52 protein-coding genes and 2 pseudogenes (2 of these 54 running past the window's edge) are annotated in these 57,671 nt (G+C 52.4%); 26 read left to right on the top strand and 28 right to left on the bottom strand.

The window, feature by feature from the left end:
• Window positions 1-70, bottom strand: the start of a protein-coding gene (lpxH, locus tag EDF88_RS07985; protein WP_134183950.1) for a UDP-2,3-diacylglucosamine diphosphatase. 653 nt of this gene lie to the left of the window's left edge; only the first 70 of its 723 coding nucleotides appear in the window; its start codon is at window positions 68-70; its stop codon lies off the left edge, out of view.
• A gap of 7 nt (window positions 71-77) precedes the next feature.
• On the bottom strand, window positions 78-572 hold the full coding sequence (ppiB, locus tag EDF88_RS07980; protein ID WP_064516793.1) for a peptidylprolyl isomerase B: 495 nt from the start codon (window positions 570-572) through the stop codon (window positions 78-80).
• Between the two features lie 176 nt (window positions 573-748).
• On the opposite strand from ppiB, the gene cysS reads away from it, so the two are divergent.
• Window positions 749-2,137: a cysteine--tRNA ligase gene (cysS, locus tag EDF88_RS07975; RefSeq protein WP_064516795.1), complete on the top strand. Its 1,389-nt coding sequence runs from the start codon at window positions 749-751 to the stop codon at window positions 2,135-2,137.
• Window positions 2,138-2,227: 90 nt separating this feature from the next.
• Entirely contained in the window at window positions 2,228-2,890 is a 663-nt protein-coding gene (locus EDF88_RS07970; RefSeq protein WP_134183948.1) for a helix-turn-helix domain-containing protein, read from the top strand.
• A gap of 75 nt (window positions 2,891-2,965) precedes the next feature.
• Here EDF88_RS07970 and EDF88_RS07965 read toward each other — a convergent pair.
• The 3 genes and pseudogenes from EDF88_RS07965 to ahpC form a co-directional block, all read right to left on the bottom strand.
• A pseudogene (locus EDF88_RS07965) lies at window positions 2,966-3,569 on the bottom strand (molybdopterin dinucleotide binding domain-containing protein); the annotation flags it as partial.
• Window positions 3,570-3,649: 80 nt separating this feature from the next.
• A complete protein-coding gene (gene ahpF / locus EDF88_RS07960) occupies window positions 3,650-5,218 on the bottom strand; it encodes an alkyl hydroperoxide reductase subunit F (protein WP_134183946.1) in 1,569 nt (522 codons plus the stop codon).
• A 96-nt stretch (window positions 5,219-5,314) separates the two neighbouring features.
• Window positions 5,315-5,878: an alkyl hydroperoxide reductase subunit C gene (gene ahpC / locus EDF88_RS07955; RefSeq protein WP_134183944.1), complete on the bottom strand. Its 564-nt coding sequence runs from the start codon at window positions 5,876-5,878 to the stop codon at window positions 5,315-5,317.
• 433 nt (window positions 5,879-6,311) lie between these two features.
• Here ahpC and opgB point away from each other — a divergent pair, with 433 nt between their 5' ends.
• Complete coding sequence (gene opgB, locus EDF88_RS07950; protein WP_134183943.1) at window positions 6,312-8,600, top strand: phosphatidylglycerol--membrane-oligosaccharide glycerophosphotransferase; 2,289 nt, start codon at window positions 6,312-6,314, stop codon at window positions 8,598-8,600.
• Between the two features lie 136 nt (window positions 8,601-8,736).
• On the opposite strand, the gene gdhA is transcribed toward opgB, so the two are convergent.
• The 3 genes from gdhA to EDF88_RS07935 all read right to left on the bottom strand — a co-directional run bounded on the left by gdhA (window position 8,737) and on the right by EDF88_RS07935 (window position 13,246).
• The gene (gene gdhA, locus EDF88_RS07945) at window positions 8,737-10,080 is read right to left on the bottom strand and encodes an NADP-specific glutamate dehydrogenase (RefSeq protein ID WP_134183941.1); all 1,344 of its coding nucleotides are present in this window, start codon (window positions 10,078-10,080) and stop codon (window positions 8,737-8,739) included.
• A gap of 103 nt (window positions 10,081-10,183) precedes the next feature.
• Window positions 10,184-10,858 (bottom strand): enterobactin synthase subunit EntD, encoded by a 675-nt coding sequence (gene entD / locus EDF88_RS07940; protein WP_134183939.1) that lies wholly within the window; start codon window positions 10,856-10,858, stop codon window positions 10,184-10,186.
• A gap of 105 nt (window positions 10,859-10,963) precedes the next feature.
• Entirely contained in the window at window positions 10,964-13,246 is a 2,283-nt protein-coding gene (locus EDF88_RS07935) for a TonB-dependent siderophore receptor (protein ID WP_134183937.1), read from the bottom strand.
• Window positions 13,247-13,527: 281 nt separating this feature from the next.
• Between EDF88_RS07935 and fes the strand changes: the two genes are divergently transcribed.
• Genes fes through EDF88_RS07920 form a run of 3 tightly spaced genes read left to right on the top strand, consistent with a single transcriptional unit; the run spans window position 13,528 to window position 18,904 of the window.
• Window positions 13,528-14,739: an enterochelin esterase gene (fes, locus tag EDF88_RS07930; RefSeq protein WP_134184199.1), complete on the top strand. Its 1,212-nt coding sequence runs from the start codon at window positions 13,528-13,530 to the stop codon at window positions 14,737-14,739.
• A gap of 15 nt (window positions 14,740-14,754) precedes the next feature.
• On the top strand, window positions 14,755-14,976 hold the full coding sequence (locus EDF88_RS07925; RefSeq protein ID WP_134183935.1) for an MbtH family NRPS accessory protein: 222 nt from the start codon (window positions 14,755-14,757) through the stop codon (window positions 14,974-14,976).
• Between the two features lie 7 nt (window positions 14,977-14,983).
• Window positions 14,984-18,904, top strand: a complete 3,921-nt coding sequence (locus EDF88_RS07920; protein ID WP_166671964.1) for an enterobactin synthase subunit F — start codon at window positions 14,984-14,986, stop codon at window positions 18,902-18,904.
• 129 nt (window positions 18,905-19,033) lie between these two features.
• Here EDF88_RS07920 and fepC read toward each other — a convergent pair whose 3' ends face one another.
• From fepC to fepD, 3 genes are read right to left on the bottom strand one after another with little or no spacing between them, the layout of a single operon-like run.
• A complete protein-coding gene (gene fepC / locus EDF88_RS07915) occupies window positions 19,034-19,834 on the bottom strand; it encodes an iron-enterobactin ABC transporter ATP-binding protein (protein WP_134183933.1) in 801 nt (266 codons plus the stop codon).
• The gene (fepG, locus tag EDF88_RS07910) at window positions 19,831-20,784 is read right to left on the bottom strand and encodes an iron-enterobactin ABC transporter permease (protein ID WP_243839603.1); all 954 of its coding nucleotides are present in this window, start codon (window positions 20,782-20,784) and stop codon (window positions 19,831-19,833) included. Before fepG ends, fepC begins: the two co-directional genes overlap by 4 nt.
• 35 nt (window positions 20,785-20,819) lie before the next feature.
• Window positions 20,820-21,809, bottom strand: a complete 990-nt coding sequence (gene fepD, locus EDF88_RS07905) for a Fe(3+)-siderophore ABC transporter permease (RefSeq protein ID WP_134183928.1) — start codon at window positions 21,807-21,809, stop codon at window positions 20,820-20,822.
• Window positions 21,810-21,950: 141 nt separating this feature from the next.
• Here fepD and entS point away from each other — a divergent pair, with 141 nt between their 5' ends.
• Window positions 21,951-23,183: an enterobactin transporter EntS gene (gene entS, locus EDF88_RS07900; protein WP_134183926.1), complete on the top strand. Its 1,233-nt coding sequence runs from the start codon at window positions 21,951-21,953 to the stop codon at window positions 23,181-23,183.
• A gap of 108 nt (window positions 23,184-23,291) precedes the next feature.
• Here entS and fepB read toward each other — a convergent pair whose 3' ends face one another.
• Window positions 23,292-24,236 carry a Fe2+-enterobactin ABC transporter substrate-binding protein gene (gene fepB / locus EDF88_RS07895; protein WP_064516822.1) on the bottom strand — a complete coding sequence of 315 codons (945 nt, stop codon included), beginning with the start codon at window positions 24,234-24,236 and terminating at the stop codon, window positions 23,292-23,294.
• Between the two features lie 204 nt (window positions 24,237-24,440).
• Here fepB and entC point away from each other — a divergent pair, with 204 nt between their 5' ends.
• The 13 genes from entC (at window position 24,441) to EDF88_RS07830 (ending at window position 36,550) form a co-directional block, all read left to right on the top strand.
• The gene (gene entC / locus EDF88_RS07890) at window positions 24,441-25,622 is read left to right on the top strand and encodes an isochorismate synthase EntC (RefSeq protein ID WP_134183924.1); all 1,182 of its coding nucleotides are present in this window, start codon (window positions 24,441-24,443) and stop codon (window positions 25,620-25,622) included.
• Window positions 25,623-27,239 carry a (2,3-dihydroxybenzoyl)adenylate synthase gene (locus tag EDF88_RS07885; RefSeq protein WP_134183922.1) on the top strand — a complete coding sequence of 539 codons (1,617 nt, stop codon included), beginning with the start codon at window positions 25,623-25,625 and terminating at the stop codon, window positions 27,237-27,239.
• Window positions 27,240-27,253: 14 nt separating this feature from the next.
• Window positions 27,254-28,114, top strand: coding sequence for an isochorismatase (locus tag EDF88_RS07880; RefSeq protein WP_134183920.1), 861 nt, complete (start codon window positions 27,254-27,256; stop codon window positions 28,112-28,114).
• A gap of 2 nt (window positions 28,115-28,116) precedes the next feature.
• A complete protein-coding gene (dhbA, locus tag EDF88_RS07875) occupies window positions 28,117-28,863 on the top strand; it encodes a 2,3-dihydro-2,3-dihydroxybenzoate dehydrogenase (protein WP_279586335.1) in 747 nt (248 codons plus the stop codon).
• Window positions 28,864-29,280: a proofreading thioesterase EntH gene (gene entH, locus EDF88_RS07870; protein WP_134183918.1), complete on the top strand. Its 417-nt coding sequence runs from the start codon at window positions 28,864-28,866 to the stop codon at window positions 29,278-29,280.
• Window positions 29,281-29,873: 593 nt separating this feature from the next.
• The gene (cstA, locus tag EDF88_RS07865) at window positions 29,874-31,979 is read left to right on the top strand and encodes a pyruvate/proton symporter CstA (protein WP_134183916.1); all 2,106 of its coding nucleotides are present in this window, start codon (window positions 29,874-29,876) and stop codon (window positions 31,977-31,979) included.
• Between the two features lie 53 nt (window positions 31,980-32,032).
• Complete coding sequence (locus EDF88_RS07860; protein ID WP_034456870.1) at window positions 32,033-32,230, top strand: YbdD/YjiX family protein; 198 nt, start codon at window positions 32,033-32,035, stop codon at window positions 32,228-32,230.
• 15 nt (window positions 32,231-32,245) lie between these two features.
• Window positions 32,246-33,268, top strand: a complete 1,023-nt coding sequence (locus EDF88_RS07855) for a GTP-binding protein (protein WP_134183914.1) — start codon at window positions 32,246-32,248, stop codon at window positions 33,266-33,268.
• A gap of 127 nt (window positions 33,269-33,395) precedes the next feature.
• A complete protein-coding gene (ivbL, locus tag EDF88_RS07850; RefSeq protein WP_134183912.1) occupies window positions 33,396-33,497 on the top strand; it encodes an ilvB operon leader peptide IvbL in 102 nt (33 codons plus the stop codon).
• Between the two features lie 111 nt (window positions 33,498-33,608).
• On the top strand, window positions 33,609-35,297 hold the full coding sequence (gene ilvB / locus EDF88_RS07845) for an acetolactate synthase large subunit (RefSeq protein ID WP_134183910.1): 1,689 nt from the start codon (window positions 33,609-33,611) through the stop codon (window positions 35,295-35,297).
• Window positions 35,298-35,300: 3 nt separating this feature from the next.
• Window positions 35,301-35,582: an acetolactate synthase small subunit gene (gene ilvN / locus EDF88_RS07840; protein ID WP_034456867.1), complete on the top strand. Its 282-nt coding sequence runs from the start codon at window positions 35,301-35,303 to the stop codon at window positions 35,580-35,582.
• A gap of 312 nt (window positions 35,583-35,894) precedes the next feature.
• Window positions 35,895-36,158, top strand: a complete 264-nt coding sequence (locus tag EDF88_RS07835) for an AbrB/MazE/SpoVT family DNA-binding domain-containing protein (protein ID WP_064557150.1) — start codon at window positions 35,895-35,897, stop codon at window positions 36,156-36,158.
• A gap of 2 nt (window positions 36,159-36,160) precedes the next feature.
• Window positions 36,161-36,550: a type II toxin-antitoxin system VapC family toxin gene (locus EDF88_RS07830; RefSeq protein WP_134183909.1), complete on the top strand. Its 390-nt coding sequence runs from the start codon at window positions 36,161-36,163 to the stop codon at window positions 36,548-36,550.
• A gap of 54 nt (window positions 36,551-36,604) precedes the next feature.
• On the opposite strand, the gene EDF88_RS07825 is transcribed toward EDF88_RS07830, so the two are convergent.
• From EDF88_RS07825 to EDF88_RS07815, 3 genes are all read right to left on the bottom strand, one after another.
• Window positions 36,605-37,357: an anti-sigma factor gene (locus EDF88_RS07825; RefSeq protein ID WP_134183907.1), complete on the bottom strand. Its 753-nt coding sequence runs from the start codon at window positions 37,355-37,357 to the stop codon at window positions 36,605-36,607.
• Complete coding sequence (locus EDF88_RS07820; protein ID WP_243839598.1) at window positions 37,354-37,803, bottom strand: RNA polymerase sigma factor; 450 nt, start codon at window positions 37,801-37,803, stop codon at window positions 37,354-37,356. The genes EDF88_RS07825 and EDF88_RS07820 overlap by 4 nt, the downstream gene beginning before the upstream one ends.
• An 87-nt stretch (window positions 37,804-37,890) precedes the next feature.
• Window positions 37,891-38,424: a tetratricopeptide repeat protein gene (locus tag EDF88_RS07815; RefSeq protein WP_134183905.1), complete on the bottom strand. Its 534-nt coding sequence runs from the start codon at window positions 38,422-38,424 to the stop codon at window positions 37,891-37,893.
• Window positions 38,425-38,579: 155 nt separating this feature from the next.
• Between EDF88_RS07815 and EDF88_RS07810 the strand changes: the two genes are divergently transcribed.
• From EDF88_RS07810 to EDF88_RS07800, 3 genes are all read left to right on the top strand, one after another.
• The gene (locus EDF88_RS07810) at window positions 38,580-39,008 is read left to right on the top strand and encodes an OsmC family protein (protein ID WP_064516850.1); all 429 of its coding nucleotides are present in this window, start codon (window positions 38,580-38,582) and stop codon (window positions 39,006-39,008) included.
• A gap of 211 nt (window positions 39,009-39,219) precedes the next feature.
• Complete coding sequence (locus tag EDF88_RS07805; protein WP_134183903.1) at window positions 39,220-39,549, top strand: type II toxin-antitoxin system RelE/ParE family toxin; 330 nt, start codon at window positions 39,220-39,222, stop codon at window positions 39,547-39,549.
• Window positions 39,539-39,841, top strand: coding sequence for a hypothetical protein (locus tag EDF88_RS07800; RefSeq protein WP_064516854.1), 303 nt, complete (start codon window positions 39,539-39,541; stop codon window positions 39,839-39,841). The genes EDF88_RS07805 and EDF88_RS07800 overlap by 11 nt, the downstream gene beginning before the upstream one ends.
• Before the next feature lie 43 nt (window positions 39,842-39,884).
• On the opposite strand, the gene lldD is transcribed toward EDF88_RS07800, so the two are convergent.
• From lldD to EDF88_RS07765, 7 genes and pseudogenes are all read right to left on the bottom strand, one after another.
• Window positions 39,885-41,066 carry an FMN-dependent L-lactate dehydrogenase LldD gene (gene lldD / locus EDF88_RS07795; RefSeq protein ID WP_134183901.1) on the bottom strand — a complete coding sequence of 394 codons (1,182 nt, stop codon included), beginning with the start codon at window positions 41,064-41,066 and terminating at the stop codon, window positions 39,885-39,887.
• Complete coding sequence (gene lldR, locus EDF88_RS07790; protein WP_134183899.1) at window positions 41,063-41,848, bottom strand: transcriptional regulator LldR; 786 nt, start codon at window positions 41,846-41,848, stop codon at window positions 41,063-41,065. The genes lldD and lldR overlap by 4 nt, the downstream gene beginning before the upstream one ends.
• The gene (gene lldP, locus EDF88_RS07785) at window positions 41,848-43,503 is read right to left on the bottom strand and encodes an L-lactate permease (protein WP_134183897.1); all 1,656 of its coding nucleotides are present in this window, start codon (window positions 43,501-43,503) and stop codon (window positions 41,848-41,850) included. The genes lldR and lldP overlap by 1 nt, the downstream gene beginning before the upstream one ends.
• A 277-nt stretch (window positions 43,504-43,780) precedes the next feature.
• A pseudogene (locus EDF88_RS07780) lies at window positions 43,781-45,133 on the bottom strand (PepSY-associated TM helix domain-containing protein); the annotation flags it as partial.
• 41 nt (window positions 45,134-45,174) lie between these two features.
• Complete coding sequence (locus tag EDF88_RS07775; RefSeq protein ID WP_134183893.1) at window positions 45,175-45,600, bottom strand: DUF2946 domain-containing protein; 426 nt, start codon at window positions 45,598-45,600, stop codon at window positions 45,175-45,177.
• A gap of 113 nt (window positions 45,601-45,713) precedes the next feature.
• Window positions 45,714-46,769 carry an NAD(P)-dependent alcohol dehydrogenase gene (locus tag EDF88_RS07770; protein WP_134183891.1) on the bottom strand — a complete coding sequence of 352 codons (1,056 nt, stop codon included), beginning with the start codon at window positions 46,767-46,769 and terminating at the stop codon, window positions 45,714-45,716.
• A 132-nt stretch (window positions 46,770-46,901) separates the two neighbouring features.
• Window positions 46,902-47,324 carry a cupin domain-containing protein gene (locus EDF88_RS07765; RefSeq protein ID WP_064516869.1) on the bottom strand — a complete coding sequence of 141 codons (423 nt, stop codon included), beginning with the start codon at window positions 47,322-47,324 and terminating at the stop codon, window positions 46,902-46,904.
• 255 nt (window positions 47,325-47,579) lie between these two features.
• Between EDF88_RS07765 and EDF88_RS07760 the strand changes: the two genes are divergently transcribed.
• Window positions 47,580-48,473, top strand: a complete 894-nt coding sequence (locus EDF88_RS07760) for a LysR family transcriptional regulator (protein WP_134183889.1) — start codon at window positions 47,580-47,582, stop codon at window positions 48,471-48,473.
• Between the two features lie 62 nt (window positions 48,474-48,535).
• Here EDF88_RS07760 and EDF88_RS07755 read toward each other — a convergent pair whose 3' ends face one another.
• Window positions 48,536-49,654: a YbdK family carboxylate-amine ligase gene (locus tag EDF88_RS07755; protein ID WP_134183887.1), complete on the bottom strand. Its 1,119-nt coding sequence runs from the start codon at window positions 49,652-49,654 to the stop codon at window positions 48,536-48,538.
• A 226-nt stretch (window positions 49,655-49,880) separates the two neighbouring features.
• Between EDF88_RS07755 and EDF88_RS07750 the strand changes: the two genes are divergently transcribed.
• A complete protein-coding gene (locus EDF88_RS07750) occupies window positions 49,881-51,128 on the top strand; it encodes a mechanosensitive ion channel family protein (RefSeq protein ID WP_134183885.1) in 1,248 nt (415 codons plus the stop codon).
• An 82-nt stretch (window positions 51,129-51,210) separates the two neighbouring features.
• On the opposite strand, the gene EDF88_RS07745 is transcribed toward EDF88_RS07750, so the two are convergent.
• The 5 genes from EDF88_RS07745 to EDF88_RS07720 all read right to left on the bottom strand — a co-directional run bounded on the left by EDF88_RS07745 (window position 51,211) and on the right by EDF88_RS07720 (window position 57,245).
• Window positions 51,211-51,465 carry a DUF1158 domain-containing protein gene (locus EDF88_RS07745; RefSeq protein WP_064517653.1) on the bottom strand — a complete coding sequence of 85 codons (255 nt, stop codon included), beginning with the start codon at window positions 51,463-51,465 and terminating at the stop codon, window positions 51,211-51,213.
• A gap of 114 nt (window positions 51,466-51,579) precedes the next feature.
• Window positions 51,580-52,233, bottom strand: a complete 654-nt coding sequence (gene fdnI, locus EDF88_RS07740) for a formate dehydrogenase-N subunit gamma (protein WP_064517655.1) — start codon at window positions 52,231-52,233, stop codon at window positions 51,580-51,582.
• On the bottom strand, window positions 52,229-53,113 hold the full coding sequence (gene fdxH, locus EDF88_RS07735) for a formate dehydrogenase subunit beta (RefSeq protein ID WP_134183883.1): 885 nt from the start codon (window positions 53,111-53,113) through the stop codon (window positions 52,229-52,231). The genes fdnI and fdxH overlap by 5 nt, the downstream gene beginning before the upstream one ends.
• Before the next feature lie 11 nt (window positions 53,114-53,124).
• Window positions 53,125-56,172 carry a formate dehydrogenase-N subunit alpha gene (gene fdnG / locus EDF88_RS07730; RefSeq protein ID WP_166671957.1) on the bottom strand — a complete coding sequence of 1,016 codons (3,048 nt, stop codon included), beginning with the start codon at window positions 56,170-56,172 and terminating at the stop codon, window positions 53,125-53,127.
• Window positions 56,173-56,336: 164 nt separating this feature from the next.
• A complete protein-coding gene (locus EDF88_RS07720) occupies window positions 56,337-57,245 on the bottom strand; it encodes a LysR family transcriptional regulator (RefSeq protein WP_134183879.1) in 909 nt (302 codons plus the stop codon).
• A 105-nt stretch (window positions 57,246-57,350) separates the two neighbouring features.
• On the opposite strand from EDF88_RS07720, the gene EDF88_RS07715 reads away from it, so the two are divergent.
• Window positions 57,351-57,671, top strand: the 5' portion of a protein-coding gene (locus EDF88_RS07715) for an MBL fold metallo-hydrolase (protein WP_134183877.1). Its footprint extends 546 nt past the window's final position; the window shows 321 of its 867 coding nt (coding positions 1-321); the start codon lies at window positions 57,351-57,353; its stop codon lies off the right edge, out of view.

The following is a 57,671-nucleotide window of genomic DNA, read 5'->3' as shown; positions in this document are numbered from 1 at the left end:
GCAGAAAACCGGCGGTAATCGCCGGTTCTTCTGAACACAGATGTAAATCTGCGATAAACAGCGTCGCCATGGGCGAATTATTCGCTGACGGTTACGCTTGTGATAACCACGTCTTCTTTAGGAACGTCCTGGTGCATACCGCTGCGGCCAGTGGACACGCCTTTGATTTTCTCAACAACGTCCATGCCTTCAACTACTTCAGCAAACACGCAGTAACCCCAACCTTGCATGCTTTCACTGCTGAAGTTCAGGAAATCGTTGTCAGCCACGTTAATAAAGAACTGGGAACTTGCAGAATGTGGCGCCTGGGTACGAGCCATTGCCAGCGTACCTTTCGTGTTTTTCAGGCCGTTATTCGCTTCGTTCTGGATGGTGTCTTTGGTGTCTTTTTGCTTCATACCCGGTTCAAAACCGCCGCCCTGGATCATGAAACCATTGATCACACGGTGGAAAATGGTGTTCGCGTAGAAACCTTCGCGGCAGTACTCGAGGAAGTTTTTAACAGTTTCAGGCGCTTTATCATCAAAAGTTTTGATTACGATATCGCCGTGATTAGTATGAAAAGTAACCATGCTGTGCATCCTATATTAGTCAGACAGTGTTCGGGCAGACGGTGCCGCGACACAAGGTGGTTGTTATAGCATAACTGCACATGATCATCACCTTGCAAAGCGTGCTGCTTCCGTGTGAAATTTTGATGTAACATATAGCCTAATTTTGAAATCACACGCTTACATGGAATCCCCTGATGTTAAAAATCTTCAATACAATGAGTCGCCAAAAAGAGGAATTCAAACCTATTCATGCCGGAGAAGTTGGCATGTACGTGTGTGGTATCACCGTTTACGATCTGTGTCATATCGGCCATGGCCGTACTTTTGTCGCTTTCGATGTGGTCGCGCGTTACCTGCGCTTTATCGGCTATAAGCTGAAGTATGTGCGCAACATTACCGACATCGACGATAAAATCATCAAACGCGCCAATGAAAACGGCGAAGATTTTGTTGCGCTCGTAGACCGCATGGTTGCCGAAATGCACACCGATTTCGACGCGCTGAATATTTTGCGCCCGGACAGTGAGCCACGCGCCACCAAACATATTCCGGACATCATCGAAATTGTTGAACAGCTTATCGCGCGCAATCACGCCTATGTTGCCAGCAATGGTGATGTGATGTTCTCGGTAGAAAGTGATGCCGATTACGGCAAACTTTCCCGCCAGGATCTGGAACAACTGCAAGCCGGTGCCCGTGTTGAAGTCGAAGCAAACGTTAAGCGCAACCCGATGGATTTCGTGCTGTGGAAAATGTCGAAACCAGGCGAGCCAAGCTGGTCATCCCCGTGGGGCGAAGGTCGTCCAGGCTGGCACATCGAATGTTCTGCAATGAACTGCAAACAGCTCGGTAACCATTTTGATATTCATGGTGGCGGTTCGGACTTGATGTTCCCGCACCACGAAAACGAAATCGCCCAGTCAACCTGTGCGCACGGCGGCGAATACGTTAACACCTGGATGCACTCCGGAATGGTGATGGTTGACCGTGAGAAAATGTCCAAATCACTGGGCAACTTCTTCACCGTGCGTGACGTGTTGAAATATTACGATGCCGAAACCATTCGCTACTTCCTAATGTCTGGCCATTATCGTAGCCAGTTGAACTACAGTGAAGAGAACCTGAAACAGGCGCGTACCTCGCTTGAGCGTTTGTACACCGCATTACGTGGTACTGACGGTAGCGTTCAGCCTGCGGGTGGTGAAGCGTTTGAAGCGCGTTTCCGCGAAGCGATGGACGACGATTTCAATACGCCGGAAGCTTACTCGGTACTGTTTGATATGGCGCGTGAAGTTAATCGCCTAAAAACTGAAGATTTGGCAGCAGCAAATGGCCTGGCTGCGGCATTGCGCCAACTTTCTGGCGTGCTGGGTTTACTGGAGCAAGATCCAGAAGCCTTCCTGCAAGGTGGTGCGCAGTCTGACGACGGCGAAGTGGCTGAGATCGAAGCGCTAATAAAACAGCGTAATGATGCCCGTCAATCAAAAGACTGGGCGCTGGCGGACAAGGCTCGTGACCGCTTGAATGAAATGGGAATTGTGCTGGAAGATGGCCCACAAGGGACAACCTGGCGCAGAAAGTAGACCTTATTCAGTCTGTTAAAAAAAAGCGGCGTAAGCCGCTTTTTTTATCAACTATGATTGTGGTGCGGGGAATCAAAAAAAGGTTAACTCATGACCACAGTAAATAATCAAAACAGTGAATCTGGGCTGTCCTCTCTTTATTCACCCAGACCTATAGCTGAGATATGTGCTCTCAAGGAAGCGCTTTCCACGCTTGGGACAGTACGTTCATTCCAACCTAATGATGAAATTCACGCAGTTTTGCAGCACGAAAAATTTCTGTATCTGTTCAACGAAGGGCATTTTACAGCTATTCGTGCAAATGATGGCTTAGTGCTGTCATCGGTGAGAGGCGAGATGATTTATGGGATTGCTGAATGTATGCGACCTCGTGGCGGCTGGTTTTTGAAAGTAGAAGAGTCTTGTAAAGCGCGAGTCATCCCGGCTGAACAAGCATTTGAACTCTTTACCCGACAGCAATTATGGGAATCAGTTTCTAGTCTTCTTGCCTGGTATTTACAGATGTTTTCTTTACGTGATCAGCATCTGGTAGGTGTTAAGGCGTATGTGATGATTCGCAATAAATTGCTCGAACTGATTTTGCAACCTGCTGATGCACGCCGTGACATTAATGCAGCAGATTTTATTCAGGAACGTACGCAACTGGCGCGCAGTACGATTATGGCGATTCTCGGGGAATTACGTCGTGGTGATTACATTGAGATTAAGCGTGGGAAACTGGTAGCGATTCGGCATTTACCGAAGGAGTATTAGTAAGACTGGGTGGTAAGGACAAATTAGTGACAATAAACCCCTAAGGCTATTACCGAAGGGGTTTACTGCCTTATGTTACGCTCCGACAGGAGGCGTAAATGCCCTAAGCGTTAACTCCGCTCCTGAATATTTCTCTAGTTTTACCAGCGACGTATTTGCAGAGCAGCCATTTGCCAGGCGTGATGTTGGAATATCTTTGGTCAGCACGTTAGCGCTGCCGTTCTTGCATATACCGGTTGCTGGATCAAGATCCGGCCATGCACCTTCGTGAATGCAGACCACTCCGGGTTTGATCCCATCAGTAACCACAACTCCCGCTAAAACCTGGCCACGATCGTTCCACACTCGTACCGTATCCCCGTTGTTAACACCGCGTTTTGCTGCATCATCAGAATGGATATAGATAGGTTCACGATTCGCCACGGCATACTTGTTACGCAGTTCGGCATAATTAAGCTGGCTATGCAGACGGTGAGCCGGATGCGCGGTTAAAACTTGCAGCTGACCCGGTTGGGCGTTGCCTACCCATTCATCTGGTTCAAGCCAGATCGGCAAATACGTCAAAGTCATTACGCGCTTCAAACTGTGGTGCAATGGCCTGCTTCATCGGCACCAGGTGCTGGTTGCTATAGTCGCCGGTCATGGTCAGATCGTTGCGTTCAAAGGAGGTTGTTATCGGCTTCGTAGGGTGTTTGATTCATTTAAAGAATGAAAAAAGCGGCCGAAGCCGCTTTTTAATATGCAGGTAAATAATGATTTTTAATTATCGATAGGAGTGCGAATCAAATAATCAAACGCGCTCAGAGAGGCTTTTGCACCTTCACCCGTAGCAATAATAATTTGTTTATAAGGCACGGTAGTGCAGTCGCCCGCAGCAAACACACCTTTAACGGTAGTTTCGCACTTCGCATCAATAATGATTTCACCCATGCGGTTGCGCTCAACGCTGCCTTCAAGCCAGTTGGTATTAGGCAGCAGGCCGATTTGTACGAAAATACCTGCCAGCTCAATTTCATGCACGCTTTCAGTAACGCGGTCTTTATACTGCAAACCAGTAACTTTCGTGCCGTCGCCTTTCACTTCCAGCGTCTGCGCATTCAAAATGATGTCGACGTTTTTCAGGCTGCGAACTTTGTTCTGCAAAACCTGGTCGGCTTTCATTTCTGGGGCAAACTCCAGCAGCGTAACGTGTTCAACAAGACCCGCCAGGTCAATCGCTGCTTCCACACCGGAGTTACCGCCACCGATAACCGCCACGCGTTTACCTTTAAACAGCGGGCCGTCGCAGTGCGGGCAGTAAGTCACACCTTTGGTGCGGTACTGTTCTTCACCCGGCACGTTCATATTGCGCCACTTGGCACCTGTCGCAATGATGATGCTGCGTGCACTAAGTGTCGCGCCAGATGTCGTTTGAATCTGGTGCAAACCGCCTTCAGTCTTTGCCGGGATTAACTTGCTGGCACTTTGCGTATCGATAACATCCACGTCGTAATCATCAACGTGAGCTTTCAGTGCACCAGCCAGTTTTTGACCTTCGGTTTTCGGCACTGAAATGTAGTTTTCGATATCAACCGTATCCAAAACCTGGCCGCCAAAGCGCTCACCCATCAAACCGGTGCGAATGCCTTTACGTGCCGAGTAAACCGCTGCGGCCGCGCCTGCCGGGCCGCTACCGACAATCAGCACATCGTAAGCATCACGTTTGTTCAGCGCTTCGGCCGCACGTTTTTCAGCGCCTGTATCAATTTTGCTGACGATTTCAGCCAGCGTCATGCGGCCCTGGCCGAACTCTTTACCGTTCAGGAACACAGCAGGCACGCCCATTACGTTGCGATCCGCAATTTCATTCTGGTACACGCCACCGTCAATCGCGGTGTGGCTGATGCGCGGGTTTAGCACCGCCATCAGGTTCAGCGCCTGCACCACGTCCGGGCAGTTGTGGCACGAGAGTGAGTAATAGGTTTCAAAATGGAAATCGCCGTCGATTTCACGGATCTGCTCAAGCAAATCTTGCGACTCTTTCGACGGATGTCCCCCGGTTTGCAGCAAAGCTAAAACCAGAGAAGTAAATTCATGGCCGAGTGGGGAACCCGCAAAGCGTGGGCCTTTATCGGAACCTGGATTGGTAATCAAAAACGACGGTTTGCGCACCGGCAAATCGTTATTAATTTTGAAGGAAACTTTCTCAGATAACTCAGCAATTTCTGCCAGCAGTTCCTTTATCTCGGCTGATTTTGCACTGTCGTCCAGCGTGGCAATCAACTCAACAGGTTTAGTTAAGCGCTCAAGGTAGGCCTTGAGTTGGGTTTTCATGTTGTTGTCGAGCATTTAAATCTCCCTGATGGCGAGAATAACCAGGGTGGACAGGCTTGCGCGCTGCCCACCGCTGAGTTAGTTATTGCAGGTGTTTATTGTCTTATTTTTTTAGATCTTACCGACGAGGTCCAAAGATGGAGAAAGCGTTGCTTCACCTTCTTTCCATTTTGCCGGGCAAACTTCACCTGGGTGAGAAGCAACGTACTGAGCCGCTTTCACTTTACGCAACAGGTCAGAGGCGTCACGGCCAATACCTTCAGCAGTCACTTCGATCGCCTGAATGATGCCCTGTGGGTCAACAATAAAGGTACCGCGATCCGCCAGGCCTTCATCTTCACGCATGTTTTCGAAGTTACGAGTCAGTGCGCCAGTTGGGTCGCCGATCATCGCATATTTGATTTTAGCGATGGTGTCAGAGCTGCTGTGCCATGCTTTATGCGTGAAATGGGTGTCACTGGAAACAGAGTAGATATCCACGCCCAGTTTCTGGAATTCTTCGTAGTGGTCAGCAACATCGCCCAGTTCAGTTGGGCATACAAAAGTAAAGTCAGCTGGATAGAAGAAGAAAACGCTCCAGCGGCCTTCTACATCCTTCTCGGTTACTTCAATGAATTCACCGTTTTTAAAAGCGCTGTTTTTGAATGGTTTGATTTTTGTGTTAATTAAAGACATCTGTACTTCCTCCGTTTTGCGATGGGAGAAAGATACCGAATATTCGCATTTGGCTCTAATGGGTAGACCGTATCGAATTGATAAGTAATACCTTACAAGCGAAATGGCAGGCATAAAAAAAGCCACCCGTTGCGGGGTGGCCTTCATGTTGCGCGTTACAATTCCACTTTAAAAAATTATAACAGCGGCGCGATTAAATCATTTGCGCGCAGTACTGGTCAATCCACTCAACCGTTGTATTAACGATGGTTCTGATAGCTATTTACTATCGAACAATGCAATACCCATATTTACAGCAGGTACAATTCCGAAATAGAGCACATTTTCATGTCAGGGAAATTGCAGGACTGTGACAACAACGTTAGATTTAGCGCTCACTAATCTCTGAGTACAGCTTTGTGCCATTGTGCGCATCTATTTCGAGGGTCAGGCGTTGTCGGAAATGCTTTCAATTGTGTTGTTTGTCGCAGCTATTGCCGTATACGCCGTAAAAGCAGGTCGTAACGCCTGGTGGTTTAGCGCTATCCTTCTGATTTTAGGATTCTATATTGTCCTGAACGTGACCTTTGTTGCCAGTAACTACTTCACCGGCGATGGGATCAACGATGCAGTGCTTTACACCCTTACTAGCAGTCTGACTGGGGCAGGGATCGGGAAGTATATCTTGCCAGGTGTCGGGGTGTTTGTTGCGCTGGTGGCCGTTTTCAGCGGTTTGACCTGGATTTTACGCCGCCGTAAAAACTACCCTCACCATTTTGGCTACAGCCTGTTGGCGCTTGCGTTAGCGATGGGTTCGGTCGATGCCTCGCCAGCATTTCGCCAGGTCGCAGAATTGGTGAAATCACAGACTCGTTCTGGTAACTCAGATTTTGATGTTTATTACAAAGTCCCGCAGGGGAGCATTAAAGATCCTAAATTAAACCTGGTTTATATTTACGGTGAAAGTCTGGAACGTACTTATTTACAGCCAGAGTTCTTCCCTGATTTAGCACCGGAATTAACCGGGCTTAAAGATGAAGCAATAGATTTCAGCCATACGGTGCAATTACCCGGCACCGATTACACCATTGCCGGAATGGTCGCCTCGCAATGTGGTATTCCTTTATTTGCACCATTTGAGGGGAATTCATCAGCTTCATTGTCGAGTTTTTTCCCAAAAAATATCTGCCTTGGCGATATTCTGAAAGCCTCGGGATATGAAAACTACTTTATGCAGGGCGCAGACTTACGCTTTGCGGGCAAAGACATTTTTTTACAGTCTCATGGCTTCGACCATATGTATGGCGCGCAGGAGCTGAAAAGCATGGTCGCAGACCCGGAATACCGCAATAACTGGGGTTTCTACGACGATACGGTTCTGGACGAGGTCTATGAAAAGTATGTTGAGTTGTCGAAAAAGAATAAGCGTTTCTCACTGTTTACGCTGACCGTCGACACGCATCACCCGGACGGCTTTATCTCGAAAACCTGTAAGCGCCGTAGCTACAATTTTGACGGCAAAGAAAACCAATCCTTCAGCGCCGTGGCTTGCAGCCAGGAACATGTCGCTGCACTTATCGAAAAGATAAAAGCATCACCGTATTTTAAAAATACCGTCATTGTCGTAAGTTCCGACCATTTGGCAATGAATAACACCGCGTATAAATACCTCAATCAGCACGAAAGAAATAACCTGTTCTTTATTCTTCGCGGTGATAAACCACAGGCCGATCTGGTGCCAGTTAAACGCAGCACGTTGGATAACGGTGCAACGGTATTAGATGTTTTAGGCGGCGATAATTATCTTGGCTTAGGGCGCAGTAGTTTGTCCGGGCAGTCGATTGCATCGGTATTTCTTAACGTCAAAGAAAAGGTAATGGAGTGGAAACCGGACGTAATCGATCTGTGGAACTTCCCGAAAACTATTAGCCAGTATGAGATTGATCAGAAGAAAAATACCTTTAGCTATTCAGGCGCGCATTTCAAAATGCCTTTATTGCTGCGCATTCTGGATAAAAAAATAGAGCCGTTGCCTGAAAGCGAATATTCAGCACCATTGCGCTACCAACTTGCTGACTTTAAAGAAAATGACAAGTTCATTTGGGCCGATCGCTGCTTCAAAATGGCGCGTTTATGGGAACCTAAACTGGCACTTTCGACCGGACTGTGCGTGGCTCAGGGGCAAGTTGGCGGCCAACCGTCAGTGCGTTTGATTGAACAACAGCAGGAACAGCATGCGGTTGAATTTACCAAACAGGATATCGACAAAACGCGCTTTAAAAAGAATGTCGCGTTACTGAAAGTGGATGAAAACGTCATCCGCTACCAGGCAGATAGCTTTATTTTCAATGTGCCGGGTGCGCCACTTAATGTGAAAGAGTATGCCGGTATTTCTCGTCCGGAAGAGTGGGGACGTTGGTCGAATGCGAATCTGGCACCGGAAGTGAAAATTGAATATGCCGAGCCGCTGCCCGAGAAATTTGACCTGGTAATAACAGCTAAAGCGTTTGGCCCGAATATCGGTCAACCGGTGCCGGTCAAAGTCGGGAACCAGCAGCAGACACTCACGCTTGGCGAAGAGTTAAGTACCACGACGCTGCATTTTGATAATCCAGAGCGCAGTAATCTGCTGGAGATTATTCCGCCGCAGCCGCAGTTATCTAATGAAGGCAATATTCTTGGCCACGAACCGCGCAAGATTGGGATTGGGATGGGTGATATTAAGGTCGTTCCGGCAACGTAATACCCGTCATACTTCAAATTGCAGCTGTGTTAGCTCCCCAGTCACTTACTTTAGTAAGTGACTGGGGATAAGCTATTTTACCGCCTTGCTGCAACTCGAATTATTTAGGGTATTGTCAGATTTTTCTAAAGGCGTCTTATAAAACGCCTTGCCCTAACATCGCATCGGCCACTTTTACAAAGCCCGCAATATTCGCGCCGCGAACATAATGCGTTTGCTTATCTTCGCCACCGTAATTCACACAGGCTTCGTGAATATCCAGCATGATGTGATGCAGGCGAACATCAACTTTTTCGGCCTTCCATCCCATACGAGCGGCGTTTTGCGCCATCTCCAGACCTGAAGTGGCCACGCCGCCTGCGTTTGCCGCTTTGCCCGGTGCGAACAACACGCCCGCATCGAGGAACAGATTGGTCGCTTCGATGGTGGTTGGCATATTCGCGCCTTCTGCCACGGCTTTCACGCCATTGGCGATAAGCGCACGTGCGGCTTCGGTATCCAGTTCGTTTTGTGTGGCACACGGCAGCGCGATATCAACCGGTACGCTCCACGGTTGTTGCCCTTCGAGATATTGCAGGCCAAACTCTTTCGCGTAATCGGCTACGCGCCCGTCGCGGCTGGATTTGATCTCAGCCAGACGCGCCAACTTCTCGGTAGTGAAACCCGTTTCATCCACGACAGTGCCGTTGGAATCCGACGCCGTTACCACGCGCGCACCCAGTGATAATGCTTTTTCAATGGCGTATTGCGCCACGTTACCGGAACCAGAAACGGCAACGCGCATTCCTTCAAAGCCCAGGCCATGACGTTTGAGCATCGCATCGGTGAAGTAGATCAGACCGTAACCGGTCGCTTCCGGGCGAATCAGGCTTCCGCCGAACGACAAGCCTTTGCCGGTAAACACGCAGGCTGTGTTGTTGGAGAGTTTTTTCATCATCCCCGCCATAAAGCCAACTTCACGGCCTCCAACGCCAATATCACCTGCTGGAACATCGGTATCCGGCCCGAGATGGCGATACAGTTCCGTCATCAGTGCCTGGCAAAAACGCATGATCTCGCCTTCGCTTTTGCCTTTCGGGTTAAAATCGCTACCGCCTTTACCGCCGCCCATTGGCAGTGTGGTCAGCGCATTTTTGAAGGTTTGTTCAAAGCCGAGGAATTTCAGAATTGAGAGGTTCACTGACGGGTGGAAACGCATCCCACCTTTGAATGGCCCAATCGCCGAGCTAAATTGCACGCGCCAAGCGCGGTTAACTTGCACCTGATTTTGGTCATCAACCCAAGTGACGCGGAATTGAATCACACGTTCTGGTTCAACAAGGCGCTCTAAAAGAGCCAAACGGCGGTATTGCGGATTTTGCTCCAGGAACGGCCACAGAGTGGTCATGACTTCGCGAACGGCCTGAGCAAATTCAGGCTGGTTTGGGTCGCGTTGTTGTACAGAGGTGAGGAATGATTCGAGAGAAAGCGAGTTTTCCATAGATTAAGAAGTCCTTGTTATAAGTGATGTTGTAGATGTGTTGTGTTCTTTCGAATATAACATTCACTTATTACCAGGCCGCAAGTGATTTATCTTATGCTTTTTATAACTGTATTAGCGTTATTAATTGCGCAGCGTGACTTTCCCATATCACTTTGAATTTTATTTCTTTTTTAAATGGTCCGAGTGAATGATTGAGTGTCAGAATAAGATGCTTGTCATCTATTTTTCTTATGGATGCAGCTGAAAAATCAAAATAGCGCCCAACGTGGCGAAACAAGGCTTTGAATAAACTTTCTTTGGCAGAGAATGCCAGCGTTAATGCGTAATGAAAGGGGAGGGCGGTCGAGCACAGAACTTCTCTTTCCGCGCTATCAATTATGCCAGGGTAAATTTCCCCGGCGACATCTGGCGTAATAATTTCAGCACAATCAATGCCAATTCCCACACGCATTTGCGCCGAGTCAGCGATTACTGTTGCCAGCGCCACATTGCCGCTGTGAGTCATGCTGCCGGTAAACCCTGGCGGCCAGCAAGGTTCACGGTGCAGGCCAATGCCCGGAATATGATGGCTTATTCCATGAAGACGCAGCGCTTCGCAGGCTGCAATCCGGCCAGCGAGATGCTCGGCTTTGCGTTGCCTGACAGCATTTTCAAGACGCTTGTGATGCGGAAGTAACAGCAGGTCATCGGGTTGAAAAGTGACAGCGTCAAAATCCACCCGCACGATAGTTTGCGTCGCGTCACAGAGGCTGAAATGGGTGAGCTGAGTATTCATAAGATATTTTCTCCTTCTACCCTGGGGAGAAGGTTGGGATGAGGGCAGTTATCGCAGTTCCCTCTCCAAAAAGGAGAGGGACTGCATGGCGTAAGCGGAGGTCTATCAGAAATGCGTATTCAAACTGACATAGTAAGTACGTCCTGACTCGTTATATGTTTCGGCACCTGCACCGTACATATAACCGGCATCGCCACCCGTTGTCTGGGCATTACCCGCACGCCAGTGGCGTTCATCGAAGACATTGTCGATACCCGTAGTCAGGCTGACATTCTTCGTTGCGTCCCAGGTCCCACTCAGGCCAACAATGCTATAAGGGCTAACTTCGTTGGTTTCTGTTCCCGTTGCAGGCAAACCTTTGTAGTTGTACTTCTTCGGCTGTTGTTTGCCGTACCACGTAAAGGTCGATTGCACAGAGATGTCCTGGCGAATTTGCCAGCTCAGGGTAGAGTTTACCGTATATTCCGGAATAACGGACAGGCGCTCGCCGGTCTCTTTATTCTTACTTTCCAGCATGTAAGTGATGTTATTCGTCCAGTTCACTGTATTGGAAACCGGTACGTTTAACGTGCCTTCCAGCCCTTCTACCAGTGCCTTAGGAATATTTTCCCACTGGTAAATATCGGTTTTGGTTTTGCCTGAAGAAGTCTGGCCGATTGGCGCGTAACCCGCTTCGATTTTGTCTTTATAATCATTGCGGAACCACGTGACACCAGCGAGCCAGCCGTCACGTTTGAACTCAAGACCAATCTCTTTGTTGATGCTGGTTTCAGCTTTAAGGTCTTCGTTACCCATCATGTAACAGCCCACGCCGGTGCCGCTTGCGTAGCAACCCTGGCCTTTGCTGTAGAGGATGTAGTTCGGGTTGGTCTGATACAGGCTCGGTGCTTTATACGCCTGAGCAATACCCATTTTCAGGGTGAAGTCATCACCCAAACCTTGAGACAGGTTCAGAGATGGGCTCCAGTTATTACCCACGATGCTGTGATGATCAAAGCGTAGACCCGGAGTCAACATAGTGCTGTCGGTCAGCTCCATATTGTCTTCAGCAAACAGTGAGAAGATCTCTGCCTGAGAATATGGGCTACGGTTGGTGCTGTTCGACCCAGGAATTGGGCCACCCATAAAGGTTTGCCCATTCGACGACAAATCTTTCATCTTTTGCTGGTTCCATTCGGTACCCAGCGTCAGGTTTTGATTGACCACGAAATCGATCGGAATATTCACTTCGCTGTGCAGCAGCACGTCGCTCAGGTCGATATCACTGAACTTATCGCTGGAGAAAATCCCTTCGGTCCCCCCCGCCAGCCCTTCTTGCATACGCGAGTTACGCGTGTGTTCGTACTGCACCCAGTTGCTGGTCGTCAGGCCAGTGTCCCAACCACCGTTCCAGGTCATGGAATAGCTCTGGCGATAGAGGCGGTTTGTCTCTTCACCGTAGTTATCTTTCACAATCTGGTTGGTGTTGGTGTTCTGGGTATCGCCGGAATAGAGGTTGCCCTGGCGGCTGTAACCCGCTTCCAGTTCCAGAGATTGCATCGGGGCAAAGTCCCAACGCACGACGCCGTTGATATCTTTGTTAATCACACCTTCGCGCCCGGCGGGCAGAGTATCAGAGTAAATACCGGTACGTTCGGACTGGTGACCCTGGTTGATGTCCCACGCATCGGCCTGGGTTTTATCCAGGTTACCGTACAGGCGGAAGCTGAAATCCCCGCCCAGCGGGCCGTTCAGGCTGAAGTTAGTGCGCTTGGTTGAACCTTCATCTTTGTGCTCTGGCGCATTCAGATAGGTGTTCCAGGAGCCATGCCATTCACCGGTGCCTTTTTTGGTGATGATATTGACTACACCACCTGCCGCACCGTTACCGTAACGCGCTGCGGCCGGGCCACGAATGACTTCTATACGCTCGACCATTTCAGGTGGTACCCAGCTTGCATCACCACGTGTATCACGTTCGCCACGCCAGCCAAGTCGTACCGAGTTGCGGCTGGTGACCGGTTTGCCATCGATAAGAATCAGGGTGTTTTCCGGGCCCATACCGCGAATATCAATCTGGCGGCTGTTGCCACGTTGACCACTGGTGGAGTTACCGGTCAGGTTAACGCCTGGCATAGTGCGGACAATTTCAGAAATATCACGCGCTGGTGGGCGTTTTTTCAGCTCTTCAGCGGTGATGGTTGAAACGCCTGGTGCCTGCAAATTTTGCGCGGCGGCGGTAACAACCAGAGTGTCTTCATCAGCGTGATTTTGTGTGTCGTCATTGTTGGCAGCAGCGGTCTGAGCCGTTGCTGGTGCCGCTTGTTCTGCCGCAAAGACAGGTGCAGCAACACCGTAGATTCCCAGATTGATTAGCATTGCGAGGGAATAGTTAATTTTCTTATTCATTATGGCGGCCTGCTTTTCCGCTGGGCCCGGTGTCATTCCATTCCCAGAGGGATCGGGCGCAGCATGGATGTTACGAAGCGATACCGAAACTGTCTGCAACAGCCTCGAAATGAGGGAATCGTGCGTTCAAGTCCGGCAATTAATTGTTTTTGCACCAGTAAGCTGGTAGCCCAAAGCGCGGAAATACGCTATTGCAAATGCAAATAATTATCAATAGTATTATCAATATATTTCAACTTAATTGATCGTTATCAATACTTTCATGGGGTTATGTTCGAGTGGTGAATTTGCTGACAGGAAGTGAGAGCTGGTGGCAGGAAAAACAGGCGCAAGGGATACCCGCCGTTACCTGTGAAAATGATGGTCTGTGTGAAGTGACTTTTTTATGGCGTGACCCTAAGGGTTGCGAGCAAATCTCACCGACAAAGCGAGTCTGGATTTACATCACGGGCGTAACGGATCACCACCAACGCTCGCGTCCGCAAACGCTCGAACGCATTGCCGGAACTGATGTCTGGCAGTGGCAAACGCAGCTAACTGCTACATGGCGCGGCAGTTATTGCCTCATTCCAACAAACAGCGAAGACGATTTCCCGCCAGAGGCTTTTGAAGGGCTGGTTCCGGTTCCGATGGCGCTGCGTGAAGGTTGGCGAAAACTGCTGCCACTTGCGATTGCCGACCCGCTAAATTCTGAAAGCTGGCTCGGTGGGCGAGGGCATCCAATGTCAGCACTCCATCTCCCTGATGCGCCGAAACAAGAGGGCTGGGCTCAACCCGACACGCTGTATGCCGCAGCACGTTGCATAACCTGGACAAGTTCGCGCCTGAAAAATCAACGTAACGTCTGGATTTTTGCAACCGGTGACGTCCAGCCAGAGCAGCGCCCGTTGGCAATTTTGCTCGACGGGCAATTCTGGGCCGAAAGCATGCCGGTGTGGTCTGCGCTCCAGGCTCAAACCGATGACGGAGTATTGCCTCCCGCGGTTTACGTGCTTATTGATGTCATCGACAATTCAACGCGCAGTGATGAACTGCCCTGTAATGCGCAGTTTTGGCTGGCGGTGCAGGAAGAGCTATTGCCGCAATTACGCTCGCTCACCAGCTGGAATGAAACCCCGCAAACCACGGTCGTCGCCGGCCAAAGCTTTGGTGGGCTTTCTTCGCTTTATGCTGCTCTCCATTGGCCGGAACAATTTGGCTGCGTGCTCAGTCAGTCCGGTTCTTACTGGTGGCCACGTCGTGAAAACAACCAGCAAGGCGGGCAGTTGATACGGCAACTGGAAGATGGGCTTGCGTGTGGAAAACCGCTGCGTATCTATCTTGAGGCAGGGGTCAGAGAACCTCTCATTTATCAAGTTAATCAACGAATTTACCCCTTACTACAACAAACACAGCGAGCTGTTTTCTACCGTCAGGTTGATGGTGGGCACGATGCGCTTTGCTGGCGAGGCGGTCTTTTGGACGGTCTCGCCTGGCTTTGGAAAGCGCCTTAAAGAGCGGAGTTAACTATGGAATTCAGTAACCCTTTCGACTCATTGCAGAGCCGTTTTTTCATCCTTGAAAATGCGCAGCAACAGTTCAGCTTATGGCCGGAACATTGTGCATTGCCCGATGGCTGGCAGGTGGTTTGTGAACCCGCATCACATGATGAATGTAACCACTGGCTGCTTGCCAACTGGATCAATCTCCAACCCACTTCTTTTGCGAAACAGGGTGTAAGCGGTGAGTGAATTAATGATGTCTTCTGCACTGGAACAACAAATTGAAACTCTGCCGCTTGTGGCGGCCCAACCCGGTATCTGGATGGCGGATCAACTTTCGCCGCAGGCTAATGCGTGGAGCGTGGCCCACTACGTAGAATTAAATGGTGACCTCAACGAAGCTCTGCTGTGCAAGGCTATCGTGGCTGGAATGAAAGAGGCCGATACTTTGTGCATGCGCTTTAGTGAAGTGGACGGCGAAGCACGCCAGTGGCTTGATCCGCATGCTTCATTTATCCCCACGCATTGCCATGATTTGCGCAACGATGCAGACCCGGTGGCCGTGGCGCAAAATATTATGCGCAACGATCTCGAGCAGGATTTGCGCATTTCCAGCGGCAAACCGCTCTACCACCACCAGTTGCTGCGTATCAGCGACACACGCTGGTTCTGGTATCAACGTTTTCACCATTTAGTGGTTGATGGCTTCAGTTTCACCGCCATTACCCGCCGGATCGCCAATATTTATAGCGACTTGTGCCAAAACCAAGCGCCTGAACCCACGCCATTTACACCATTTAGCGACGTGGTTGCCGAGTACCAAAAATACCGCGAAAGCGACGCGTGGAAACGCGATGCGACGTTCTGGGCTGAGAAAGCCAAACAACTGCCGCCACCCGCCACGCTTTCAACACAACCGCTCACCAGCCATGGTTCCACCACACAACTTATCCGTCAGTCGCTGAGTTTTGGCCGTGCAGATTTTCAGCGTCTGGTTGAAAACTCCCGCCTGCAAAACCTGACGCCCGCTGATATGGCATTAGGGCTGGTGGCGTTGTGGCTAGGGCGTTTAAGTGGCCGCAATGAGTATTCCGCTGGTTTTATCTTTATGCGCCGCATGGGTTCCGCGGCACTTTGTGCCACTGGCCCGGTGCTGAATGTGCTGCCGTTTGGTGTGCGTATCGAACCCGGCTTCACCCTCGTGGATCTGGCGGCAAACCTGGCTCAAGAGCTGAAAGGTATGCGCCGTTATCAGCGCTACGATGCCGAGCAAATCCAGCGTGATTTGGGGCAGGCCGCAAGTTCAGAGCCATTATTCGGCCCGGTGCTGAATCTGAAAATGTTCGATTACAGTCTGGATTTCAACGGTATCGAAGGCATTACACATCAACTGGCCTCCGGCCCGGTACGTGATTTAGAAATTGCGCTGTACATCAGCGAACAAGGCGACTTCTCCCTTGAAATGCTGGCTAACTCCGAACGTTATGATGCACAAACTTTGCAGCAGCATATTGCGCGCTTGCCACTTTTGTTGCGCCAGTTTGCGGCCAATCCCGCATTACGATGCGCCGATGCCCAGTTGTTGCATGAATCCGAAATCTCGCTGCTGGAAAGCGTGAATGCCACGCAAACTCCAGTCCCGGCGACAACGTTAAGCGAGCTTATTGCGAAGCAAGCAGAGCGCACACCTGATGCCCCCGCACTTGCCGATGAAAACCATCAGTTCAGCTATCGCGAGATGCGCGAACAAGTGTCTGCACTGGCGGGGGAGCTGATAACTCGCGGTGTTAAACCGGGTGATGTCGTCGCAGTCGCGTTGCCACGCTCAGTATTTTTATCCCTGGCGTTGCAGGCCATTGTGGAAGCTGGCGCCGCTTGGTTGCCGCTGGATACCGGTTACCCCGATGACCGGTTACACATGATGCTTGAAGATGCCGCCCCGCGTTTGTTGCTGACATCCGAAGATCAGTTACCACGTTTTGAGCGCGTCAACGGCCTGCAAACTTTCTGCTATCAAAACGTGCTGGCAACGCTTGCGCCGCCGCAGACTCACAATCTCTCACGCCCGGAACATACCGCTTATGTGATTTTCACATCAGGCTCAACCGGCCGCCCGAAAGGGGTAATGGTCGGGCAGCAGGCCATCGTGAACCGGCTGTTGTGGATGCAAAACCACTATCCGTTAAATGGCGATGATGTGGTTTTGCAGAAAACGCCATGCAGTTTTGATGTGTCGGTTTGGGAGTTCTTCTGGCCGTATATTGTGGGTGCTCAACTGGTGATGGCTCCACCAGAAGCGCACCGTGATCCGGAAGCGTTGCAGCAGTTATTTTCCCGCTACCGGGTGACGACCACGCACTTTGTGCCGTCGATGTTAGCGGCGTTTGTTGCTGCTTTAAACGATGCCGACGCGGTGGAGAAATGTGCCAGTCTGAAACGCGTATTCTGTAGCGGCGAAGCGCTGCCGACCGAACTTTGCCGCCAGTGGGAGCAGCTCACCCATGCGCCGCTGCATAACCTTTATGGGCCAACGGAAGCCGCCGTTGACGTGAGTTGGTATCCGGCATTTGGTGACGAGTTAGCGCAAGTCTCTGGCAGCAGCGTGCCAATTGGCTGGCCGGTGTGGAATACCGGGCTGCGAATTCTGGACTCGGCAATGCGCCCGGTTCCACCGGGTGTTGCTGGTGATCTTTACCTTACCGGGATCCAACTGGCACAGGGCTATTTATCCCGCCCGGATCTTACCGCCAGTCGCTTTGTTGCCGATCCTTTTGCTGCGGGCAAGCGAATGTATCGCACCGGTGATGTGGCTCGCTGGCTTGATAATGGTGCGGTGGAATACCTTGGGCGCAGTGACGATCAACTTAAAATTCGTGGCCAGCGCATCGAACTGGGCGACATCGACCGCGCTTTGCAGGCACTGCCGGGTGTGGTTCAGGCAGTCACGCATGCTTGCGTGCTCAATAAAGAGGCCGCAAGCGGTGGCGATGCCCGCCAACTGGTGGGCTATCTGGTCTCGGCCTCAGGCGAGGTTTTGCCAGTCGACACTCTGCTTGAACAATTGAGCGACGTGCTCCCGGCGCATATGGTGCCGGTCGCGCTTATTCAGCTTGATGATTTCCCATTGAGCGCGAACGGCAAACTGGACAGAAAAGCGCTGCCGTTGCCACAACTGGCCCAGCGTAGCTCAGGGCGCGCACCGGAATCTTCTTTAGAAATCACCATTGCTGACGCTTTTGCCCATTTGCTGGGCTGCGAAATTCACTCCATAGACGACGATTTCTTTGCCCTCGGCGGCCATTCACTACTGGCGATGCGCCTCGCGGCTCAACTTCGCCGCATGCTTGAAAGGCCGGTAACCGTGGGGCAGGTGATGGTGGCGTCGACAGTCGGCCAGCTTGCTGAAATTTTGGCGCATGATTGCGACGAAGAAGAAGCGAATCGGGCAGGGTTTGAAGCCGTGCTGCCGCTGCGTAAAAGCACCGGACCAACGCTTTATTGCTTCCACCCGGCGTCTGGCTTTGCCTGGCAATTTAGCGTGTTGCAGCGCTATCTCGACCCACGCTGGTCGATAACCGGCATTCAGTCCCCGCGCCCGAATGGCCCAATGCAGCAAGCTGAAAACCTGGCGCAGGTTTGTGAAACGCATCTGCAAACCCTGCGTGAACTTCAGCCGCATGGCCCGTATTACCTGATGGGATATTCGTTAGGCGGTACGCTCGCGCAAGGTATTGCAGCGCGTCTTGAAGCGGCGGGTGAAAAGGTGGCGTTCTTAGGACTGTTAGATACCTGGCCACCGGAAACGCAAAACTGGGCTGAAAAAGGTGCCAACGAACTCGACCCGGCGGTGCTTGATGAAATCAACCGCGAACGTGAGGTTTTTGTCGCCGCACAGCAGGGGCAAGCCTCAGGTGCTTTGTTCGAGGCTATCGAAGGGAACTATGGTGATGCGGTGCGCCTGCTGACCACGGCGCAAAGTGTGCCGTTTGCGGGTAAAGCCACATTGTTTGTTGCCGAACGGACGTTGCCAGAAGGAATGGACCCGCAGCAAACCTGGGCTCCGTGGGTGGGTGAGCTTGATGTATTCCGCCTCGATTGCGCCCATGTCGATATCATTTCCCCCTATGCTTTCGAGGACATTGGGCCGGTATTGCAGCGAGTGTTAGCGTTAGATTAAACAAATGCGGCGGCACGATTTTTTGTCTTCCGAAGTTGTTGAAGAATGTCGGATGTCGCTGCGCTAATCCGACCTACGGATGAGTAGGTTTTGTAGGGGGGATTAGCGTAAGCGACATCCACCGATACTTCACGCCCGTCCGAGCGGCACCACCAGCGGCGTATGCGCCACCGGATCTTCAATAATCATGCAGCGCAGGCCGTAAATCGCTTCGATAAGTTCAGGGGTGACAATCTCGGTCGGTGCCCCTTCGGCGATAATCTTGCCGTCCCGCAAGGCGATTAAATGCGTGGCGTAACGGCAGGCCTGGTTCAAATCGTGCAGCACGGCGGCAAGCGTGTAACCTTGTTTTTGGTTGAGGTCGCGCAGCAATTCCAGCAAATCAATCTGGTGGCTGATATCAAGCCAGGTGGTGGGCTCATCAAGCAGCAAAATGGAGGTTTCCTGCGCCAGCACCATCGCAATCCAGGCTCGTTGCCGCTGGCCGCCCGAAAGCGTATCCACCGGCTGCTCGGCCAAATCTTCAATGTTTGTCGCTTTTAATGCCCGCTCGACCGCCTGGCTGTCTTCTTCGCGCCAGCGTGAAAACATCGGCTGGTGCGGGTAACGGCCGCGAGCCACCAGTTCCGCCACACTAATATCCCCCGGAGCTGTGGAATTTTGTGCCAGCAAACCCACACGTCGCGCCACTTCTTTGGTGGCAAAACGGTGGATTTCATTGCCGTCGAGCCACACCTGGCCGTGCATCGGTTTCATCAGGCGGCTTAGTGTGCGCAGCAGCGTGGATTTCCCGCAGCCGTTGGGGCCGATAATCGCGGTAAATTTCCCGTCAGGAATGGCCACGGTCAGGCCATCGGCCACCACATGATTGCCATATCCAAGCCGTAATTTTTCGCCATGCAGGCGCGATGGAGTGGAAATCTGGCTCATTTCTTACGGGACTCCTGAATCAACAACGCAATAAGATAAATACCGCCGAGACTTACGGTGACGACGCCGACCGGTAATTGATACGGCATAAACAGATGTTGGGCGCACAGGTCTGCTGCGAGCAACAGCGTTGCGCCGCATAATGCAGATTGCAGCAAACCCCAGCGTGAAGTGCCGCTCAAACGGCGGGCGATATGTGGTGCGACCAGCGCGATAAACGAAATCGGCCCGGCGAGTGCCGTTGCGGCGGCGGTGAGGATAACCCCCGTTAGCATCAACAGCAGGCGAGATCGCTCCACGGAAACACCGAGCGCGCAGGCGCTGTCATCGCCCATTTCCAGCAAACGCATGCGCCGCACTAACAATGCCCCAGCCACTAATGCCAGCAACATTAACGGTGCTGCCGGGAATAATTTCCCCCAGGTTAAACCGTTCAGGGAACCCGCATTCCACAGCCCTGCGGAAATAGCGGTTTCAAGCGAGGCATGCAGCAATAGCCAGGTATTGAACGCCACCAGCATGGCTCGCACGCCAATACCGATGATTATCAAACGGAAAGTTTCAATGCCGTTTCGCCACGCGAGCAGCCAGACCACCAGCGCAGTAATAATGCCACCAACCATCGCGGAGGTAGCAATCGCAGTTTGATGTTGGCCGAACAGCACCATGGCGATCAGAACACCACTCCACGCCCCGGTATTAAAACCCATCACGTCCGGGCTGCCGAGCGGGTTGCGCATCAGTGACTGGAAGATGGCACCACTCACGCCCAGCGCCGCACCAATCAGCAGCGCCATGACAACGCGTGGCAAACGCCATTCAACAACGACCAGTGAGATATTGCGTGGTGCGGAGCCGAGTAGTGCGTCAATCACCTGGTTGACTGATAGTGGCAAAACGCCACTCCCCAGACTCCACAATCCGAGAATAATACTGAGCATTAATAGCATCAGGCTGCTGATTAACAGGCGAGGGGAGAGGCGGTTCAAATTCCTGCTCCTTTACGCTGGCGGCGGACTAAGTAAATGAGCATCGGTGCGCCAATAAATGCGCTCACCACTGAAACACGTAATTCGCCAGGAACCAGCATGCGGCCAACAATATCGGCGAACAGCAATAGCACCGGTGTGGCAATCAAGGTGACGGGAAGCGACCATCGGTGGTCAGCGCCCACCAGCCAACGTGCCAGATGCGGTATCATCAGGCCAATAAAAGCAATTGGTCCGACAGCGGCGGTCGCGCTGCCACACAATAAAGTGATGGCGATTAAACCGAGCAACTGAGTGCGTGCCACTTTGCTGCCAAGTGCAGTTGCGGTATCGGTGCCCATACTCAGGCTGTTTAGAGAACGACTGATAAGCAGCGCAATCGCACCGCCTGCCAGCACGGGCAAGACAATGACTTTCAACGTTGAAAGCGTACGGATATCGAGTGAACCGGCCTGCCAGAAACGTAGCTGGTCATAGACCACTGGGTTAAGTAGCGCGATGCCATTGCTTAAACCTTCGAGCACCGCACCGAGTGCAACACCTGCCAGCGTTAAGCGCACCGGGCTGAGTTGGCCGCCACCCTGACTACCGGTAAATGCCACCACCAGGGCAGCAAACAGCGCGCCTGAAAAGGCAAGCCCAAGGAGCGCCAGAGGAGAGGTCAGGCTCCAGACCGCCGCACCCAACACAATCGCAAAACTCGCTCCGGCATTAACGCCAAGCAGACCGGGGTCAGCCAGTGGGTTTCGGGTCAGGGTTTGCATCAACGCACCGGCAAGGCCCAGCGCGCCGCCCGCAAGAATACCGGCGAGCGTGCGGGGGAGGCGAGCGTCGTGCACGATAGTGCAATCTGCACTTTGGCATTGGCTGCTAAGTGCATCGATAACCACTTCGGCAGGGAGGGATTTGGCACCTAATAACAAACTGAGTATTGCCATTAAAACGAGTAAAAACAGCAAACTCAGCAGGATGAACCAGCGTGACATACGTTGTATATCCTTCACTTCGTAGCCCTACAAAAATCATGTAAAATTAAATGATAGTTATTATCATTATCACTCTTATTTGTTTATGTTAGCATGAGCCGCCTCGCACCCGGAAAGAAAAATTCGCTTTAAGGCCATGTAATGAACCGCAATTCTTTGCTGCTTAATCTCAGTTTACTCAAGACTCATCCCGCTTTTCGTGCGGTCTTCCTCGCCCGTTTTATCTCCATTGTTTCGTTGGGGTTGTTGGGCGTTGCGGTGCCGGTACAAATTCAGACCCTGACGGGTTCTTCTTTGCAGGTCGGTCTTGCGGTGACGCTAACCGGTTCGGCGATGTTTATCGGTTTGATGATGGGGGGTGTGCTGGCAGACCGCCACGAGCGCCGCCGCCTGATTCTTCTGGCCCGTTCTACCTGCGGCGTCGGCTTTATTGGCCTGACGATTAACGCCGCATTACCTGAACCATCGCTGGCGGCGATTTACCTGCTTGGCGTGTGGGATGGGTTCTTTGGTGCGCTCGGTGTGACTGCGCTTTTAGCCGCAACACCTGCGCTGGTGGGGCGTGAAAACCTGATGCAGGCAAGTGCGATTACCATGCTCACAGTGCGCCTGGGCTCGGTGATTTCACCGATGATCGGCGGGCTGCTGCTGGCGTCGGGCGGCGTGGTGTGGAACTACGCGCTGGCTTCCGTCGGCACCTTTATCACTTTGCTGCCGTTGCTGAGTTTGCCGAAACTGGCACCGCCGCCACAAGCGCGTGAAAACCCGCTGCTGTCACTGTGGAATGGTTTACGTTTTCTGGTTGGCCACCCGATTATCGGCGGCATTGCGTTAGTCGGCGCGTTGCTCACGATGGCGAGTGCGGTGCGCGTGTTATATCCGGCGCTCGCCGGGCACTGGCAAATGAGTGCGGCGCAAATCGGCCTGATGTATGCCGCCGTACCACTGGGAGCCGCCATTGGCGCGTTGACCAGCGGGCGTATTGCCCATCACGCGAGTCCGGGCATGATCATGCTGGGAACGGGTGTTGTGTCGTTTATCTCGATTGGCATTTTCAGCCTGATGCCGGTTTGGGGGCTTGGGCTGGCGTGCCTTGCGCTGTTTGGTTATCTCAGTGCGATTAGCTCTTTGTTGCAATACACGCTAATTCAGACGCTTACCCCGGACGGGATGTTAGGGCGTATCAACGGCCTGTGGACTGCGCAGAACGTGACGGGTGATGCGATTGGTGCTGCGATTTTGGGCGGAATGACCGTTGCTATGACGCCTGTTGCGGCTGCAAGCTCGGGTGGTTTTGCGCTAACGATATGCGGGGTTGTGCTGGCGATTGTGCTGGTGCAATTGCGACGTTACCAGCAAACCGTTCCTGCTTAAAACATGAACCATGTCGGATGTCGCTGTGACATCCGACATGGAAAAACCACGCAATCACCTGAAAGCAGTAGGTCGGATTAGCGTTAGCGACATCCGACATGCAATCCATTACTTACTGGCAAACAGCTTACTCATCCGCTCCAGAATCTGAGTGGCACTGTAATAATCCAGACGGAAAGTTTCAGTGCCCAGCGCATAAACTTGCTTGTGCTGCACGGCAGGCAAATGCGAAAGCAGCGGGTTGTTTTCCAGCGCGGTGGCATCTTTTTCATCGCTGGCAAACAGGAACAGACTTTCACCGTTCAAACCTGCGGCCAGGTTTTCCCCACCAAGTTGCACAATGTCATGACGTTTCCCCATGCTCTTACTGGCCTGAATTGTCGCGGGTAACGTCGACAATGTGAAGCCAAGCTGCTGAAGCAATTTCCCTTGCGCAGATTCTGACGTCCACAAGTTCGCCGAATGTGAGGCAGGGGTATAAACCAGCGCGGTCACCGGCTGCGGTGGCAATGTCATATGCATTTTTGCTTCGCTCAGATGCTTATCAAAACTGGCAATTCGCCCAGCGGCTTGCTTCTCATGCCCGGTGATGCCACCAAGCTGAGTCAGTAATTGCTGCCAGCTCTTGTCGTCATAATTAATCACAAGCGTTGGTGCGATGGCAGAGAGCTGCTCATAAAGGGCGAGGGCAGAATCACCACCGGTTGCACTAATCAAAATCAGATCCGGCATTTGTGCGGCAACGGCTTCGGCGCTGGCTTCGCCAATATATAAGCGTTGAACGTTACGCTCTTTAGCCACATCTCCCCACTGGCGCAGAAAACCCTGCGCGTCACCCATTCGGTTGCCAGGCGTCGTTGCACCGCTTGCAATAACGGGCGCATCAATGGCCAGCAGCGAGCCGGTTAACGTCACGCTGGTTGAAACAATACGCTGCGGTGCCTGCTCAAACGTGTGCGTACCGTGGCTGTCGGTGATGGTGCGCGGCCAGTCGGCGGCGTGGGCAAAGCTGCTCAGGCAGAAAAGGATTAGTGCGGAGAATCTGATTTTCACTCAATGACATCCTGTAGGAAATTATGCGCAAAGTTATGGTAATGCTTCTCATTTTCACTGTTATGCCATCAGGGTGCAAGCGGCACAATTGTTAAAATAAATTTGCCTTTGTTGACAGCGCGGCGGTTTCTCTTTAGGTTACGACTCCGAAATACAAATGATAATTATTATTAATATCTTTTATCATTTTTTGACGGAGGATGGATGGATACGTTACTGGCCCGGCAGCCGCAAGAAAAACAGCTAACTTCTTGTGCCGATAGTTTTTTCTTTATGTCGCCTTATCGAAGTTTCTCGACAAGCGGCTGCTTTACTCGACTCGACTGCCCGGCACTTGATGGTGAAAACCTCAATGCTGGGCTGCAAAAACAGTTGCGTGAAGCGTTCGAAAACGCCAAAAAGCACGGTATCGAGAAGCCCGTTGCCGTAGGCGCAATCCCCTTCGATCCCCGCCAACCATCAGCATTGTTTATTCCTGAAAGCTGGCAGACGTTTTCACGTGCTCAACGCCAGATTGATTCCAGCCAGTGTGGTGCGGCCCAACCGCTGAACATTGCCGAACGTAAAGCTGTCCCTGAACAAGAAAAATTTATGGCGATGGTGGCGCATGCCGCTGCCGCTACCACCCAGCCGGATATCGACAAAGTGGTGCTCTCGCGCCTGATTGATATTGAAACGGATGCGCCCGTTGACCTCGATGCTTTGCTCAATCGCCTGATTAGCCAAAACCCGACCAGCTACAACTTCCACGTGCCGCTAGCCGATGGCAGCTCGCTGGTGGGTGCCAGCCCGGAATTGCTGCTACGCAAATCGGGCAAGAATTTCAGCTCCTTGCCGCTGGCAGGCTCGGCGCGTCGCGATACAAACAATATCCAGCGCGACAGCGAAATTGGTGCGCAGCTGCTGCGCTCAAGCAAAGACCGCCACGAACACGGCCTCGTGACCCAGGCGATGCGCGATGTTTTGCAGCCGCATAGCCAACATTTAACGCTTTCCGATACGCCGGAACTTATCACCACGCCAACTTTATGGCACCTCGCGACCCCGATTTACGGCCAGGTTGAAGACCATCAACACAACGCGCTTTCGCTTGCCTGCCTGCTGCACCCAACCCCGGCGTTGAGCGGTTTCCCGCACGATGTGGCGCAAAAATTAATTGCCGAACTGGAACCGTTCGACCGCGAACTGTTTGGCGGCATCGTCGGCTGGTGTGACGCCGAAGGTAACGGCGAGTGGGTAGTCACTATTCGCTGCGCCCGCGTGGGCGGTAACCAGGTGCGCCTGTTCGCCGGAGCAGGGATTGTGCCTGCTTCCTCTCCTGAATCGGAATGGCGCGAAACCGGCGTCAAACTTTCCACCATGCTCAACGTATTTGGACTTAATTAAATGGCGATTCAATTCACTCGCTGGCCGGATGAACTGGCCGCTCGCTACCGCGAAAAAGGTTACTGGGCCGACTTGCCTCTTACCGATATTCTCAGCCGCCAGGCCAAAAACGACGCGATTGCGTTAATCGAAGGTGAGCGCCATTACAGCTATCGCGAACTCGAACTGGCCGCTACGCGGCTGGCCTGCGCACTACAGCGCCGTGGCCTGAGCCGTGGTGAAACCGCGCTGGTTCAACTTGGCAACGTGGCAGAACTTTATATCACACTGTTTGCACTGCTGAAGATTGGCGTGGCTCCGGTTAACGCGCTGTTCAGCCACCAGCGCACCGAAATGGAAGCCTACGCTAAGCAAATCGAGCCGGTGGTGCTGATTGCCGATCGCAAACACAGTTTGTTCGCTCATGATGATTTTCTCGAGTCGCTGTGCCAGCAAAACGCATCGCTACGCATGGCTGTGTTGCTCAATGAAAACGATCGTGAACGTTCGCTAAGTGCCTTCATCAACGAAGCGGAAGACAACTTTGTCGCTTCGCCATCGGCGGCCGATGAAGTGGCCTTTTTCCAGCTTTCTGGCGGTAGTACCGGCACGCCAAAACTGATCCCTCGCACTCATAACGACTACTACTACAGCATTCGCCGTAGCGTAGAAATCTGCCGCTTTGATGCGAACACGCGCTTTCTGTGCGCGATCCCGGCGGCACATAACTACGCGCTAAGTTCGCCTGGTTCGCTGGGCGTGTTTTATGGCGGCGGGCGCGTGGTGTTGGCAAATGACCCGAGTGCCACGCTCTGTTTCCCGCTGATTGAACGCCACCAAATCAATGCCACCGCGCTGGTGCCGCCGGCCGTCAGCCTGTGGCTGCAAGCGATTGGCGAGTGGGGCAGCAATAAATCCCTTGAGTCGCTGGCGTTGTTGCAGGTGGGCGGCGCACGTTTGAGCGAAGCGCTGGCCGCCCGCATTCCCGCTGAAATTGGCTGCCAGTTACAGCAAGTTTTCGGCATGGCCGAAGGCCTGGTGAACTACACGCGCCTTGACGACGATAACGACCACATCTTCAAAACCCAGGGCAAACCAATGTGCCCGGACGACGAAGTCTGGGTGGCCGATGAGCAGGGAAACCCGCTGCCATATGGCGAAGTCGGCCGACTGATGACGCGCGGGCCATACACCTTCCGTGGCTATTACCGCAGCCCGGAGCACAACGCCAGCGCCTTTGATGCCAACGGTTTCTACTGCTCGGGCGATCTGATTTCGATTGCCGAAGACGGCTACATTACCGTGCAGGGGCGCGAGAAAGATCAGATCAACCGTGGCGGGGAGAAGATCGCCGCCGAGGAGATCGAAAACCTGTTACTGCGCCACGAAGAGATCGTGCATGCCGCATTGGTTTCGATGGAAGACAGTTTATTGGGCGAGAAAAGCTGCGCGTTTATCGTCGGCAGCCGCCCGTTCCGCCCGGTGGAAATTCGCCGTTATTTGCGTGAGTTAGGTATTGCCGACTTCAAGCTGCCGGATCGTATTGAAATCGTTGAGAACCTGCCGCTAACCGCGGTGGGCAAAGTGGACAAAAAACGTTTGCGCCAGTTGATTGCTGATAAGCAACTGGCTTCCTGATTGACGGAGAATTTATGGCTATTCCAAAACTGAACGCATACACCTTACCGACAGTTGCCGACATCCCGGAAAACAAAGTGAACTGGGCGTTTGAACCCGAGCGCGCGGCACTGCTGATTCACGATATGCAGGAATATTTCATCGATTTCTGGGGCGACAATTGCCCGATGATCCAGCAGGTTATCGCCAACATTGCCGCGCTGCGCGATTACTGCAAGCGCCACAATATTCCGGTCTACTACACCGCGCAGCCTAATGCCCAGAGCGATGAAGACCGTGCGCTGCTCAACGACATGTGGGGGCCGGGCTTAAACAAATACCCTGAACGCCAGAAAGTGGTGGCAGAACTTGCGCCAGACGAACACGACACGGTGCTGACCAAATGGCGGTACAGCGCGTTTATCCGCTCGCCGCTGGAGCAAGCTTTAAAAGAAACGGGACGCAACCAGCTCATTATCTGCGGTGTGTACGCGCACATTGGCTGCATGACTACGGCAACTGACGCGTTTATGCGCGATATCAAACCTTTTATGGTGGCCGATGCGCTGGCTGATTTCAGCCGCGAAGAGCACATGATGGCGCTGAAATACACTGCAGGCCGTTCCGGGCGCGTGGTGATGACCCGCGATTTATTGCCGGAAAGCGCGCCGCAAAACAAACAGCAACTGCGTGAAATCGTCATGCCGCTGCTTGATGAATCTGATATCCCTGATGATGACGAAAACCTGATTGATTACGGTCTTGATTCCGTGCGCATGATGGCGCTGGCGGCACGCTGGCGCAAAATCCACGCCGACATTGATTTCGTGATGCTGGCGAAGAACCCGACGATTGACGCCTGGTGGGTGCTGCTGTCGCGGGAAGTCGCGGCATGAACATCGATTTTAGCGGCAAACAAGTTTGGGTAACGGGGGCAGGCAGAGGCATTGGTTACCACACCGCGCGGGCGTTTAGCGACGCGGGTGCGACGGTTGTCGGCTTTGATCTGGCGTTCCCGTTGGATATTTATCCGTTCGCCACCGAAGTGGTCAACGTGGCGGATGCAGACCAGGTGGGCCGCGTGACTCAAAGAATACTTAGCGACGAACAGCAACTGGATGTGCTGGTGAACGCGGCAGGAATTTTGCGCATGGGCGCAACCGATGCCCTGGCGTTGCAGGACTGGCAGGACACATTTGCGGTCAACGTCGGCGGCGCGTTCAATATGTTCCGCGCCGTGATGCCACGCATGCGCGAACAGCGCAGCGGGGCGATTGTCACCGTTGCATCCGATGCGGCACACACGCCGCGCACCGGAATGTCGGCTTATGGTGCATCGAAAGCGGCTCTCAAAAGTCTGGCATTAACCGTTGGCCTCGAACTGGCTCCCTTTGGCGTGCGCTGCAATGTGGTATCGCCGGGTTCGACGGATACCGATATGCAACGCACGTTGTGGAAAACACCGGACGCCGAACAGCAGCGTATTCAGGGCTTCCCGGAACAGTTCAAACTGGGTATTCCGCTGGGCAAAATCGCTTGCCCGCAGGAGATCGCCAGCACGATTTTGTTCCTCGCTTCAACGCACGCCAGCCACATCACGTTGCAGGATATTGTGATTGATGGCGGCGCAACGCTTGGAGCCTGAATGAGTATCTGGAAAAGGGAACTTACGCTCGAGGCGCTAAATAAAACCAGCGTCGGAACGATGGTTGAGCATCTCGGTATTGTTTACACACGCATGGACGACGAAAGTCTGGAAGCGCAAATGCCTGTTGATCACCGCACCCAACAGCCATTTGGTTTGCTACATGGCGGCGCGTCTGTGGTGCTGGCAGAAACGCTGGGGTCTATGGCTGGATTTCTGACGACAAGCGAAGGGCAGTGCGTGGTGGGAACGGAGATAAACGCCAGCCATCATCGCGCGGTGGCATCAGGAACGGTGCGTGGAGTATGCAAACCGCTGCATTTAGGACGGTCTTCCCAGGTGTGGGAAATTGCGATTTTTGATGCTCGCGGGAAAAGGTGCTGTACGAGTCGGTTGACGACGGCGTTATTAGGGTGATGCTTATGGCAAGCCGGAGGTTTTCCGTTCACCTGAACGATATTCGATCCCATAATTTCCCGCGAACGGTGAACGTGCCAGGTGGGTAACGCTGGGGCAATTTATACCGTGAACAAGGTCATAACCGATTCTGCTTTTGACCTTAGCTTTTGACGTTGACCTTTGAGTCCGGCATAAATCGCCTCCGTTTTGACTGTAAGGCCGGGTCGAGCCGTCGGGAACGGCGAGAGGTTGTGATCGCCGGGAGCGAGTCACAACCGACCCTGGGACTGAAAGGAAAAACGGAGGTTTACTGCGAAGCAGCGATTTAATCGCCGGGAGCCGGGATTGCCAAGGGTGCTGCGGTAGCACCCTTGGTCCGTTCACCGTTTCGGTAACTACAGTGATCACTGAACTCTCGGTGAACGGAACCATCACCTATCAAGCAATGGCAGAACCATCACCACATCGTGATCTCCTTAACAAGCTGATGTAAAGACCTGGTTAAACCACTGTATTCCAATGTTTCAATGTTGTTAAATCCATGTGCTTGTTCTAGAACAAAACGGTAATACCGTCTGCCTCTACCTCTGGCTCTACACATGGAAAACAATATGAATAATCCAGGGAAACACCTCATATGGGCTGTGCTTGCACTGATAGGTGCATTCGCGCTCGGCTACATCGCACTCAATCGTGGCGAACAGATAAACGCATTGTGGATTGTAGTTGCCTCAATCTGCGTTTACCTCATCGCTTATCGTTACTACGGCCTGTTTATCGCTAAACGGGTGTTAACTGTTGATGCCACTCGTATGACGCCAGCTGTGCGCCATAACGACGGGCTTGACTACGTACCTACCGACAAGAAAGTGTTGTTCGGTCACCACTTTGCTGCGATTGCTGGTGCGGGACCGCTTGTCGGGCCGGTGCTTGCCGCGCAAATGGGTTACTTGCCTGGTATGCTCTGGCTGCTGGCTGGTGTGGTGTTAGCCGGTGCAGTACAAGATTTTATGGTGCTGTTTGTCTCAACCCGTCGTGACGGGCGTTCACTGGGCGAACTGGTGAAAGAAGAGATGGGCAACACGGCGGGTGTGATCGCGCTAGTGGCCTGCTTTATGATCATGGTTATCATCCTCGCGGTGCTGGCGATGATTGTGGTGAAAGCGCTGACCCATAGCCCGTGGGGCACCTACACCGTGGCGTTCACCATTCCGCTGGCGTTGTTTATGGGTGTCTATATCCGCTACCTGCGCCCTGGCCGCATTGGTGAAGTGTCGGTTATCGGCCTGGTGATGCTGATATTTGCCATTATTTCTGGCGGTTGGGTTGCCGAAAGCCCAACCTGGGCACCGTACTTTGACTTTACTGGTGTGCAACTGACCTGGATGTTGGTGGGTTATGGTTTTGTCGCCGCAGTTCTGCCAGTTTGGCTGCTGCTGGCACCGCGTGATTACCTCTCAACCTTCCTGAAAATCGGTACCATTATTGGGCTGGCGATTGGCATTTTGATTATGCGCCCAACGCTGCAAATGCCATCGCTGACTAAATTCATTGATGGCACTGGCCCGGTCTGGACCGGCGACTTGTTCCCGTTCTTGTTCATCACCATTGCATGCGGTGCAGTTTCAGGCTTCCACGCGCTGATTGCCTCTGGCACCACGCCAAAAATGCTGGCTAACGAAAACCAGGCTTGTTTCATCGGTTACGGCGGCATGCTGATGGAATCGTTTGTGGCGATTATGGCGCTGGTGGCGGCCTGTGTTATCGACCCTGGCGTCTACTTCGCGATGAACAGCCCGATGGCGGTTCTGGCTCCGGCAGGGACGGTGGATGTCGTCACCTCTGCGGCAAGTGTTGTCAGTAGCTGGGGCTTCCATATCACTCCAGACACCTTAACCAACATTGCCAATGAAGTGGGCGAGCAAAGCATCATTTCCCGTGCAGGCGGTGCACCAACGCTTGCGGTTGGTATGGCGTATATTCTGCATGGCGCGTTGGGCGGCTTGATGGATGTGTCGTTCTGGTATCACTTCGCTATTCTGTTTGAAGCACTGTTCATTTTGACCGCGGTCGATGCCGGTACACGTGCGGCGCGCTTTATGCTGCAAGACTTGTTGGGCGTAATCTCCCCAAGCCTCAAGCGTACAGATTCGTTGCCTGCGAACTTGCTGGCGACGGCGCTTTGCGTGCTGGCATGGGGTTATTTCCTGCATCAGGGCGTTGTTGACCCCCTTGGCGGTATTAACACCCTGTGGCCTCTGTTTGGTATTGCTAACCAGATGCTGGCGGGTATGGCGCTGATGCTGTGTGCGGTCGTGCTGTTTAAGATGAAGAAACAGAAATACGCCTGGGTGGCGCTGGTGCCAACGGCCTGGCTGCTGTTCTGTACGCTGACTGCTGGTTGGCAAAAAGCGTTCAGCGACAACCCGAAAGTGGGCTTCCTAGCTATCGCTAACAAGTTCCAGGCAATGATAGACAGCGGCAATATTCCCGCGCAATACACTCAGTCTCAGCTTACCCAACTGGTGTTTAACAACCGTCTGGATGCTGGGCTGACCATCTTCTTTATGGTGGTTGTGGTGGTGATTGGTCTGTTTGCAATTAAAACCGCGCGCCAGGCGCTGAGATCGGACACGCCAACGGCGAAGGAAACGCCTTACCAGAAGATGCCTGAAGATGTTGAGCAGATTGTTGCGCAGGCGAAAAGTGCGCACTAAGCCATTCATCCATCTCCCCGTAAGGGGAGGTGGATTTTACGCCCGGAGCTACCATGTTCGACACACTCGCTAAAGCTGGAAAATATCTCGGCCAGGCCGCTAAACTGATGGTTGGCGTCCCTGATTACGACAACTACGTACAACACATTCGTCTGACCCATCCGGAGCAGACGCCAATGACATATGAAGAGTTTTTCCGTGAGCGTCAGGATGCGCGCTACGGCGGAAAAGGCGGCGCTCGCTGCTGCTAAACGAAGGAATTTGACATGAATCAAGCGGTATCTGTCACCCTGTTAACGGGTTTTCTCGGCTCCGGGAAAACCACACTTCTCAACTATTTTCTCGCCCATTGCGACAACGCCCCCGTCGCTATTCTTGAAAACGAATTTGGTGCAGTAAATATTGATGGCGCATTGCTCAGAGGCGGTGAAAACGTCAACGTTGTGGAACTGAGTAATGGCTGTGTCTGTTGCAGCGTGCGCGGGGAATTCACCGCAGCATTAAGAGAAATGCTGGAAAAGCGTGCGGCCGGAACGCTGAAATTTGAGCGTCTGATTGTTGAAACTACGGGCCTTGCGGACCCAGCACCTATCGTCCAAACCTTCTTTGTCGATGAACACCTGCGTGAAGCGCTGCGCCTGGATGCGGTTATCGCACTTGCTGATGCCGAACATATCTCACGCCAGCTTGATGAGCATGCGGTTGCGGCGTCACAGCTTGGCTTTGCCGATCGTATTTTGCTGACTAAAGCGGATCGTGTTGATGAAGAGACAAAACAGCTGGCGCTCGATCGGATTAATCGGATCAATAACAAAGCGGATCTGTTTGAGATCGTAAACGGTGAGTGTCCGGAAGAGTTTTGGCTTGATCTTAACGCTTTTGAACTCACCGATAACATCGACGTGGCCGCAGGGTTCCATGTGATTCGTGCTGATACCAGCCACCCCGATCGTTTCCAGCCATTCCGTAAAATGCCGTCCAAACGCTCCTGGGATGATGCCATTCAGGCGCATGTTTTTGATGCCGGAATGCTGGATGTGAAAAAAATCGGCGCATTTATGGAAAGCTGCATCGCGCGTTTTGGCAACGACATGCTGCGTTATAAAGGTGTACTGGCGATTGCCGATCATCCGCAGCGCTTGATTGTGCAGGGTGTGCATAAAGTGGTGGGTTTTGATTATGGCTCGATGTGGCACCCGTCCGAGTCACGCGTTTCGCGCTTAGTGATTATCGGGCGTTACCTGCCGATTGATGAGCTGCGTCAGGAGTTTGCTGCAACAACCATTTAAACGCTGAAACGCGGATGTGATCTCACGCACGATTTTCAGCCATGGCGAATAAAGCTGTTGTGCGAAACGAAGCAGTATGTTTGTATGAAATTCGCTGTTAAAAACACACAACACATTCAGGACCCAAATGACAACTAACCTGCACACATCAGCCCTACTACTAACCGCGCTACCAGCCGCGGTGGTCGTCGTGCGTGTGGTGGTGGTCGTCGTCGGCAATGCGCCGTAGGGTCTGAATCAACACATCGATTCCAAAACCCCGCCGGCGCAAACCGGGCGGGGTTTCTTGTTTTAGTCCCCCGGCCAAAAGCGAAACGGCATAAGAAGAAGGACTGGAGCAATGGCAATTTCGGAAAACCCACCGCAAGCAAACCGTATTACGGGTGCACAATTAATTGTGCAAATGCTTGAACATCATGGCATCACCACCGTTAGCGGTATTCCCGGTGGCACCGTTCTGCCGCTCTACAACGCACTGAGTAAAAGCCAAAAAATCCGCCACATTCTGGCGCGCCACGAACAAGGCGCAGGCTTTATGGCGCAGGGCATGGCACGAACGCAGGGCAAAGCGGCGGTATGCATCGCCTGTAGCGGCCCTGGTGCCACAAACCTGGTCACAGCAATTGCCGATGCGCGACTCGATTCCATCCCGCTGGTGTGCATCACCGGGCAGGTGCCGAAATCGATGATTGGCACCGACGCATTCCAGGAAGTCGACACATACGGCATCTCCATTCCTATCACCAAACACAACTATCTGGTTCGCGATATTGCGGAACTGCCACAGGTAATTTGCGACGCGTTTCGCATTGCTGAATCTGGCCGCCCAGGCCCAGTCTGGATTGATATTCCAAAAGATGTGCAAACCGCAGAAATCGACATCAACGAGTTGCCGTCTGTTTCCGCACACACTCCAGCACCACAATTTGAAGCCCAACAAATTGCCGATGCTGCCGCGATGATTAACCAGGCGCAGCGCCCGGTGCTGTATCTTGGCGGCGGGGTGATTAATGCCCATGCTGATGCGCGAGCATTGGCCGAAAAAGCTAACCTGCCCACCACCATGACGTTAATGGCTCTCGGCACCGTTCCTGCTAAACACCCGTTATCGTTGGGCATGTTGGGTATGCACGGTGCGCGTAGCACCAACTACATTTTGCAGGAAGCGGATTTGCTGATTGTGCTGGGCGCACGTTTTGATGACCGCGCGATTGGTAAAACTGAAGAGTTCTGCCCGAACGCGAAAATCATTCATGTTGATATCGACCGCGCTGAGCTGGGTAAAATTAAACAAGCTCATGTTGCCATTCGCGCCGACGTGGGTGAAGTGCTTGAACAATTACTGCCAAAAATTGACGCGAAACCACGTGAGGCATGGCTGCAACAAGTAGCCGGTTTGCAGCATGAATTCCCATTCAATATGCCTGGTGCAGATAACCCGTTGACGCCATACGGCCTGATTAACGCGGCGGCCGCCTGTGTGGATGATGAAGCCGTTATCACCACTGACGTAGGCCAGCACCAGATGTGGGTGGCGCAAGCGTATCCGCTGAACCGTCCGCGCCAGTGGCTGACTTCTGGCGGCCTGGGAACCATGGGCTTTGGCCTACCAGCAGCGGTAGGTGCGGCATTAGCTGAACCGAATCGCAAAGTGCTGTGCTTCACTGGTGATGGCAGCATCATGATGAATATTCAGGAGATGGCGACTGCTGCTGAACACAATCTGGATGTAAAAATTATTTTGCTCAACAACCAGGCTTTGGGGCTGGTGCATCAACAACAAACATTGTTCTATCAACAAAATGTTTTTGCCGCGACCTATTCAGGGCAGACAAACTTCCTGAAAATTGCCGAAGGTTTTGGCCTCGCAACGTGCGATTTAAACGCCGCCGAAAACCCGCAACAGGCATTGCAAGACGCAATTTCACGACCAGGCCCATGTCTGATCCACGTGCGTATTGATGCCAGTGAAAAAGTATTCCCGATGGTGCCGCCAGGTGCTGCCAATATTGAAATGATTGGAGAGTAAGCGATGCAACAACTAACCGTTATTCTGGAGCTTACGGTGCGTAACCATCCGGGCGTGATGTCTCATATTTGTGGCCTGTTTGCCCGCCGCGCGTTTAACGTTGAAGGCATTCTTTGCCTTCCTCTCCCACAGGGTGATCAGAGCCGAATCTGGCTACAAGTGGCAGACGACCAGCGCCTTGAGCAGATGATTAGCCAGATCGACAAGCTTGAGGATGTGGTGCAAATCAGGCGTGATGCCGATGGCGCAGGCGTATTTGGCAAGCTGACTGCGCTGGTGCAGTAAAAAGATGGTGTAAGGTGGATTAGCGCAAGCGACATCCACCGTTTACGCCGATGGTTTCGGATATTGTTTCGCTAATCGGGCAAGGGGAAAGGTTTGTCATCAGCCTCATTATTCACTGCAATATCCCATCGGTTTTTCATAATCCTGAAAGCTTCTCGCAAAACCATTCATTGGTTGAAATAAAGCCAACCTAAGTTCACCCATCCAGGATAGATTTGCCGGCACAGACGTTAAACGTACAAGAAGTGAGCTTGTTTGATGTGTTCCATTGGCATATGCTATGGCATAGGCCGATGAGTGTCAGGAGATCCCATGGAACGCGTCGCAAAGCTTTTTAAAAACGGCAGAAACCAGGCGGTGAGGTTACCGGTGGAATTTGAGTTTGATACCGACAGGGTGTATATCCGCAAAGACAAGGATGGAAACGTGATTCTTTCAAAAACACCAGCTAAACCAGAAGGATGGGACAACGTTTTTGCTTTATTGAAAAAAGCAAAAGTGCCGAGTAACTTCCTTGACGAGCAAGAACGTAACCAGGGTACTGCAGACCGAGATCCTTTCGCAGGGATGGACTGACCATGTATATGCTCGATACCAACACGGTGAGCTATCTTTTCCGCCAGCACCCAAATGTGCTGGAAAAGCTTGCCAAAATGCGGCCTTTAGAAATCTGTATATCGAGTATCACGGAAGCTGAGTTGTTGTATGGCGTTGCTAAGCGCAAGAGCAAAGCCTTAACTGCTGCAGTGCAGGGTTTTCTGGAAACAGTCACCGTATACGCCTGGGATAGTGAAGCCGCAAAAAGCTACGGTCAGCTCCGCGCGGCAATGGAACAAAAAGGCCAAGTCATGGGCCACCTTGATCAGTTAATTGCCGCGCATGCCCTTAGCCGAAACGCGACGATTATCACCAGCGATCGTGCGTTTGCTATGGTGGCGCGTTTGCGTGTCGAAGACTGGACGGTCTAAGCGTGCACTTTGCAATTTTTGCCTGTGGGCAAGCAAAGTTGCTGCCTGCCTGAACTAAGCTCCGATTGTACTTTGTAGCCGCTCGGCGACTTGACTGACTTGTTCCTCTGAACCATGCCCAATCACCATAAACTGGTGGTTCGCACTTGCCCAATAAACAATATTCATGCCGAGCCGTTGTTCGTTCATCTTTTGCATCCCGCGGCCTGAATTTTTTGTAATGCATAACGCCATAGGGCCGTGCACTTCATCAAGCCAGGTAATTTGCGCAATTTTCTGGTTATCATATGCCAGCATCCGTGCGTTCTTTAATACAGCACCCGGTAAGGAGAGACTCGAAGAGGAAAGAACGATTCCTAGCTGCTCGCCCGTTGTCTGCAATTGCGCATCCATAGCCTGGTTTGATGGCGTTTCCGCCACTGTTTCCGGCGTATAAAGCGCCATATACTGCGCCACTAATTCGCGCCAGTTATCTTCGGGTTGCGTTAAATGAATAATCACTCGATCGCCCACCACGCCAAGTGCCAGGAAACCAACTGCGGCCGCAATCAAATGGCGTCGCGAAACCCCTGAGGTTTTGCGAATTTCAGGAGGGAGGCGCTGTTGTAAGCGCTTAGCCGGGGCCATCTCCAGTAGCGGTTCAAAAGCCGTTTTAAAAGGCAGATTACTGCGTTCCAGTAAAGCCAGGCGCTGAGTAAGAGCCTCGTCCTCAATCAGCCGTTTTTCCAGATCTTTGCGCTGCGCATCACTGAGCTCATTATCCAGATACGCCACCAGCATTTCGTCCGAACCCAGCGGTAGGCTCATGATTTCTCTCCTTTGATTTGCGGCGAGTCTGGCTGGAGTGAGTTGTCCTGAGCGAGGGTAAGGCGTGCAGTAGAAAGGCGGCTCATCACCGTGCCGACAGGCACATTTAGCACTTCAGCTGCTTCCCGGTAAGACAACTCTTCCACATACACCAAAAACACGGTATTCCGCTGGGCTTCCGGCAAACGATTAACCCGCTTCATGACATCGTTAGACCAAATAGGGGCGTCACTGTTTTCTTCGCCGACCAGTTCATCCACATCGACAAAACCTTGCCCACGGCGAATTTGCTGCGCCCGCACTTCGTTAATCCAGATCGAATGCAAAATAGAGAACAGCCAGCGGTCCATACGACTGCCAGTGGCGTATTGTGAGGCGCGTTCGAGCGCCCGCACACAGGTTGCCTGAACGAGATCGTCCGCCACATCCCGCCGGTGTGAGAGCACCAGGCCGTAACGCCACAGGCGGGAGAGGTAGAGGGCGATTTCGTTGCGTATTGTCTCGCTGCTGATTTTTGCCTCCAGAGGCGAATATCAGGATTCCGGGTGGCCATCAATAGCTGCTGCCAGGTCACGATATTCTTCGCAACCTACGCCGCACAGGGTTTTGATGGTCGCGAGTTGTTCGCGTGCTAAATCAGGACGATTTTTGATCATGTACGCTTCGCCCAGATATTCGCGAACCTTTGGATATTTGGGATCAAGCGCCACAGATTTTAAATAATAGCTGATGCCTTCATCCGTGCGGCCAAGCTTGCGGGTGGCGTAACCCCGGTAATTGAGCGCTTCGGCAGTATCAGGGTCTTTAAGGGTATTGAGCATATCCAGTGCTTCCTGATAACGACCCGCTTTTGCCAGCGCGTAGGCGTAATCGGTACGCGCTTCATCGCCAATCATCCCGCCTTTATCGACCATGCAGGTTTTGGTTTTTGAGTCATAAATTTGCCCTTTCGGGCAGGTTGGCGGAGTGGGCTCGTCACTGCTGCCACCCATCGCCTGAGCATAGCCTGAAAGTAATAAGAAGCTGCTGGCTACAGCAGGTAACAACCAGGGAGAAAAACGGTTCATGGTAAAGCCCTCATGGTGTTCGATATGCAGTGAACACTTGGGGATGAGGATTTATTCGATTTATTTTTACGCGATAAGGATTGCTCTTAGTTGTCAGCAGACCTGGATTCAACTTCTATACTTATGCTTTGCATAAATAAAACAGGAGCACAAAGATGACGATTCATAAGAAAGGGCAGGCTCACTGGGAAGGTGACATTAAACGCGGTAAAGGCACCGTCTCTACCGAGAGCGGCGCATTGAAAGAACAGCCATATGGTTTTAATACCCGCTTTGAAGGCGCAGCTGGTACCAATCCAGAAGAGCTAATTGGTGCCGCACATGCAGCCTGTTTCTCGATGGCGCTCTCGCTAATGCTTGGCGAAGAGGGCTACACAGCAGAAAGCATTGATACGGTAGCCGATGTTTCACTGGATAAAACCGATGGTGGTTTCGCCATCACTAAAATCGCACTGACCAGTACGGTAAAAGTGCCGAATGCAGATAGCGCTAAATTCGACCAGATTATTCAGAAAGCCAAAGCGGGTTGCCCGGTTTCACAATTGATGAAAGCTGAAATCACCCTCGATTACAAACTCAACTAACGTTCTCTACACGCTGCCCCGATGAATTTCGGCGGCAGCGTTGTGCCATTTATTTCCATCCTGGAAGATATGCCGCAAAGCTGAACCCCCCTTCGAACTTCTCTCGCTGTATTCATTGGACCTGCTGTATTTGCTGCGCAAATAGCTTTTTCGCGCAAAATTTATTCATTGACTGCTGTGGTATTAAAGCTACAATCGAGGGGCTTCAGGGATGAACATCATTAAGTATTTCAAATTGCAAAATGGCAGGGTTCCATTTGATGAGTGGTTAAGGCTGTTAAGGGATGCACGCGCTAAAACAAAAATCGTTCAACGAATTGACCAGTTAGCGATCAATAACCCAGGTGACCATAAGCCTTGCAGGCAAGGCGTTTGGAAAATGCGCATTGATGAAGGGCCGGGCTACAGAATTTATTACGCCCATGAAGGCAAGAATACTTATCTGTTACTGCTCGGTGGTGATAAACGCAAACAGCAGGCGGATATCGACCAGGCTGTGGCGTGGTGGCAAGAACATCGGGAGTCAGAAAATGAAATTTAACGAGTTTGACCAAACTGTTATTGAAATGCTTCAAGAAGATCCCGCCTTTGCCGTTGAATATATAAAAGGGGCATTTGCGGGCCTGGATGAAGAAAACGGTGAAGTGTTATTCCTGCTGGCTTTACGCCGCCTTGTAGAAGCTCGAGGCGGGGTGAGCAAAATTGCCGCCGAAACCAAACTGAATCGCGAAACACTCTACAGAACGCTTTCCGAACGCGGTAACCCGACCATCAGCACCACTAAAAAAATCATTAATGCTGCGGGAATCAGTTTTGCGGAGCTGACGAATTAAGTGGAAATGCTCGCCACTTACAACCTGGCGAGCATCAGTTTATTTAAAACCCAACCGCCATACTTTGTGGCGAAAGAATATCTTTCAGCCCTTCGCGCACCAGCAACTCAGGGCTGATTTCAGAAATAGATTTTGCACCGGTTAGCGTCATCGCCACGCGCATCTCTTTCTCGATTAAGTTCAGCAAGTTGGTGACACCCGCCTGGCCGTGGGTTGCCAGTGCATACAGATAAGCGCGACCTAACAGGCAAGTATCGGCTCCGAGCGCAATCATGCGCACCACGTCCAGCCCACTGCGGATACCGCTATCGGCAAGAATCGCGATATCACCTTTGACAGCGTCAGCAATGGCGGGTAGGGCGCGACACGATGACAGCACGCCGTCGAGCTGACGACCCCCGTGGTTTGACACCACAATCCCGTCAGCCCCGAAGCGCACCGCATCTTTGGCATCTTGCGGGTCGAGAATACCCTTGATGATCATCGGACCATCCCAGAACTCACGAATCCATTCCAGGTCACTCCAGGAAATTGACGGGTCGAAATTATTCGCCAGCCAGCCAATATAATCTTCAAGTCCGGTCGGTTTACCCAGATAAGCTGAGATATTCCCTAAATCATGCGGGCGACCATTCAAGCCCACGTCCCACGCCCATTGCGGATGCGTCACGGCCTGCCAGTAACGGCGCAGTGCGGCATGTTGCCCACTCATGCCGGAATGTGCATCGCGGTAACGTGCGCCTGGCGTCGGCATATCAACGGTAAACACCAGCGTCGAACAGCCAGCGGCTTTGGCGCGCTCCAGCGCATTGCGCATAAAACCACGGTCTTTTAAAACATACAGCTGGAACCACATTGGCCGATCAATGGTGGGTGCCACTTCTTCAATCGGGCAGACAGAAACGGTAGAAAGTGTAAACGGAATGCCTTTTGCGGCTGCCGCTTTTGCCGCTTGTACTTCACCACGGCGGGCATACATTCCGCACAAACCAACCGGCGCGAGCGCTACCGGCATCGATAGGGTTTCATTAAACAGTTTGGTCTCAAGGCTCAATGCCGACATGTTTTTCAACACGCGCTGCTTTAACGCCACCTGCGCAAGGTCATCAACGTTGCGACGTAGCGTGTGTTCGGCATAGGCCCCGCCGTCAATATAATGGAACAGGAATGGCGGCAAAATGCGTTTTGCCGCGGCGCGGTAGTCTGATGCAGCTGAAATAATCATGGATTTTCGTCCCTTGTTACGTCGGTATCTTCATCGGGCAGGCGGGTAATTCGCGCCTGTCGGGCTTCATCTTCATGCAGGGTTTTAATCGTGGTATGGACAAACCCAAGGTGTGTTTTTGCGGCAAGGCGCGCACGTTCCGGGTCGCCTGCCAGAATGGCCTGCAATAGTTCGTTATGCTGTTCGGTGAGACCGGCAAAAATTGCCGGCACGGTGTACATGCGCTGGCGGCTATGCATCACTGATGATTGCAGTAGGTCAAAAAATCCGCGCATTGTCTGGAGCAATACGATGTTGTGAGAGGCTTCGGCAATAGCCAGGTGGAAGCGCACGTCGGCCTGGGCTGCGAGATCTGGGTCATCGCTCTCTTTGAATTTCACGGTTGCGTCAAAGCAGGCGATGAGCTTCTCTTTGTCGGCAGGTGTTGCCCGCTGAGCTGCGTACCACGCAGTGCTGGCTTCTATCGCATGGCGTGCTTCTAAAATGTCGTAGCGATAGTTGGGGTCATCTTCCACCAGCGTTTTTAGTGGCTGTACGATGCGTTGTTCCGACCACGCCTGAACTTCATAGCGCACAAAGGTGCCGCCGCCGCGACGGCTAATCAGAATACCTTCGCTAATCAGCTTTTGAATCGCCTCGCGAATCGATGAGCGTGAGACACCCATTTCAGCCGCAAGCTGGCGTTCGGCGGGCAACCGCATGCCCGCCTCCAGATTACGTTCGTTAATCAGTGTTTTTACGCGCTCGACCAGATGGTCGGCCAGGCGCAGGTGCGTCGTCATTAAGGGATCATCCAGGTTAAGACATAGGCCTGTAGTGTAGTAATTACGCCAACCATGCAGGTGAAAATCAGGCTGTGTTTAACGGTGAAGCGGAACAGATCCGACTCTCTACCCACAAGCCCTACGGCTGCACAGGCGATGGCGATAGATTGCGGCGAAATCATCTTCCCGGTTACGCCTCCAGTGGTGTTAGCGGCAACCAGCAGCAAGTCCGACACACCAATTTGTTGTGCGGTCGTGGCCTGCAACGCGGCGAACAAGGCGTTTGATGAAGTATCTGAGCCCGTCAGGAACACGCCCAGCCAGCCGAGGAACGGCGAGAAGAAAGTAAATGCGTGGCCGGTGTGCGCCAGCGCCAGGGCGAGAGTTGCCGAAAGGCCGGAGTAGTTGGAGATAAATGCGAATGCCAACACCATGCCGATGGAGTAAATCGGCAGCGCCAGCTCTTTGAGCGTTTCACCGAATGTCTCGATGGCCGCTTTCGGTTTCATGCGCAGATAAACGATGGAGATAAGTGCTGCAACCAGAATCGCGGTGCCTGTTGCGGAGAACCAGTCAAATTTATACACCGCCGCGTAGGCCATGCTTTCGGCGACAACCGGTGGCATTTTGGCGACCATTTTGTCGAGGAATGGCACTGAGACGTTAAATACCCAATCAGCCATGGCACCACCTGGTGCAAACAGCGCTTTAAACGGCGGGATGCTCCAAAGTGTGACGGTTGCAGTCAGGAAGATAAACGGCATCCAGGCGCGAACTACCTGGCCTGCGCTGTAGTTTTTTCGAGTCAGCGTCTGGTCGGTAACTGATGCGCCAATATCGCCAAAACGGAAGATGCGAACCGGCTTCCAGACGCGCAGAAATGCGGTCAAACACACCAGCGAAACCAGCGAAGAGATAATGTCCGGAAGCTCTGGCCCTAAGAAGTTTGAGCTGAGGAATTGCGCGATAGCAAACGAACCGCCGGCCACGATAACCGCAGGCCACGTCTCCTTAATACCGCGCCAGCCGTCCATAATCGCCATAATCCAGAACAGTACAATCATGGTCAGGAACGGCAACTGGCGGCCCACCATTTGGCCGATTTCAAAACTATCGAGGCCGGTGACCTGGCCTGCGACAATAATGGGAATCCCCATGGCACCAAACGCTACTGGTGCGGTGTTCACAATCAGGCAAAGACCTGCGGCATACAGCGGGTTAAAGCCGAGGCCAACCAGTAATGCGGCGGTAATCGCCACTGGCGCACCGAAACCCGCAGCCCCTTCAAGAAACGCGCCGAAGGAAAAACCGACGATCAGCATTTGCAGGCGCTGGTCAGGCGTAATGGAAAGAATCGACGAACGGATAATGTCGAACTGCCCGGTTTTTACCGAGATTTTATAGACGAAAACGGCGGCGATAATAATCCAGGCAATCGGCCAGAGTCCGTAGAAGAAGCCGTACACAACGGACGACAATGCGCGGTCAACCGGCATACGGTAGAAAAGTAACGCCACTAATAGCGCCAGGACCACGGTAATGGTGGCGGCGGTGTAGCCCTTCATGCGCAGTTTAATCAGTGCGAAGAAGAAGAAAATAATCGGAATAGCGGCGATGAGGCTTGATAGCCATATGTTACCTGCGGGGTCATAGACTTGTTGCCAGGCTTGCATGCAGGACTCTCCAGAACGTGATGTGCTTATTATTTTTCGCTTAATTGGTAGGACCAATATTGCGATGTAGGGTAGATAATGCGTAAAGGTTAATCTTTTGTTAATTAATGGCAATATTAGTGTTGCGCTTTTTTGCCGTTATGCACAAAGAGGTCACGTTTTTGGCTGGATTGGTAGGACCAATATTGGAAGGGGAGAGGGCCTGGAGAATACGATTTCCCCCTCGCCAGAAAAGTGAGGGGGAAGGGAATTACGAAGTCTGCAATTTCAACGCGTTTTTGCGCCAGCGGCCAATATCAGCAACGATAAACAGCAACAGGCTGGCACCCATTACCGGCAGGCTGTAGCCAAAGAGTAGCGCGACAATCACCACTCCTGCACGCCATGCACCTGGCAGCGCAAGCCACGCTTCACTTAGTGTTTGTGCGGGGTTGCTCGCAGAAGCCGCCGGGCGTTTTAACCACCACATCCGGTAACCGAGAATCACCATCGTGCACAGGCCAATGCCAAACGCTGCCAGCAATAGCTGGTTTGCCAGCCCGAAAAGCACGCCCATATGAGCATCAATTCCCCAGCGCGTCAGTTTGGCAACCAGCGGGAAATCAGCAAACCAGGTGCGGTCAATCACCTTAAAACTGGTTGGATCGACCGCTGCAGTATCGACATGCGTCGGCCAGGCGCGGTCAATTTCACTCACGGTCCAGGCTTTATCTGCCGAACGGGCTGGGCGAATCTCGATTTTACTCGATTCAATTCCAGCACCACGAGCGGCTGTAAGTACCTGATCCCAGACACTGTCGTCTGTTTGCGGCATTACAATGCCTGGCATCATGGCGTGGTGTTCCGCATGAGGGTCATGTTGCTGATGCCCGGTTTGTGGCACCAGCGCCGTATTGACCTGTGGCGTCATCCAACCGAGTGCACTGCGCATTTTGTCGATATTTCCGCCCGCCCACTGCGACCAGGTGAGCCCGGTGGCAGAGAAAAACAGCAGGCCGAGCAGCAACGCAGCACCCAGCGTAATGTGCCAGTGACGCGCTTTTCTTTGCGCGGTTTGCCGCACTTTTAACTTTCTTTTTGGCCGAGAAGTCAGCCACAACACCACGCCGCCAAGTGCTGCAACCCATAGCCAGGACGCAGCAAGCTCACTGTAAATTCTGCCGGTATCGCCCAGCAGCAATGCGCGATGGAATTGATCAATCCAGGTACGCAGTGGCAGCACACCGCTGGTGCCATACACCGTCATATCGCCCTGAATGGCAAGTGTTGCAGGTGAGACAAAAATGGCGCGCGATTCTGACTCGCCAAGCGTCGGGTCAACAAACTGCACGCGCGTGGTGTCGCCAGGATGGGGGGCTGGCCGCACGGCTGAGATGCTGGCATCGTTGCCAATATATTGGCGTGCAGCGCCTATTTGCTGTGAAAGCGGCTGGTTTGGACCAGTATCTGGCGTGCGCAAGGCTTCATGATAAAGCGCATTCTCAATTTGTGGCGTCAGCACATATAGGGTGCCGGTAAGTGCTGCGATAAAAATAAACGGACCAACAAACAAGCCAATATAGAAATGCAGACGACGCAAAAGCGTCAGCAACGCGCCACGGCGGGCGAGCTGGGATTGATTCACAGACATGGTTATCTCCAGTAAAACTGTGACGTTAAATGATGTTTGTATTAACGAGACAATTCGACAGGAGGCGCGCGTGGCAGCGCTTCGGCATCGTTATGCTGGGGCAGAAGCGCTGCGATAACCGGGGGCGGTGGCGCACGCGTAATACGCCATGCCAACCAGACAAAGGGAATAAATAGCCAGACGATCAGTGGGATATGCAGCAGAAGTTGGCAATACCCGCAGGCGATATCATCCATCAAGGAAGCGCCCGCGCCCGGCATCAAGTGGGATGCTGTGGGCATTTCCATATTGCCCATCTCCATCATCATGCCGCCTGAATGGCTCATCATATGATGCTCACCATTCGCCGCCGCACGCCGCTGTTCCAGTGATTTTGAAATCACCGGGGCGATAAAAAGCATTGCCATCGCGAGTAAAGCGAGAGCAAAAGGCCATTTATGACGTGAAAGGGAGAAGAGTGATGGCAACCGGGCATCTACCAAAAACAGCGAGTGTTGCGCGATTGTATATGAAATGTGATGTTGGAAGGGAGGATATAACCAGAAAAACCCTCCCTTTTTTACAGAGAGGGTTTGCGCAATCAGGCTTTAAGCGTCGCCATATCAATCACAAAACGGTACTTCACATCGCTTTTCAGCATCCGCTCATAGGCTGCGTTGATATCGGGCATATTGATCATTTCAATATCAGAAACAATCCCGTGTTCACCGCAGAAATCCAGCATTTCTTGGGTTTCTTTGATGCCGCCAATACAGGAGCCGGCAACTGAACGGCGACCCAGAATCATCGGTAAGGTGCTGACCGGTGGTTCAATGTTGCCCAGCAAACCGACATACACCAGCGTGCCATCAAGAGTCAGTGTTGGCATATACGGGTTGATATCGTGGTCATAAGGTACGGTGTCGATAATCAGGTCGAACTGATTTCTAACCGATGCCATCTGCTCATCATCGGTGGAAAGTACGATGTGATGCGCCCCCAGGCGGCGTGCATCTTCCTCTTTGCTCGCAGAACGGGTGAACAGAGTGACTTCCGCACCCATCGCATTTGCCAGTTTCAGTGCCATATGGCCTAAGCCACCCAGCCCGATTACAGCCACATTGCTACCTTCGCCTACATTCCAGTGGCGCAGTGGCGACCACGTGGTAATACCCGCGCACAGCAATGGGGCCGCACCTTTGAGATCCATACCCTCAGGCATTTTCAGCACAAAATCTTCTGAGGCGACAATCGCCTGCGAGTAACCACCGTAGGTTGGCAGATGATCATGGCGATCAACGCCGTTGTAGGTCTGCACGTTGCCTTCTTCACAGTACTGCTCAAGACCCTCTTTACACGGATGGCAGATACGACACGAGTCCACCATACAGCCGATACCCGCGTAATCGCCTGGCTTGAATTTTGTCACGTCACTGCCAACGGAGGCCACGCGCCCAACGACTTCATGGCCCGGCACCAACGGATATTGACTGAAACCCCAGTCATTACGCGCCTGGTGTAGGTCTGAGTGGCAAACGCCGCAGTACATCACTTCGATCACCACGTCATCTGGACGCGGTGCGCGTCGCATAAATTCAAATGGAGCAAGTGGAACATCTGCGGACTGTGCCGCATAACCGAGCACTTTCATCGTCATGTTTGTTCTCCGAGTTGAGAGGCTATACCTAAATTAATTGGAGTTGCTTCAAGGCGGCAAACTCGAGAATCCCCGGGCGCTTACTCAAGTAAGTGACTGCGGTGAGTGAGTGCAGCCAACGCAGAAGCAACTTCAAGAATGAAGGGTATCTTTTTTGTATTGATCGTCGCTGACGTGTTCCATCCACTCGACAGGGGTGCCATTGAGTGACTCAGCAATGGCGATATGCGTCATAGCGTTATCTGGCGTCGCGCCATGCCAATGCTTCACACCTTCAGGGATCCAGACAATATCACCTTGATTCATTTGGCGGATTTCACCACCCCATTCCTGCAACCAGCCGTGCCCATGGGTGATAATCAGCGTTTGTCCGAGCGGATGCGTATGCCAGGCGGTACGCGCACCAGGTTCAAAAGTGACGGTAGCGCCACCGGTACGAGCAGGGGGCGTGGTCTGGAAAGGTGCATCAATACGGACTCTACCTGTGAAGTAACTTTCCGGACCCGTTTGAGAAGGCTGTGATCCAGCCTGGATGATTTTCAGCTTTTCTTCCATTTTTTCCTCTACTTCGGCATTCAATGCCGGGGTTAACAGAGATAACACCAGTCAGAAGTATAGGTAACTGAGCGCGACTGGCAGATAAGTTGGTCGTGGTTTGAGTGCCCACGCTTCGTTGTGAGGACCGAGAAAGCTATGTTAGCGCCTGTTATTACTGCTGATTAGCCCGGTATATACGCAAGGAGCTATGAGTTGAATTCATGAATCTGCGTATACTGATAACCAGTTAATGCAGCGACGGCAGATTTGCATATGTTAAAAGAGAACTTTAACGACCTGATTTCATTCCTGGTGGTTGCCCGTGAACGCAGCTTCACTAAAGCTGCCGCCAAATTAGGCGTATCGCAGTCGGCTCTAAGCCATGCTATTCGTGGCCTGGAAGAGCGCCTCGAATTACGCTTACTGACGCGCACAACACGCAGCGTTGCCCCAACAGAAGCCGGTGAAAAGCTGGTGGAGAGCCTTGGGCCTCGTTTCGCTGAAATTGAAGGCGAGCTGGAAGCGCTGATCGAAATGCGTGAGAACCCAGCGGGCAATATCCGCATAACGGCGGGGGAACACGCGGTAGATTCGGTGCTGTGGCCTGTACTGAAATCTTTTCTGGGGGATTACCCGGATATAAAAGTGGAAATTACCGTCGATAACACCCTGACGGATATTGTTACCGGGCGATTTGACGCCGGAATTCGTCTGGGCGAGCAAGTTGCCAAAGATATGATTGCGGTACGCATTGGTCCGGATATGCGCATGGCGGTAGTTGGTTCCCCTGATTACCTCGCAAAGCAAGGTACACCTCAATCCCCGCAAGAATTACAAAACCATAATTGCATTAATATGCGCCTGCCAACTATGGGTGGCCTGTATGCATGGGAATTTGAAAAAGAGGGGCGGGAATTACGCGTGCGCGTTGACGGGCAATTGACGTTTAACAGCTTGCGCCAGCGGATTGATGCCGCAACAGTCGGGCTTGGCCTGGCCTATGTCCCGGAGGATTCGGTAGCAGCAGCCGTTGAGCGCGGCGAGCTGGTCACAGTACTTAAAGAGTGGTGCGCCCCATTTCCTGGTTATTACCTGTATTACCCAAGCCGTAAACAACACACCACCGCATTTTCTTTATTTGTTGAGGCGCTAAGGTTTAAGCGTTAATCGATATTTATCAGAAATCGTATTGGCCTATTTCCAATAGGCCTCCTGGCAGAAAATTAAATTCACTCAGTTGCCCAAATTTCACAATGTTCTCGCATTAACTCGGTCAGAAGCCCTCCCTCAGTAATAAACTGACGAATGCGGCGCGTATCACTGTCGTTATTACGCACATAACCTTCAATGGCTTCTAAAGCTGATGATGCCCGGAGTTGTGCCGCATAAGGCGCAAGAGTATCGAGCAATGGCAAAATATCTTCTGCCATTGTGCGTTGCTCGCCGGTGCGCACGTCGGTCAGCATCCCTTCAAGCCCAAAGCGGCAGGCCTGAAAGCGATTGAAACGGTAAAGTAAGTAGTCTTCAGAACGCGGCACAAAGGGTCGTTCGCTCAATAACCAGTGGGCCAAAGCCTGAATAAATCCGGCGATATGGACCGCACGTGTGATAGTCAGCGGCGTGTCCATTACGCGCACTTCAATGGTGCCAAATTTTGGACTTGGGCGAATATCCCAGTGCAGGTCTTTCATCGATTGAACGATGCTGCTGGACTCAAGGCGTTGGTACATCCACTTAAACTCGTTCCAGTCGCCGACGAAAGGCGCAGGCCCGTTATCCGGGAATGCCGAGAAGATATTCAAACGTGACGAGGCATAGGTTGTATCTGCCCCCTGAATATACGGCGATGAAGCCGAGAGCGCGATGACGTGCGGAACAAAGCGCGACAGGCCATGCAGCAAATAAATAGCGTCCTCTTCGTTCTCACAGCCGACATGCACATGCTGGCCAAATACCGTTGCCTGCTTCATTAAATAGCCATATAGCTCGAGCGTTTTGTTATAGCGTTCGCTCTGGCATACCTCCTGGCGCTGCCATTTTTGAAACGGATGCGTACCGCCACCGCAAATTGCCAGATGATGTTTACTTGCTGATTGCAGCACATGCTGGCGCAAACTTGAAAGCTGCGCCTGAGCCTGCGCGATATCGCCACACACCCCGGTGGCGATTTCCAGCATGCTTTCGGTGATGTCATGTTTGACTTCGCCTTCTGTCACCAGGCCTTTCAGAGAGTCAATCAGCAGCGATGAGTCCTGGCTGAGATCGTTGGCTGGAGGATTGATGATCTGCAATTCCAGCTCGATGCCGAGGGTGTATGGGTCAGAATGATTAAAATCACTTAGTGGCATGCTGGGCTCTCATTGTTCTGACAATTATTGAATTGAGTATAGCCAGCCGTCTGGAAACGATCGGGCGTAGAAACTGTTTTTATCTCATAATTCCCACTGGGAATTATCTGCTGCTCATAAATGCAATGATAATATTGTAAAGAATGTTCAGTGAATTAAAATGCCTTGAAAGTTGCACTAAGAATCATCTCCCTCCATTATATGCGTTGTTCAGGAAGGAGTTATTATGAAAGATTTGGTTTCATTTTTAAGTACTTTTGGTGTTGTGCTTGACCCAACAACTTCGATATTAGTCGTTCTGGGTATTATTTTTGTATTTGCATTAATTGTACATTTTATTCTACACCGCGTTGTACTGCGCACTTTTGAGAAACGTGCGCAATCCAGTCACCATTTGTGGCTACAAATCATCACAGAAAATAAGCTATTTCATCGGCTTGCTTCAACCCTGCAAGGGATTATCGTTAATATCCAGGCTGTTTTGTGGCTGCAAAAAGGCAGTGATGCCAGCGAGATATTAATTATCGGCGCGCAGCTTTGGATTATGCTCTATTCCTTACTGTCGTTATTCTCCTTGCTGGATGTTATTTATAATTTCTCACAGAAATTTACTATTACGTCGGATATTCCGCTAAAAGGAATATTCCAGGGTGTGAAGCTCATTAGCTCCCTGGTGATTGGCATTATGATGATTTCCAGAGTTATCGGTCAATCTCCTGCGATTCTTATCAGCGGCCTGGGTGCAATGGCTGCGGTGTTAATGTTGGTATTTAAAGATCCGATTCTAGGACTGGTGGCCGGTATACAGCTCTCGGCAAACCGTATGTTAAAGCTGGGTGACTGGCTGGAAATGCCGAAGTTTGGTGCTGATGGTGCGGTGACTGATATTGGCCTGACTACCGTGAAAGTGCGTAACTGGGATAATACCATTACCACCATTCCAACTTATGCTCTGGTTTCTGATGCATTTAAAAACTGGAGCGGCATGTCGCAATCTGGTGGTCGCCGTATTAAGCGCAGTATTAATATTGATACCACCAGTATTCATTTTCTTTCCGCTGATGAAATTCAGCGCTTAATGAATGCGAGATTATTGAAGCCCTATATCGACTCGCGCAGCAAAGAAATTGAAGAATATAATCGAACCCATAATAGCGATGGGGTTTCAGTGCTCAATGCCCGTAGCATGACCAACGTCGGGACATTCCGGGTTTATCTCACCGAATATCTGCAAAATCATCCGCGTATTCGCAAAGACATGACCTTAATGGTTCGCCAACTTGCACCAGGTGCTGAAGGTTTACCGATAGAAATTTATGCCTTTACCAATACCGTGGCATGGCTGGAATATGAAGCCATTCAGGCTGATATATTCGAGCATATATTTGCCGTGGTTGACGAGTTTGGGCTGCGTATTCATCAGGCGCCGACGGGCAATGATATTCGTTCGATTGTGTTACCGACCTCGTTGTAGGTTGGATTAGCGTAGCGACATCCGACAATTCTTGTATAAATGGTGGATGTCGCTTGCGCTAATCCACCCTACAACAGCGACTCTACGCATCACGGTCAATCGAAAACCAGCGCTTCCAGATAAAGCGAATCACGAAGTATTCAATGGCACCCAAAGCCAGGAACCAAACGCAGAAAATAATGGTGTAAAGCTGGTTCAAATCCAGCAGATGGAACATCGTGATGAGCTTTTGCGCTAGTTCAATGGTCAGTGCGGGTGCCGGAAGCAGTAGGCATGAGAAAAAGGCCAGTAGCAGAATACTGCCAGCGCTTATCAAGGTTTCAAGAGGGTGTTTCATCATTGTGATTATGCCGGATAAGGTTTAAACAGAGCCAAAAGCGCATTGTCCGGGAAAATTCCTGTCGATACAAATCCCCGGCGCACCTTCGCCGGGGACAGCAGGGCGCATTCACTACAACCCTTCAGTACTCTCTTTCTTCGCTTCTTTCGCCAGAACCGCACGATACCAGCGTGGATGGTGCTTCTGTGCCCAGCGGCGGCTGACTTTGCCGACGATCATGCCTTTTATCGACCCTTTCACCCAGAAAGCCATATACATATGAATCAAAATAGCGTGGATCAATATGATGGCGACGGTGGCGTGAATCAGCAGGCTGTAACGCACCAGTTTGATGGAAAAGTACGGGGCAAAATAGGGCCGCCAGATAATCACTCCGGTTACCAGCAGCACGAAAATCATGCTCATAATGGTCCAGAACATCATCTTCTGCCCGGCGTTATATTTGCCGACATCCGCCACTTTATGCTCGTTGCCTTTCAGCACTTCGACAATATTTTTCACCCACGGCCAGTCCTGCTTTTCCGGGATATTGTGATGCACGAAACGCACAAACATAAACATCAGCGCCACGAAAATCAGCACGCCAAAAAACGGGTGCAAAATGCGCCCCATCTGCGGCGTCCCGAACGTTTCCGTCAGCCATTGCAGCGTCGGGAAGAACAGCGCAATGCCGGAAAGTGACACCAGGAAAAAGCAAATCACTACCGTCCAGTGGCAGGCACGGTCGATAAATTTCGTCCTGATAATCGATTTGCTCTGCTTAATCATGATGTTCCTCCTCGTCTTCATCCACCTCTTCGTTTGGCCCGATGCCAATGTAGTGGAAAATCAGCCCGGCAAAGGTGGCGATAAAACCTGCCGCCGACAACGGTTTGAGGATCCCTTTCCACAGGTTAATCGGCACGTCGATATGCGGATCTTTCGGCAGGTTGTGATACAGCTCCGGCTGGTCAGCGTGGTGCAGCACATACATCACGTGCGTACCGCCAACGCCCGGCGGGTTGTAGAGGCCCGCGTACGGATAGCCGCGTTTTTGCAGTTTTGAAACCCGCTCGTCGGCCACGTCTAACATCTCCTTTTTGGTGCCAAAATGAATGGCACCCGTCGGACAGGTTTTCACGCAGGCTGGCTCCTGGCCGACGCTGACGCGATCGACACACAGCGTGCATTTGTAGACGCGGTTATCGTCTTTATTCAGGCGCGGAATGTTGAACGGGCACCCGGCGATGCAATAACCACAGCCAATACAGTGTTCCGACTGAAAATCGACGATGCCATTAGCATACTGAATAATGGCACCCGCAGACGGACACGCCTTCAGGCAGCCCGGGTCTTCGCAGTGCATGCAGCCATCCTTGCGGATAAGCCACTCCAGCTTGCCGTTTTGCGTGGTTTCGCTAAAGCGCATTAACGTCCAGGATTTAGCGCTCAAATCGGCGGGGTTATCGTAAACCCCGACGCAATGACCGACTTCATCGCGGATGTCGTTCCACTCCGAACAGGCGACCTGGCAGGCTTTGCAGCCGATACAGCTTGAGACGTCAATCAGCTTGGCGACTTCTTCTTTGAAGTCACGAGCCTGCGGCGGCGGCGTAAAGCCGTTGGTAGCCGAACGCTTGATAATATCCTGAGATTGCATGGACATGAGTTCGCTCCTTACGCCTTCTCAATGTTGACCAGAAACGCCTTGTACTCTGGCGTTTGCGAGTTAGCGTCACCGACGGACGGCGTCAGCGTGTTGGCGAGATAGCCTTTACGCGCCGTACCTTCAAAGCCCCAGTGCAGCGGAATACCCACGGTTTCCACTTCCTGCCCGCCAGCGTTCAGCGTTTGCAGGCGCTGCGTGACCACCGCAACGGCGCGAATAAACCCGCGTTTGCTGCTGACTTTCACGTGGTCGCCGTTGGCAATACCTTTGCTTTTCGCCAGTTTCTCGCTGATTTCCACAAACTGCTCGGGCTGCGCAATCGCGTTAAGCCGCGAGTGTTTAGTCCAGGTGTGGAAGTGCTCGGTCAGGCGATACGTGGTGCCGACATACGGGAACTCGTGACGTTTGCCCATGCGTTTAGCGTCAGCTTCATACAGGCGAGCCGCCGGGTTCGAGACCACATTCGGGTGCAGCGGGTTGGTACCCAGCGGCGTTTCAAACGGCTCGTAATGTTCAGGGAATGGGCCTTCTGCCATTTTGTCGATGGCAAACAGGCGGCCTAAACCTTCTGGCTGCATGATAAACGGCCCCACGCCGCTGCCCGGTGCGGCCGTGTTGTAGTCCGGGATATCGTTCCCGACCCACTTCGCGCCATTCCACTGAATCAACATACGTTTCGGGTCCCACGGTTTGCCCTGCGGATCGGCAGACGCGCGGTTGTAGATAATGCGGCGGTTGAGTGGCCACGCCCAGGCCCAGCCCAGCGTGTTGCCCAGCCCGGACGGATCGGCGTTATCGCGGTTCGCCATCTGGTTGCCTTTCGCCGTCCAGCTCCCGGCGTAAATCCAGCAGGCAGACGCGGTGGTGCCGTCGTCACGCAGCAGCGCAAACGAGTCCAGAAGCTGACCTTTCTTCGCCAGCAAATTCCCAGCTGGATCATAGAGATCTTCCAGCGCGTAGCCGTTGTTCTCTTTGGCGACCTCTTCGGATTCAGGGCTGTCTGGCAGCTCATAATGCCAGCCCATTTTCAGCAATGGCTCGGCACCTTTACCACCTTCGCTGCGATAAAGCTCGCGGATCTGGTGGTAAATCCCAGCCAGAATTTCGCCGTCGTTACGGGCTTCTCCCGGTGCATCTGCCCCTTTCCAGTGCCACTGTAACCAGCGCCCGGAGTTGGCAATTGAACCGTCTTCCTCGGCAAAGCAGGTAGACGGCAGGCGGAACACTTCGGTCTGAATCGCCGCCGGGTTCACGTCGTTCATCTCGCCGTGGTTTTGCCAGAAGTTAGACGTTTCAGTAACCAGCGGGTCGATAATCACCAGATATTTCAGCTTGCTGAGGCTTGCGACAATTTTGTTTTTGTCCGGGAAGGAGGCGACCGGGTTAAAGCCCTGGCAGATGTAGCCCGTGACTTTGTTGCGGTCCATCATGTCGAAGTACTTCAGCACGTCGTAGGCCTGGTCCCACTTCGGCAGCCAGTCAAAGCCCCAGTTGTTATCTTTACGCGCATCATCGCCATAGAACGCTTTCATCAGGCTGACGAAGAACTTGGGATAGTTGCCCCAATAGTTCACCTGGCCCGGCAGCGTGGCTTTCGGCGTGTTGGCGGTGAGATAGGTTTGCAGGTCGGTTTGCTTCTCAGAAGGCAGCGTCAGATAACCCGGCAGGCTGGTGGACAGCAGGCCCAGATCGGTCAGACCCTGAATGTTGGAGTGCCCGCGCAAGGCATTTACGCCGCCGCCCGCCATGCCCATATTGCCGAGTAACAACTGGATCATCGCCATGGTGCGAATGTTTTGCGCGCCCACGGTGTGTTGCGTCCAGCCCAGAGCGTACAAGAAAGTGGTGGTGCGATCGGCAGCGCTGGTGGAAGCCAGCACTTCGCACACTTTCAGGAAATCGGCCTGCGGCGTGCCGCAAATATGCTCGACCATTTCCGGCGTATAGCGGGAAACGTGCTCTTTGAGCAGGTTCCACACGCAGCGCGGGTCGGTGAGCGTATCGTCGCGTTTCGCATAACCGTTTTCGTCGAACTGATAGTTCCAGCTCGTTTTGTCGTACTGGCGTTTGGCTTCGTCATAGCCGCTAAACAGGCCATCATCGAAGCTAAAATCGTCACGCACCAAAAGGCTGGCATTGGTGTAATGCTTTACGTATTCGGCGTTGATTTTGTTATTGGAAATCAGATACAGCAGCACGCCCGACAGGAAAGTAATGTCGGTACCGGAGCGGATTGGCGCATAAATATCCGCCACCGAAGCGGTGCGGGTAAAGCGCGGATCGACCACAATCAGCGTGGCGTCGTTGTTGTTTTTGGCTTCCATCGCCCAGCGGAAACCCACCGGATGCGCTTCAGCGGCGTTGCCGCCCATCACCATCACAACGTTGGCGTTTTTGATATCAACCCAGTGGTTGGTCATCGCACCGCGACCAAATGTTGGAGCAAGACTTGCTACCGTTGGTCCGTGTCAGACGCGCGCCTGGTTATCTACCGCTAACATGCCCAGGGAGCGGACAAATTTTTGTGTCAGCATCCCGGTTTCGTTGCTGGCCGCCGACGCGCACAACATGCCGGTGGAGAGCCAACGGTTTACCGTGACATTCTGCTCATTCTTCTCAACGAAATTGGCATCACGGTCATCTTTCATCAGTCGGGCAATGCGTGAGAATGCATCGTCCCAACTGATGCGCTGCCATTTATCGGAGCCTGGCGCGCGGTATTCCGGGTAACGCAGGCGGCTTTCGCTGTGGATATAATCCAGCAAGCCCGCGCCTTTCGGGCATAACGCCCCACGGTTTACCGGGTGGTCCGGGTCACCTTCAATATGGAAAATGCTGGATTTGGCGTTTTTCGAACCATCGCCCAGGCTGTACATCAACAAACCACAGCCTACTGAGCAGTATGTACAGGTATTGCGGGTTTCTTTGGCACGCAAAAGCTTAAAGTTGCGCACCTCGGCAAGCGCCGCTTTGGGAGAAAATCCCAGAACTGCGGCGGTAGTCCCTGCCATCCCGCCGGCACAGATCTTGAAAAATTTTCTGCGACTGACGTCCATCGTAACCTCATTGTTATGACGTATGAATGGTCGCGAAAATACCCACATTTAACGGTGGCTTATTGAGCAAAATCAATTCGCCAGGTATTGGGTAGCGAGTTACCCCTTCATGAGTAGGGGTAATGGCGGGGGATTAACCATAACGAGATAATCATTGGTGAGCTTTAGCGCAGCGTCGCTCGCCACTGCTCATCCGTGGCAAACCATTCCACCAGATAATCCAGCATCGCACGCAGTGTGGCGGGCATCTGTTTGCGGGTGGTGTAAATGCCGTAGATGCCCATTTCCTGCGGTTGGTAGCCAGGCAATAGTTCAACCAGTTCACCTTTTGCCAGTAACGGGGCGGCAGAATAGTACGGCTGGAGCGAAATCCCCGCGCCCTGTAGCGTTCCCGCCAGCAGCACAACCGATTCATTGGCGCTGAGATTGCCGCTCACCGCCACGGCAGATTTTTCCCCTGCACGGTCAAAATGCCACAGGCTTTTGCCGAACCAGTTGTAAGTCAGGCAGTTATGGCTGGCGAGATCTTCAGGATGATTCGGAGTGCCGTTTGCCGCCAGATAAGCAGGAGCGGCGCACACTACCGAGGCGCAGGTGGAAAGCGGGCGGGCAATCAAATTTGGGTCCAGCTCATTGGTGATGCGCAGTGCCAGATCAATCCGTTCTTCCACCAGATTTACCGTCCGGTTGTTCATTTGCAAATCGACGCTCACCTGAGGGTGGCGTTTCAGAAACTGCGTCACGGCACCTGCCAGCGCGGTTTGCCCCAGCGACTGGGAGCAGGTGATACGTAGCAGGCCGCGTATTTCCTCGGTCTGATTATCCTCGACCAGATCGATAGCTTCGGCGACAGCGAGCATTTTGCGTGACAGGCTCAGGGTTCTTTCGCCCGCATCGGTCAGGCTCAGTTTGCGCGTGGTGCGGTGCAGCAGGCGTGCGCCAGTCCACTCTTCCATCTGCGCCAGATAACGCGTCACCATGGCTCGCGACATATCAAGATGGTCTGCGGCGGCAATCATACTGCCCAGATCGACAATGGTGACAAACACCCGTGCGGCGGTAATGCGATCCATTATTCGTCCGATTTATGCAATGAATAGTTGCTCATTATCCGGTTTTTGTATCAATTCATGCAACGTAAGATGTGCCCAACATCAAGACAATTTAGGGCATCTGCTATGTTTAAAAAATCTGTACTCACGCTGACTCTCGTCAGCCTTACGACTCTGGCACACGCCGCCAGCCCGTTAACGATGGAAGTTTACAATCCCGGTGAGAAAAGCGTGTTCCCGGTGTCGTCCGAGATAGTCAGTGGCGAGAAAGAAGTGGTGCTGATTGACGCGCAATTCCAGGGTAACGATGCCGAGCAGCTGATTGAGAAGATCAAAGCGACCGGCAAAACCCTGACGACCGTTTACATCAGCCACTCTGATCCAGACTTCTACTTCGGTCTGGACAAAATTAAGGCCGCGTTCCCACAGGCAAAAATCGTCGCCACG

Source organism: Buttiauxella sp. BIGb0552, from assembly GCF_004366275.1.
In the GTDB taxonomy this organism is placed as follows: domain Bacteria; phylum Pseudomonadota; class Gammaproteobacteria; order Enterobacterales; family Enterobacteriaceae; genus Buttiauxella; species Buttiauxella gaviniae.
The sequence above is the reverse complement of the archived record's forward strand: the minus strand, read 5'-3'. Positions and strand labels throughout refer to the sequence as shown.

What these genes read in the sequence shown, in the direction of transcription:
- EDF88_RS07745 (WP_064517653.1), bottom strand. Translation starts at nt 51,465, where the DNA reads ATGAAACACCCTCTTGAAACCTTGATAAGCGCTGGCAGTATTCTGCTA.
- lldP (WP_134183897.1), bottom strand. Translation starts at nt 43,503, where the DNA reads ATGCAAGCCTGGCAACAAGTCTATGACCCCGCAGGTAACATATGGCTA.
- EDF88_RS07810 (WP_064516850.1), top strand. Translation starts at nt 38,580, where the DNA reads ATGACGATTCATAAGAAAGGGCAGGCTCACTGGGAAGGTGACATTAAA.
- ilvN (WP_034456867.1), top strand. Translation starts at nt 35,301, where the DNA reads ATGCAACAACTAACCGTTATTCTGGAGCTTACGGTGCGTAACCATCCG.
- EDF88_RS07770 (WP_134183891.1), bottom strand. Translation starts at nt 46,769, where the DNA reads ATGACGATGAAAGTGCTCGGTTATGCGGCACAGTCCGCAGATGTTCCA.
- EDF88_RS07920 (WP_166671964.1), top strand. Translation starts at nt 14,984, where the DNA reads ATGTCTTCTGCACTGGAACAACAAATTGAAACTCTGCCGCTTGTGGCG.
- ahpF (WP_134183946.1), bottom strand. Translation starts at nt 5,218, where the DNA reads ATGCTCGACAACAACATGAAAACCCAACTCAAGGCCTACCTTGAGCGC.
- EDF88_RS07860 (WP_034456870.1), top strand. Translation starts at nt 32,033, where the DNA reads ATGTTCGACACACTCGCTAAAGCTGGAAAATATCTCGGCCAGGCCGCT.
- fdxH (WP_134183883.1), bottom strand. Translation starts at nt 53,113, where the DNA reads ATGTCCATGCAATCTCAGGATATTATCAAGCGTTCGGCTACCAACGGC.
- EDF88_RS07880 (WP_134183920.1), top strand. Translation starts at nt 27,254, where the DNA reads ATGGCTATTCCAAAACTGAACGCATACACCTTACCGACAGTTGCCGAC.
- entC (WP_134183924.1), top strand. Translation starts at nt 24,441, where the DNA reads ATGGATACGTTACTGGCCCGGCAGCCGCAAGAAAAACAGCTAACTTCT.
- EDF88_RS07800 (WP_064516854.1), top strand. Translation starts at nt 39,539, where the DNA reads ATGAAATTTAACGAGTTTGACCAAACTGTTATTGAAATGCTTCAAGAA.
- EDF88_RS07720 (WP_134183879.1), bottom strand. Translation starts at nt 57,245, where the DNA reads ATGGATCGCATTACCGCCGCACGGGTGTTTGTCACCATTGTCGATCTG.
- EDF88_RS07855 (WP_134183914.1), top strand. Translation starts at nt 32,246, where the DNA reads ATGAATCAAGCGGTATCTGTCACCCTGTTAACGGGTTTTCTCGGCTCC.
- cysS (WP_064516795.1), top strand. Translation starts at nt 749, where the DNA reads ATGTTAAAAATCTTCAATACAATGAGTCGCCAAAAAGAGGAATTCAAA.
- EDF88_RS07805 (WP_134183903.1), top strand. Translation starts at nt 39,220, where the DNA reads ATGAACATCATTAAGTATTTCAAATTGCAAAATGGCAGGGTTCCATTT.
- EDF88_RS07925 (WP_134183935.1), top strand. Translation starts at nt 14,755, where the DNA reads ATGGAATTCAGTAACCCTTTCGACTCATTGCAGAGCCGTTTTTTCATC.
- fepC (WP_134183933.1), bottom strand. Translation starts at nt 19,834, where the DNA reads ATGAGCCAGATTTCCACTCCATCGCGCCTGCATGGCGAAAAATTACGG.
- gdhA (WP_134183941.1), bottom strand. Translation starts at nt 10,080, where the DNA reads ATGGAAAACTCGCTTTCTCTCGAATCATTCCTCACCTCTGTACAACAA.
- cstA (WP_134183916.1), top strand. Translation starts at nt 29,874, where the DNA reads ATGAATAATCCAGGGAAACACCTCATATGGGCTGTGCTTGCACTGATA.
- ivbL (WP_134183912.1), top strand. Translation starts at nt 33,396, where the DNA reads ATGACAACTAACCTGCACACATCAGCCCTACTACTAACCGCGCTACCA.
- ilvB (WP_134183910.1), top strand. Translation starts at nt 33,609, where the DNA reads ATGGCAATTTCGGAAAACCCACCGCAAGCAAACCGTATTACGGGTGCA.
- EDF88_RS07885 (WP_134183922.1), top strand. Translation starts at nt 25,623, where the DNA reads ATGGCGATTCAATTCACTCGCTGGCCGGATGAACTGGCCGCTCGCTAC.
- EDF88_RS07755 (WP_134183887.1), bottom strand. Translation starts at nt 49,654, where the DNA reads ATGCCACTAAGTGATTTTAATCATTCTGACCCATACACCCTCGGCATC.
- ahpC (WP_134183944.1), bottom strand. Translation starts at nt 5,878, where the DNA reads ATGTCTTTAATTAACACAAAAATCAAACCATTCAAAAACAGCGCTTTT.
- EDF88_RS07750 (WP_134183885.1), top strand. Translation starts at nt 49,881, where the DNA reads ATGAAAGATTTGGTTTCATTTTTAAGTACTTTTGGTGTTGTGCTTGAC.
- fepD (WP_134183928.1), bottom strand. Translation starts at nt 21,809, where the DNA reads ATGTCACGCTGGTTCATCCTGCTGAGTTTGCTGTTTTTACTCGTTTTA.
- entH (WP_134183918.1), top strand. Translation starts at nt 28,864, where the DNA reads ATGAGTATCTGGAAAAGGGAACTTACGCTCGAGGCGCTAAATAAAACC.
- EDF88_RS07935 (WP_134183937.1), bottom strand. Translation starts at nt 13,246, where the DNA reads ATGAATAAGAAAATTAACTATTCCCTCGCAATGCTAATCAATCTGGGA.
- entS (WP_134183926.1), top strand. Translation starts at nt 21,951, where the DNA reads ATGAACCGCAATTCTTTGCTGCTTAATCTCAGTTTACTCAAGACTCAT.
- EDF88_RS07825 (WP_134183907.1), bottom strand. Translation starts at nt 37,357, where the DNA reads ATGAGCCTACCGCTGGGTTCGGACGAAATGCTGGTGGCGTATCTGGAT.
- fepG (WP_243839603.1), bottom strand. Translation starts at nt 20,784, where the DNA reads ATGCTATTAATGCTCAGTATTATTCTCGGATTGTGGAGTCTGGGGAGT.
- EDF88_RS07815 (WP_134183905.1), bottom strand. Translation starts at nt 38,424, where the DNA reads ATGAACCGTTTTTCTCCCTGGTTGTTACCTGCTGTAGCCAGCAGCTTC.
- EDF88_RS07765 (WP_064516869.1), bottom strand. Translation starts at nt 47,324, where the DNA reads ATGGAAGAAAAGCTGAAAATCATCCAGGCTGGATCACAGCCTTCTCAA.
- lldD (WP_134183901.1), bottom strand. Translation starts at nt 41,066, where the DNA reads ATGATTATTTCAGCTGCATCAGACTACCGCGCCGCGGCAAAACGCATT.
- lldR (WP_134183899.1), bottom strand. Translation starts at nt 41,848, where the DNA reads ATGACGACGCACCTGCGCCTGGCCGACCATCTGGTCGAGCGCGTAAAA.
- EDF88_RS07830 (WP_134183909.1), top strand. Translation starts at nt 36,161, where the DNA reads ATGTATATGCTCGATACCAACACGGTGAGCTATCTTTTCCGCCAGCAC.
- EDF88_RS07970 (WP_134183948.1), top strand. Translation starts at nt 2,228, where the DNA reads ATGACCACAGTAAATAATCAAAACAGTGAATCTGGGCTGTCCTCTCTT.
- entD (WP_134183939.1), bottom strand. Translation starts at nt 10,858, where the DNA reads ATGAATACTCAGCTCACCCATTTCAGCCTCTGTGACGCGACGCAAACT.
- EDF88_RS07835 (WP_064557150.1), top strand. Translation starts at nt 35,895, where the DNA reads ATGGAACGCGTCGCAAAGCTTTTTAAAAACGGCAGAAACCAGGCGGTG.
- ppiB (WP_064516793.1), bottom strand. Translation starts at nt 572, where the DNA reads ATGGTTACTTTTCATACTAATCACGGCGATATCGTAATCAAAACTTTT.
- EDF88_RS07760 (WP_134183889.1), top strand. Translation starts at nt 47,580, where the DNA reads ATGTTAAAAGAGAACTTTAACGACCTGATTTCATTCCTGGTGGTTGCC.